Origin of the sequence: Kitasatospora sp. NPDC056138 (assembly GCF_042264695.1) — a bacterium.
GTDB lineage: Bacteria > Actinomycetota > Actinomycetes > Streptomycetales > Streptomycetaceae > Kitasatospora.
Genome location: NZ_JBHJVK010000065.1, coordinates 1 through 47,723 on the forward strand (window position 1 = coordinate 1; position 47,723 = coordinate 47,723).

The following is a 47,723-nucleotide window of genomic DNA, read 5'->3' on the forward strand; positions in this document are numbered from 1 at the left end:
CCGTGGAACCCGACGTGTAGATCGTGTAAGCCGTGTTCGCCGCCGTCAGCGGAACAACCCGATCCGCATCCGTCGGATCAGTGACGGGCTGCCCCGCCCAGACCTCGGCCAACTCGTCGACAGCCAGCCCGCCCGGCAGCTCCTGCACCAGCTCCCCGCTGGTGAGGAGCAGGGCGGGAGCAGCGTCGGCGAGCATGTACGAGATCCGCTCGGCCGGGTAATCCGGATCCACCGGCAGATAACCGGCACCCGCCTTCACAATCCCCAGGACCACCGCGACCTGCTCGGCACCACGCGGCAGCACCACACCCACAAGATCCTCAGCACCGACACCCCGCGAGATCAACCAGTGCGCAATCCGGTTCGCCCGCGCGTTCAACTCCGCATACGTCCACAACACCTCACCCCCGTCCACAGCCAGAGCAGACGGCGCAGCCTGCACCTGCGCCTCGAACAGCTCAGGCAGCGTCGAGTCCTTGATCTCGGGCCGCGACGTGGTCGCCCAGTTCCGGAGCTGCCCTTCCTCACCGCCGGTGAGGACATCCAGCGATCCGATCGGCCGGGACGGGTCGGCGGTCACGGCCCGCAGCAACTGCGTCCACCGTTCGATCAGCGTCTCGATCGTGGCCCGGTCGTAGAGGTCCGTCGCGAACTCGACCGTGCCGGACATGCCCATGGGCATGCCATCGGAGTCGTGGCTCTCGTACATGCTGATGAACGCGTCGAAGCGTGCTGTACCGGTGGGCCAGGTCTCGGAATCCGCCTGCAGGCCGGGCAGGTCGAAGTGAGCCTCTTCGTTGTTCTGGAGGATGAGCGCGACCTGGAAGAGCGGGTGGTGCGCGGCGGAGCGCAGCGGGTTGAGCTTCTCCACCAGGTACTGGAAGGGGACGTCCTGGTGGGCGTAGGCCTCCAGGCTGGTCCGGCGGACCTGCGCGAGCAGGTCGGTGAAGGCCGGGTTGCCCGCCGTGTCGGTCCGCAGCACGAACGTGTTGACGAAGAAGCCGACCAGGTCGTCGAGGTTCTCGTCGGTACGCCCTGCCACGCCGCTGCCGATCGGGATGTCGGTCCCGGCGCCGAGGCGGGTCATCAGAGCGGCCATGGAGGCCTGCAGCACCATGTACATGGTGCTGCCGGTGGAACGGGCCAGCTCGGCGAGGTCCCGGTGCAGGTCCGCGTCGATACCGAAGGGGTTGACGTCACCGACGTAGCCGGCGACGGCCGGGCGGGGACGGTCGGTGGGAACGGTGACCTGCTCCGGCAGACCGGCCAACTGCTCGGCCCAGTACTCGTACTGGCGGGTGAACGGGCTCTGCGGATCGGTGTCGTCACCCAGCAGGTCACGCTGCCAGAGCGTGTAGTCGGCGTACTGCACCGGCAGCTGCGGCCAGTCGGGCTCGGCGCCGGTCAGGCGCGCGGTGTAGGCGGCGATCAGGTCACGGGCCAGCGGGGCCAGCGACCAGCCGTCACCGGCGATGTGGTGCAGCACCAGCATCAGCACCGACTCCGCCGGGCTGACGGTCAACAGCTCGGCACGGAAAGGGACTTGGCCGGACAGATCGAACTCGTGACGCGCGGCCCGGTTCATCGTCTGCGTGAGATCGGTCTGAACGACCTGCCGGACGTACAGCTCGGTGCGGGCCTGGTCGGGGGTGAGGATGTGCTGGCCTGGGTGGCCGTCAACATCCTTGAAAACGGTGCGCAGGGCCTCGTGGCGTGCGACGACTTCGTTGAGGGCGTCCTGCAGCGCCTGCCGGTCCAGGTCACCGGCGAGCCGCAGGGCGAGTGCGATGTTGTAGGTGGCGGAAGGGCCTTCCAGCTGGTGCAGGAACCACAGCCGCTCCTGGGCGTAGGACAGCGGCAGCACCTGCGGCCGGGCCACCGGCTCAAGTGCGGGGCGCAGCTCGCCGACGTGGTCGGCCAGCCGACGGGCGAGCTGCTCCGCGGTCGGCGCGTCGAACACCGTCCGCAGTGGGAGCTCCACGCCCAGTGCCGTGCGGATACGGCTGATCAGACGGGTGGCCAGCAGCGAGTGACCGCCCAGCTCGAAGAAGCTGTCGTCGATCCCCACCCCGGGCACACCCAGGATCTCGGCGAACGCCGTGCAGAGGATCTCTTCCTGCAGAGTGCGCGGAGCGCGCCCGGTGCCCGCCAGGGTGTAGTCGGGTGCGGGCAGGGCCCTGCGGTCGATCTTCCCGTTCGGAGTCATCGGCATCCGGTCCAGCCGGACGACCACGGAGGGAACCATGTAGTCGGGCAGAACGTCCCGAAGCTGCTCCCGGATCCGCTCCGAGGAGAAGCCGTCGACCGCCGTCGGCACCGCGTATGCCACCAGGCGGGTGCCACCGGGCTGGTCCCGGCGGGCAATGACCACGGCCTGGGAGACACCGGGCTGCTGCTGCAGCACGGCCTCGATCTCGCCGGGCTCGATCCGGAACCCGCGGATCTTCACCTGGTCGTCGCTGCGGCCCAGGTACTCCAGCTCACCATCACGGTTCCAGCGCACCAGGTCACCCGTGCGGTACATCCGCTCGCCTGGCCCACCGAACGGATCCGCGACGAACCGCTCGGCGCTCAGACCGGGCCGGTTGAGGTAGCCACGGGCCACGCCCTTGCCGGCGATGTAGAGCTCACCGTCCTCGCCCGGGACGACCGGCCGGAGACGGGCATCCAGGACATACACCCGCGCGTTGAACAGGGGTCGCCCGATCGGTACCTGACGGTTCTTCAGGAGTCCACTCGCCGTTGCGTACACGGTGCATTCCGTCGGCCCGTACGCGTTGACCATCCGACGGCCCGGGGACCAGCGCTCCACCAGCTCCGGCGGGACCGCCTCACCGATCATGGTCAGGGTGCCCAGTTCGGACAGGGCCGACTCACTCCCGGCGGGGAGCGTCTCCAGCACCGAGGCGGTGATGAAGGCATGGGTGATCCGCCGGTCAGCCATCATCCGCATGAGCTCGTGGCCGGCCAGGCTGTCGGCGTCGGTCAGGACGAGAGCGGCGCCGGACGTCAGCGCAAGGAAGATCTCCGAGACGGAGGCGTCGAATCCGAGCGAGGCGAGCTGCAGGATCCGGCTGCCGGGGCCCACCGTGCAGCGGTCGATCAACGCGGTGGTGAGACTGGCCAGCCCGGTGTGGGTGACGGTGACGCCCTTGGGCCGACCGGTGGAACCGGAAGTGTAGATCGTGTACGCAAGGTCTTCGACGACGAGCGGTGCGAGACGGTCCGTATCGGTGGGATTGCCGGTGGCCTGCCCGTCCAGTAGCCCGGAGAGCACTTCGACGCAGACGCTCTCACTGCCGGTGCCGGGCAGACTCGCGGCGAGGGCGGCCGTGGTCAGCAGGAGGGCCGGCTTCGCGTCGGCGAGCATGAAGTCGATGCGCTCGGCCGGGTATCCCGGGTCGACGGGCAGATAGGCGGCGCCCGCCTTCGTGACGCCCAGGATCGCGGCGATCTGCTCGGCACAGCGAGGGAGGGCCACACCGACCAGCTGGCCCGGAGCGATACCGCGCGAGATGAGCCAATGAGCGATCCGGTTGGCCTGCGCGTTGAGCTCGGCGTAGGTGAAGGAGCGGTCGCCGTCCTCGAGCGCGAGATCCTGTGGAGTCGCCTCGACCTGGGCCTCGAACAACTGCGGCACGGTGGCATCGTCGATGTCGTCCCGCCGGTTCCGGCCCCAGTCGGACAGCAGCCGGTCCTGTCCGTGAGGAGGCACGGGGACGCCCCCATCGGCACCGGAGTGGAGGGTCTCAGCGAACCGCTTGTCAGAGGTGGTCATGAAGACTCCACGGGAGAGGCGACGAGCGTCCAGGCGCGGAATCCGAGATTCACTGACTGATCTCAAGCCTGAACCGGAAATGACTCGGGTCGGTAATGCGAGCAGGCCGAACAGACCGACGGCGATCCTGATGACCACCCGCCGGTTCAAGACCTTTAATTGGAAGCTTGGACTACGGATCGTGCGCGCCCCAGGCGACATGCATCCCAGAACAGCAACGTTCGATGATCTTCACCAGCGGCCGGGACTGTGTCAAGAAGCGCCTGTTCAACCGCAAAGATTCCGTTCAACTGTACAGACCTGGCCGTCACCGCATAGAGAGGCCTTCTTGACGCCCACCCTGAACATGTGCGGAGATGTCTTTCCGACGGGGAACTCTGGAATTGAATTCCCGCGCACGGCAGCCCCCAAGAACGGGATGAGAACACCACATGCAACCGAAAACGACGTACAGTGGTCCAGTTTTCGATATTTTGGGAGTCGGTTTCGGGCCCTCCAATCTGGCCTTGGCGGTAGCGGTCGACGAACACAACGCGGCCACCCCGGACGCCCCGCTGCGTGCCAGGTTCGTCGAGCGCAAGCGGACCTTCGAATGGCACAAGGGAATGCTGCTCGACCAGGCGACGATGCAGGTCAGTTTTCTCAAGGACCTGGCCACAATGCGGAATCCGCGCAGTCGGTTCACCTTTCTGACGTATCTGCACGAGCGCGACCGGCTGGTCCAGTTCATCAACCACAAGACGCTCTTTCCGCTGCGCATAGAGTTCCATGACTACCTGGAATGGGTGGCCGCGCAGTTCACGGAACTCGTTCATTACGGCACGGAGGTGGTCGAGGTACGCCCCGTCGAGGAGGACGGCAGGGTCGTCTACCTGGATGTGGTCTCACGCGAACTCGGCAATACCGACATGGTGGTCGTGCACCGGACCCGCAACCTGGTGATTGCCAGCGGCATTGTTCCCACCCTGCCGCCCGGACTGGAGAGCACGGATCGCCTGTGGCACAGCTCGGACTTCCTCAACCGACTGGCGGAGTTCCCGGGGGATCCGTCGGTGTGTACGGTCGTCGGCGCGGGGCAGAGCGCCGCCGAGATAGCCGGACACCTTCACGAGAGCTTTCCGAACGCCGATGTCCACGCGGTTTTCTCTCGCTACGGCTACAGCCCTGCCGATGACTCGCCCTTCGCCAACCGTGTTTTCGACCCAGCGGCCGTCGACGAATTCTTCTCCGCACCACCGCACGTGCAGGAGAAGTTCTTCCAGTACCACGCAAACACAAACTACTCGGTGGTCGATATCGAGGTCATCGAGGACCTGTACGGCCGGATCTACCGAGAGTCCGTCCGCGGCGTGCCGCGCCTGCACATCCGCCATATGACGGCGGTGAAGCAGGTTACGTCCGAGCCCGACCGGGTCCGGCTCCGGCTGGAGCATCTGACCACCGGCGAGCTCGTCGACCTCGACACCGATCTGGTGGTCTTCGCGACCGGCTACCGGCCGATGGATCCGCTCGCGGTGCTCGGCGGGATGGCCGACCTCTGCAAGCACGACTCCTCCGGTCTCCTGCGCGTCCAGCGGGACCACCAGGTGGTGACCGAGAGTTCGGTGGAGTGCGGGATCTACCTGCAGGGCGGCACCGAGCACACGCACGGCCTGTCCTCCTCGCTGCTGTCGACCACAGCCGTCAGGGCCGGCGAGATCGTCGAGTCCGTGGCCGGACGCTCCCGGGGCACGGATCCCGGGCGGACCGAACGAGCAACGTCGAAAGGCTTCAGCAATGTACGTTCCTGAGCAGTACCGGCCGCAGGACGCGTCCTGGACACTCGAACTGATCCGTTCCAACCCGTTGGCCTTGCTGGTCACCAACGGGCCACAGCACCCCTGGGCCACACACGTTCCCGTACTCCTCGCCGAGGAGTCGGACGGGTCGCACGCCTCCGGGGACGACCTCGTCGGCCGGCGGATCCTCGGGCACCTGAACCTGCTCAATCCCCACTGGGAAGCGCTGGTCGAGGCCGGTCACGCCCTACTCGTCTTCCAGGGGCCCAACTCCTATGTGTCCCCGACGGTTTACGAGAAGGCTCCCGCTGCCCCGACCTGGGACTTCACTTCCGTTCACGTCCACGGCGCACTGCGGCTGATCGACGACCCCGATGACCTCAGGAAGATCGTGCAAGCCACCGTGCGCACCTTCGAGCGGGAGGTCGGCACGGGCTGGGACATGAGCGGGTCGCTCGAGTACTTCGAACGCCTGCTGCCCGGAGTCCGCGGGTTCGAGATCGAGATCCAGAGCGTCGACAGCATGTTCAAGCTCAGCCAGGAGCAGCCTCCCGAGACTGTGACCAAAGTGATCGACAGCTTCCGCCGGAGCGACGGGAGCTGGCAGCAAGAACTCGCCACCATGATCGAACGAGCGGCGTCCGATCAGCCTGGCGACCTCGCTCCGTAACGCCACCACCGTGTGACCCGAGAGGACGAACCATGCAGCGCACCATGCTGAAATCGAAGATCCACCGAGCCACCGTGACCCAGTGCAACCTGCACTACGTGGGCTCGGTGACCGTGGACGAGGACCTGATGGAGGCCGCCGACCTGATAGCGGGCGAGCTGGTCCACATCGTGGACATCAACAACGGCGCCCGCCTGGAGACCTACGTCATCGCCGGGCCGCGCGGCAGCGGCATCATCGGGATCAACGGCGCCGCGGCCCGACTTGTCCACGAAGGTGACCTGGTGATCATCATCTCGTACGCGACGGTCGACGACGCTGAGGCCCGCAAGCTGGAACCCAGCGTCGTCTTCGTCGACGAAGCCAACCGTGTCCTGGAGGCCGGCACCGATCCGGCAGCCGTACCGCCGGGGCACGGCCTGGTGTCCGGGGCTTCCTAGGCAGGCACCGGTGAGCCGGCTCGCGGTGGAGCCAGGCTCACGAGGCCTGTTCAACTGTCCGGAACGAACAGTTGAACAGGCGCCGGTCTCAGTCCGTTCGGCTTTCCAGCTCCTCGGCGAACGAATTCCAGTGCTGTGCGCACGCTCGCGCGAACTCCGCTATGGCCTTCGCCGCATGGGGCGGAACCTGTTCCAGAAACTCGTTCCACTGCTGACTGCCGGTCGCCTGCGAGCCGAGCCAGCGCAGCAGCGAGCGGCGGGCCTCATTGAAGCGGAGCGACGGGTCGCGGCGGAGCCTCTCCACGATATCCGTGGGCCGGGTGACCGCGTCGGTGCCGGGCGGCGCAAGCCGACTTCGCACCACGCCGTGCCGCTGCCCGCTCTGGGCCATTCTCATGACGCACTGCCTCGGCACGGCCTCCTCCGTCCGCAGCTTCGGAAGACTCTCCGTCGCCCGCTGCTTCGGGGGGACAGGGTCCTGGCCGCGGCGCATCCGGTCGCGGACATCTCGCACGGTGGCCGGAGCGATACCCGCGACCTTGGCGATCTCCCGCAGGGAGGCGCCGGGTTGCTCGGCTATCAGCTTGCCGGCCAGTCGGCGCCCCTCCGCCGCGCTGAGCGGGCGCACCTTCCCGTCACGCCCGATCCGCGCCTCCAGCGGGGATCCGGCAGACTCCCTCTGCCGGATCCCACTCACCGTCACGGCGGAGAGCCCCGCGGCGGCGGCGATCGCGCGGTCGGACCAGTAGGGATGCGCCTTGAGGATGCGGCTCGCGGCAGCGGTGCGGTCCGCTTGCGTCAAGGGCAGGCCATGGGCCCTGTTGGCCTCGACGGCGATCACGAATGCAGCCTCCGCGTCGCCGTCGAAAAAGCTCACCTCAATCTCCTGGTCGCCCCGCAACCGCGCCGCGAGCAGGCGGTGCTGGCCGTCGATGACCTTCATGGACGGCCAGTGGACCAGGATCGGCGGCAGTGGCCCGTCGACCTGCGCGAGGGTTTCGACATGCCGCTCGTCCGGCCCCAGAAGCCTGGGGGAATCACCAGGTAGGAGTGAGCCGACCGGCATCGTCCTGGTATGGGGCTCGGGTAGTGGCCCGGACAGTCCGGTCCTGCCGTCCACACATCCTGAATATGCGTCATCAACACGATTTGCCATGGATACTGCCTCCCCCGTATCGCCTGACTGGTCCTGCAGCCCTTGTGCCGAGTCCTGTCCGGGCACGAAGAGCGGACCCATCGTAAGCACTCACTACGACGACCGGTTTGAATTGTGACGCTGCGTCATATCGGCTGGCCAGGTGGGCACGTACGGCGATGAGTGGCCTCCGGAGGCTGTCGGCGGAGGCTCGGCGGATCGCGGTCGCAGGTGCTCGGACCATGCTTGCGGGCGGAGCCGGGCCGCAGCCGAACGGCGAGCCGGGCCGCGCCGGGGCAGGCGGCCCCCGACCGGACACGCACGGAGCCCAGGGGGGCATGACTCCCGAAGATCTTCTCCGCCGGGATGCCCGGTCCCCGGACACGACAGGCCCATTGACACCCGGAGGAGACGCATGGAAGCATCATCGAAGTCGTGATCATCTTGATCGGATTCTCTGGCGCAGGCTTCCTCGAGTGGCGGCGCGAATCAGCACCCCGATTCGGGACTTACCGCCTCGCTCCCGAACGGTCCGGCTCACCGGAATTTCGAGTACAGCTCTGCACCTGACTCTCTCCGGCAACAGGTCAGATCATTCCGGACCGTTCGACGAGAGCAAACCGGATACCGGTACGGGAATCATCCAGAGCGGCGATCCGGTGCAACTTGAGGAAGAGTGGTATGCGCAGCCAGGACGACATGCGGGTCGGCCGGTGGTTCCGGAAAGTGCGGCAGTGCCCGAATCCGCAGATGCGATTGATCTGCTTTCCCCATGCCGGAGGCCTGGCGAGCTTCTTCCACCCCTGGGGCCGGCTCATGCCGCCCGGTGTGGAGCTCCTCGCAGTCCGCTACCCCGGCCGTGAGGATCGGTTCCTCGAACCTTTCGCCGAGACGATGGACGAGCTTGTCGAGCAGATAGTCCGTGAATGCTCTGGTCTGCTCGATGCACCACTGGCGTTCTTCGGCCACAGCATGGGCGCATCCGTCGCCTACGAGGTCTCACTGCGCCTGCAGAAAGAGTGCGGATTCTCCCTGTCGGCCCTCTTCGTATCCGGCCGCTCGGGGCCCGGGCGGGAGCAGATTCGCCCGCTCTCCGAGGCTGGTGAGGCCCAACTCATAGATGAACTCCGCGAGTTGGGCGGCACGAACGCCCAGGCCTTCGACGACGCGGAGCTGCGCGAATTGGTTCTACCGGCGATCCGTGCCGACTACCGGCTGATCGAGGCGTACACGGCGACAAGGGCCGGCGCCGTGGTGAACGCCCCTGTCACTGCCTACTATGGAAAACAGGACGCGGACGTGGACCGCGATTCCGCGAAAGCCTGGGCCGAGGTGACGCACTCGGATTTCCGCGTACTGCCTTTCGAGGGCGGCCACTTCTATCTCCTGGACGAGACCCAGGCTCTCGTCGGCGACCTCCTCTCCAGTCTCGGCCGCACCACCAGGGGCTGAGCCCTGCCGAAATCAGTCGCATGAGTTCGGCCGGACCGGCTCAGCGGAATCTCCCTCTCCATTCGAAGCCACACACAATCCAGACAGAGGAACCAAGAATGTCGAACCCGTTCGAGGACCCCAACGCCACCTACTTCGTCCTGGTCAACGCAGAAGGGCAGCACTCGCTCTGGCCGGCCTTCGCCGAGGTGCCAGAGGGCTGGGACATAGCCTTCGGCGAGGCCGGTCGCGAGGAGTGCCTCGAATTCACCGAGAAGTCCTGGACCGACATGCGCCCGAAGAGCCTCGTCGCCGCCATGCAGGGCAACTGACCTCGGCTTTCCGTGCGCAATCGGCCGGAGGTCTCGGAATTCCGCCGCCTCCGGCCGCAGGTCTGCTGAATGCAAGGAGATTTCCGTGTCGCCGAGTACCGGCAGCACCGATTACGGGTACGCCAGGACAGGGGAAGCAGTGACTCGCACGGCAACACAGCGACGCCTGCTGATGTGCGCTCCCCACCACTTCGACGTCACCTATTCGATCAACCCGTGGATGGCCCCCGAGAAGCCCACCGACGGCTCTCTGGCACTGGCCCAGTGGGAGAGACTCCGCGATCTGTACCGCGATCTCGGGCACGTCGTGGAGACGGTCGATCCGATCCCCGGGCTGCCCGACATGGTGTTCGCCGCCAACGGCGCCACCGTGGTGGACGGCCAGGTGTTCGGCGCTCGCTTCCGAAGCTTCGAGCGCACGGCCGAGGGCCCGGCCTACCTCGCGTGGTTCCGGGACAACGGCTTCGGGGACATCTACTGGCCGGAGCACGTGAACGAGGGCGAAGGCGACTACCTGCTCGCCGGCCGCACACTGCTGGCGGGTACGGGATTCCGCACCGACCGCCGTTCCCACGCCGAGGCCCAGGACTTCTTCGGAGTCCCGGTGATCTCTCTGAACCTGGTGGACCCACGCTTCTATCACCTGGACACCGCCCTTGCGGTGCTCTCGGACGACGAAGTGATGTACTACCCGGAGGCCTTCTCGGAGAGCAGCCGGAAGGTGCTCCGGGAACTGTTCCCCAACGCGCTCCTCGCGACCGAGGAGGACGCTCTCGTCTTTGGCCTGAACGCGTTCTCCGACGGCCGCCACGTACTGCTGCCCCAGTCGGCGGTCCATCTGATCGGCGAGCTGAGGCAGCGCGGCTACGAGCCGATCGGCGTCGACCTGTCCGAACTCCTCAAGGCCGGAGGCAGCGTCAAGTGCTGCACCCTGGAGCTGCGTAACGGCTGAGCAGCGGAACCGGAGGCCCGGGGCGTCGCGCGGCCAGGGCGCTCGCAGGCCATCGTCCAGAGGCCGCTGGCCGCCCTGGTGCGGTGAACCGTCCCAGGCTCTGCCGAAAGTCCCCACCGCGCAGTGCGGCACTCGGCCGTGGGCACCCACCGGCAGGACCGGCGGCCGATCCGCCGCCCCGCCTCGGCACTCGGCTTTCGACGTTTTCGTCGATCGCCGTGGGGGTCGCTCGGGTGGGTGATGTGACGTCATCAGGCCACGCGGGGTGGAGACAGCAGCGAAGCATCGGCGGTGTTCGCGTCGCCTGCGGTGAGGGACCCACCGATGCCTCCGGATCCGACCGTACCCGCTTCCCTGTTCACCGTGTTGGAATTCGTACGGGGCCACTTCACCACGCCGACGTTTCGCACCTTCGCCGCCCTGGTCACGGGGCTGATCGCGCAAACCGGACGGTGCACGGTGACCGGGATGCTCGCCGGCGCGGGATTGACGCGCACCTGGTCCCATGACCGCGCCCACGCCTTCTTCTCCCGCGCACCCTGGAAACCGGACCTCCCGGGCATCGCCCTGTCCCACCTGATCGTTCGCCGCCTGCCGCCCGAGGACGGGGTGTCGACCGTCGCGGTGGACGACACGCTGTTCAAGCGGCAGGCCCGATTTCTGCCCATCCGCCCCTACCAGCCCACCGATCAGGAAAACCGCGCCGTCCAGCAGGCATGGACCGCAGCCAGCGCCGCATGATCACCCAGACCTGTCAGAACGTCGAAAGTCGAGCTCGGCGGCGCGCCCGGGAAATCCCCTGACACCCTGCTGTCCCCGGGGCAGACTGGGCCGCCGGGGGACGGCTCGGACGAAGGGTGGGCGGGGTGGCAGCTGAGGTGGTTCAGAACGCCGGGCAGGTCGCGGCGCGGGGCTGGGGATCGGTGCTCGAATCGGTGGTGGTCTACGCCTCGGGTGCGCTCTGCCTGCGCCGGGCCCGCGGCACCGTGCCGCCGGACGGCCGGGTACGGCTGACCGGACTGCCCCGGACCCTCGACGGCACCCTGCTGCGCGCCCGGGTCGTCGGCGGGAGCACCTGGCGGGTCACCGAAGCCCGGCTGGAGGCGGCCGCCGAACTGCGCGACCCGCAGGACCTGCCCGAACTGCGCCGACGGGTCGAACAGGCCGAGGAATCGCTGGAGGCCGCCCGCGAGCGCTACGCCGGGCTGCGCGCCCGCTTCGAGGAGATCGCCGCCCTGCGCGCGGTCCCGCCCTCCGCCGCACCCCGGCCGGGGGAACCCCCGTACGCCGGCGAGCAGCCGCACCGCCGCACACCCGCCGACGCCTGGCTCGAACTGGCGGACTTCGTCGACGAGCGGCTCACCGCCCTGGACGCCCGCGCCCTGGTCCTCGCCGACGAGGTCCGGCTGGCGGAGCACGATCTCGCCGTCGCCCTGGAGGCCCTCGGACACGCCTCCACCGCCGAGCCCGCCCACCCGGTCGAGACCAGCGCCGTCGTCGCACTGACCCTCACCGGCGGCGACGGCAGCGGACGGGACGTCGAGATCGAGGTGGAGTACGGCGTCCAGGCCGCGTTCTGGGTGCCGTCGTACCGGCTGAGCCACCGTCACGGCGACGGCGGCGACGGATCCCTCGTGCTGCGCGCCTCCGTCCTCCAGCTGAGCGGTGAGGACTGGACGGGGGTACGGCTGGCGCTGTCCACCGCCGACCTGACCCGCCGTACCGATCTGCCGCAGCTGCGCTCGGTGCGGATCGGACGCCGTCAGCCCGCCCCCGCCCCCTCGGGCTGGCGGGCGGCGCCAGCCGGGCTGGCCGAGCTGTTCGCGGGCTACGACGCGGCGGGCCCCCGCCCGCAGACCAGGCACGGCCGGACGTTCGGCGCAGCCGCCCCCGACCCGACCCGCAGCGCACCTGCACCGCGCGGTCCGCTGGCACCCGGCGCGGGCGGTCTGCTCGGCGTGCCGGACGAGGCGTCCGCCGCCGACCGCTTCCACGGCCACGGCGACGGGGGCGCGGGCGCAGCCGTCCCCCAGGCCCCCGCAGCACCCGGCAGCGCACCCGGCACACCGCCCCCGTACGGCGCCCCCGTCGCGTACGGGATCGCACCACCCCCACCGAGCGGCCCCGCCGCCGGCGGCCCCGCCGGCCCGGCCCTGGGGGGCCCACCCCCCGCGCCGGCCCCCGCGATGGCCCCACGCATGCGGATGGCCGCCCCGCCACCCGCTCCGGTCCCGGCCGCAGCCGCAGCCGCAGCCGCAGCGCCCGGCAGCACGCCCGGCGCACCCACCGAACCCGCGGAACCGGCTCAGCTCACACAGCCCGCCGAACCCGCACCGCCCCACCCCGCTCCCGAGTGGCTCGACTACGCCACGCTCGCCCTGCAGGGCCCACAGGCCCCGCCCGCCACCCGCGGCCGGCTGCTGGCGGCCCCCGCCCCGGACCGGGCCCCGGGCCGGCGTGCCGCCCAGGCGGCCGCCGCGGCGGCGCTGCCCGAGCACGCGGTCCCGCCCCACCGGTCGGCCGGGTCGTTCGCCTACCGCTACGACGCCGCCGCGCCCGTGGACATCCCGTCCACCGGCCGCTGGTGGCACACCGTCACGATCGCCGAGGTCCCGGTCGGGCTGCGGACCGAGTACGTCTGCGTGCCCTCGGTCGAGGAGACGGTCTACGCCACCCTGCTGCTGACCAATCCCACCGCCCGGCCACTGCTGGCGGGTCCGGTCGAGGTGAGCGTGGACGGCGAGTTCCTGCTCACCGCGGCGCTGCCGACGCTGGCGCCCGGGGACACCCGCCGGGTCGGGCTGGGCGTGGCGGAGGGCATCCGGGTGGCCCGCCGTACGGAGCTGCGCGAGTCCACGGCGGGGCTGCGGAACAACGTCACCGTGCTCGACCACCGGGTCCACGTGGAGCTGGCCAACCGGCTCGGCCACCCGGTCACGGTGGAGGTGCGCGAACGCGTCCCGGTCACCGCCGACGCCGAGATCCGGATCGAGGAACGACCCGGCTGGACGGCGCCCGGGGAGCAGTACCCCCGGGAGGCGGCCGGGGCCGAGCCCTCGGACACCCACCCGCCGAGCACCCGCCTGTGGCGGGTGGAGCTGCCCGCCGACGGCACGGCCGAGCTGGACGGCGGCTACGAGATCCGAATCCCGGCCGGCAAGGCCATCCTCGGCGGAAACCGGAGGAACTGACCCATGACCACCCCGCCCGCTACCCCCTCCGCCCCGGTCCATCCGCTCCCGGTCACGGCCGTCACCTGTCTTGAGGACCGCGCCCTGGTGGTCCGGACCACCACCCTCGACCTGCACCCGGGCATCCAGCGGCTGCGCCTGGGCCCGATCACCGCGCTGGCCGTCGACCGCTCGCTGCGGGCCGACCTGGCGGGCGAGCGGCTCGGCGCGGGCCGGGTCCTGGACGCCCGGGTCGTCCGCTCCTGGACGCCGCGTGCCCCGCTCGCACCCACCGAGGCCGACTCCGAGCTGCGCCGCCGGGTCCACCTGCTGGAGCAGGAGCAGCTCTCCGAGGAGGCCCGCCGCCGCCGGCTGGAGGCCCGGCTGGCCCTGCTCGCCCAGCTAGCCGCCGACCTGCTGCGCGAGATCGGCGAGGGCGCCGGCCACGGCGAGATCGAACGGGTCCGCTGGGGGCGCGAGTTGGACCGGGTGGACGCCGAGCGCGAGTCGTACGGGGAGCAGCTGCGGGCGGTGCGGTCCCGGTTGCGGACCGTCGAGGAGGAGGTGCGGCAGGCCCAGCTGGCGCTGGACGACGCCGAGGAGGAGCCCGCCGAGCTGCTCGGGTACGTGGAGCTGACGGTCGAGGCGGCCGAGCCGGGGACGCACCGGCTGACGCTCTCCCACCTCGCGCCGTGCGCCCTGTGGCGGCCGGCCTACCGGGCGACGCTAAACGACGGCGCTCTGCTGCTGGAGACGGAGGCGGTCGTCTGGCAGCGCACCGGCGAGGACTGGTCGCAGGTCCGGCTGACCCTCTCCACCGCCCGTTCCGCCCTGGCGGGCGAGCCGCCGCGGCTGGTCGAGGACGTGCTGGCGCTGCGCGACAGGTCGGCCCAGGAGCGCCGCACGGTGGACGTCGAGCTGCGCGAGGAGGAGATCGGCAGTACCGGACCGGCCGCGGTGGACGGTCTCCCGGGGGTGGACGACGGCGGCGAGGTGCGTGTCCTGCGCGCTCCCGAGCCCGCCTCGGTGCCCGGCGACGGCCGCCCGCACCGGGTGCCGCTCACCGCCTTCAGCACCTCCGTGAGCAGTGAGTACGCCTGCGCGCCCGAGCTGTCCCCGCTGGTCACCGAGGTGGTCAGGTTCCGCAACGGCGCCGGGCACGCACTGCTGGCGGGCCCGGTGGACCTGGTCAGGGACGGCGGGTTCACCGGCCGCGCGGAACTGCGCTTCACCGCCGCAGGCGCGACCGCCGAGCTGTCCTTCGGCAGCTCGGACGGCTACCGGGTGGTCCGGGAGACCGAGGAGAGCCGGGGCAGTACCGCGCTGGCCCAGCGCACGGTGCTGACCCGTACGGTCCGGCTGCACCTGTCCCGCTTCTCCGCGCCCGAGGAGCAGGCGGAGCAGGTGGTCGCGGTGCGCGAGCGGATCCCGGTCTCGGAGGTCGCGGCGGTGGAGGTGCGGCTGCGCAAGGAGGCGTGCTCCCCGGCGCCGGACGAGCTGGACGCCGAGGGTGTCGTCCGCTGGGACGTGCCGCTGCCACCGGGTGGCCGACGGACCGTCACCCTGGTGTACGAGGTGTCGGCGGCGGCCAGGGTGGCCGGGATCTGACCGGTCCCGACCGGCACCGCACAGAACCGTCAACTCCGGTACAAATACGGTAAAAAAGACACATGATCTACCACCTCGCACCCCTGGACGACTGGCTCCGCGACCCTGGGCGGCCGTACGCCACCACCTCCCTGCTGACCGACGGTTTCATCCACTGCTCGGCCGACGAGCAGACCACGCTGGCCGTCGCCAACGCCTTCTACCAGGAGGCTCCGGAGCCGCTGATGGCCCTGCTGATCGAGGAGAGCCTGGTGGAGCCGATGGTGAAGTGGGAGGCGCCGCACGGCGCACCACCGCCGGGTGCGACCCCGGGCGTGCTGTTCCCGCACATCTACGGGCGCCTCAACCGGACCGCGGTGGTCGGGCTGGAGAAGGTCGAACGCGGCCCGGACGGCCGCTGGAACGCCCTCCGGCCCTGGAGCTGAACTCCGCCGCGCGGCGGCCCCGCGCGGGGGCGCCGGGCGCCGCCCCGAGGAGCACCGACCGGGCCTACAGCCAGCCGCGTTCCCGGGCCGCCATCCCGGCCTGGAACCTGGTGGTCGCGCCGAGCTGCCGCATCAGCGTCTGCAACCGCCGCTGGGTGGTCCTGGCACTCCAGCCGAGCGACCGGGCGATCGACTCGTCGGTGAGCCCGGCCGCGAGCAGGCCGAGCAGCTTGCGGTGGTCCTCCTCGGGGCCCGACCCCTCGCTCCCGGTGCCGATCGCCGCCTGCAGCGGGACCGCCCGTTCCCACTCCGCCTCGAAGAGCGCGTCCAGGCCCTGGAGCAGGGCGGACGGATGGACCACGTACGCGGCGTCCAAAACAGCGTCGCCGACGCTGATCGGGATGATCGCCATCCGGTCGTCCGCCATCATCATCTTCATCGGCAGCACCGGCCGGACCTTGCACTCCTCGCCGTCCGCGACACCGGGCAGGATGTCCTTCTCCAGCCGCCCGGGCCAGGCCACGGCCTCCTTGTCGTAGATCGCGCGGAACTTCAGCCCGGCCTTGAGCCGCTGGCGCTGCCGGGGCAGGGCGGCCACCGGGTCCTGGATGTAGGGCGGGCAGTCGAAGCCGCGCACCTGGTACTGGGCGGTCCCGACCAGGTGTTCCAGCCGCTGGGCGATGGCCTCACCGCCGGTCAGCACCTCGACCGAGTGGGCGGGGTCGGTGAAGCGGCTGGCCTCCCGGAAGGCGTCCATCAGCCGGTGCATCTCGGCGCGGGCGCCGCGCAGCTGCGCCTCGCGGTGGCCGATCAGCGTGCCGATGGCGACGTCGGGGGCGACGGCCAGGTAACGCTCGCGGTCGACCGGGCCGCGGGTCACCATGCCCTGCTCGGCCAGCCGGTCGAGGGCCGCCCGGCACTGTTGCAGCGTCAGTCCGCACTGGTCGGCGAGCTCCTCGGCGGTGGACTGGGGCGCGGCCACCAGCGCCGCGTACAGCTGTCCGTCCGGCCGACCAAGACCGAGCACTCCGAATGCGTCGAGCACGACGTTCCTTCCCCCACGACCTCACCCCGGGTGGCGCACTCCCGCCATCCGGCCGGGCACCAGTTGTTGGCAATCGTGCGCCACGGATCGAGCGGCTGACAAGCTGGGGGGAACCCGGTGCGGCCAGGCTCACACCCCGTCCCCCCAGGACAGCAGAGGGCCTCCCCGCCGTTCGGCGGGGAGGCCCTCATCACCAGGTCCTACGGACCGGTAACACCGATGCTCACAGACCGACCTCGCGCATCAGCTGGCCGACCTCCGGGTTGGTCAGACGGCGCAGCCAGCCCGACTTCTGGTCGCCCAGGGCGATCGGGCCGAAGTGGGTCCGGACCAGCTTCTCCACCGGGAAGCCCGCCTCGGCGAGCATCCGCCGCACGATGTGCTTGCGGCCCTCGTGCAGGGTGACCTCGACCAGGTAGTTCTTGCCGACGTTCGAGACCACCTTGAAGCTGTCGGCACGGGCGTAGCCGTCCTCCAGCTCGATGCCCTGCGCGAGCTGCTTGCCCAGGTCGCGCGGGATCGGACCCTGGATGGCCGCCAGGTAGGTCTTGGTGACGCCGTAGCGGGGGTGGGTCAGGCGGTGGGCCAGCTCACCGTGGTTGGTGAGCAGGATGATGCCCTCGGTCTCGGTGTCGAGGCGGCCGACGTGGAACAGCCGGGTCTCCCGGTTGGTCACGTAGTCGCCCAGGCACTGGCGGCCGTCCGGGTCCTCCATCGTGGAGACCACACCGGCCGGCTTGTTGAGCGCGAAGAACAGGTACGACTGGGTGGCGACGGTCAGGCCGTCCACCTTGATCTCGTCCTTCTCGGGGTCCACCCGCTTGCCCTGCTCGGTGACCAGCAGGCCGTTGACCTCGACCCGGCCCTGCTCGATCAGCTCCTCGCAGGCCCGACGGCTGCCGATACCGGCCCGCGCCAGCACCTTCTGCAGCCGCTCGCCCTCGGGCTCGCCGAAGGTCTTGGGCAGCTTCACGGCCGGCTTGTCGTGCCGGGCCAGCACCGCGTCCTCGATCCGGGCCTGCAGCTCGCGCGAGCGCTGCGGCTGACGGCGCGGGTCGCCCGGGGCGCCCTGGCCCTCACGGCGCGGCCGCGGGGCCGGCGAGGGCTTCCGGGAGCCGAAGCTGCTGCGGCCCGGCGTGGCGTTGGGGCCGCCGCCGTACTCGGGCCGGTCGTAGCGGCGCTCCTCCGGACGCGGCTGGCCCTTGCCCGACCCCTGCCGCCGGTCGTCACGCCCGTACGAACCACCGTCACGCCCGTACGAACCGCCGCCGCGCGAGGACGACGAACCGCCGCCGTACGAACCACCGTCACGGCCGTACGAACCGCCACCGCGCGAGGACGACGAACCGCCGCCGTACGAACCGCCGTCACGGCCGTACGAACCACCGCCGCGCGAGGACGACGAACCGCCCCGCCCGCCGGCCTGGCCGCCACGGCCTCCGCCGCCGCTGCCGCTGCCGCCGCCGTAGGACGAGCCGCCCCGGGAGCCGCCGTACGAGCCGCCCCGGCCCCCGCCCTGTCCACCACGGCTCTGGCCGCCGCCACCGCCGCCGCTGTTCCTGCCGTTGCCACTGCTACGCATCAAAATGTCCGTACGTCGTATCCGTCTGGGGAGTGTGCAAGTCGTTTCGGCCGACCTCACCGCCCCCTGCCCGATCAGACACGAGCCTGACCGGCCTCGTCTCCGCCGCCCACCGCACGCGCGGCGGCGACCGCCTCCGCGATCATCGTGCCTTCGAGGGACTCCGCTTCCACGTCGTCGACCTCGGGCAGGAAGGGTGCGAGCTCCGGCAGCTCGTCCAGGCCGCGAAGCCCCATCCGTTCCAGGAAGTAGTTCGTCGTCCGATACAGGATCGCACCTGTTTCGGGCTCGGATCCGGTCTCTTCCACCAGTCCTCGCTGTACCAGGGTACGCATCACGCCGTCACAGTTCACACCGCGTACCGCGGAGACCCGGCTGCGCGACACCGGTTGCCGGTACGCGACCACCGCCAGCGTCTCCAGCGCGGCCTGGGTCAGCCGCGACTGCCGGCCGTCCAGGACGTAGCGGTCCACGGCGGGAGAGCACTCGGTCCGGGTGTAGAAACGCCAGCCCCCGGCCACCGGCCGCAGGTCGAAGCCGCGGCCCTGGGCGGTGTACTCGGCGGACAGCTCGCGCAGTACGGCGGCCACCTCGGCGCGCGGACGCTCCAGCACCTCGGCCAGGTGCGCCTCGGTGGCGGGCTCGTCCACCACCAGCAGGATCGCCTCCAGCGCGGCCCGCACCGGCACGCCGTCGCCGGTCACCGGCGGCTCCCCGGCCGCACCGTCCGCACCGGCCGGCAGCGCCCCCGGGCCGGCAGGGCGTCCCCCGAGGTCGCAGGCGGGTTCCAGCGGACCGTGGGCGCAGTCCTGGAGCTCCCGCGCCCGGTGCTGCCCCGGGACGCCCAGCGCCCGCCTGAGCGGCTTCGGCCGCCCGTCTCCGTCCGGCTGCTCCGTCACGATGCCGCACCCTCCTCGACCGTCTCCCGGGCCGCCTCCCGGGCGGTGTCCCGGTCCTGTGCCCCCGGCGGGCGGTCGAACTCGTCCGTGACCTCGACCGGCCGGTCCGGCTCGGCGACCCAGCGCACCAGCAGCTCGCCCAGTGCCCGGGGCTGCTCGAAGTCCAGCGCCCGCTCCCGGTACAGCTCCAGCAGGGCCAGGAAGCGGGCGACCACCACCAGGGTGGACTCGGCGTCCGCCACCAGCTGCTCGAACGTCGCCGAACCGAGCGCGGTGAGCCGGTCCACCACCCGGCCCGCCTGCTCGCGCACGCTGACCGGCGGGGTGTGGATGTGGTCCACGTAGACCACCGGCGCCGGCCTGGGCGCCATCGCCTTGGCCGCCAGCTGCGCGAAGCGCTCGGCACCGATGCCGAGCACCACCTCGGGCAGCAGCCCGGCGTGGCGCGGCTCCAGGCCCACGCTGCGGGCCCGCCGGCGCAGCTCGCTCTCCCAGCGGTCGCCGAGGACCGCCGCCACCTGTTTGTACGCGCGGTACTGGAGCAGCCGGGCGAAGAGCAGGTCGCGGGCCTCCAGCAGCGCGAGGTCCTCCTCGTCGTCGACCTCGGCGGCGGGCAGCAGCCTGGCCGCCTTGAGGTCCAGCAGGGTGGCCGCGACCACCAGGAACTCGGTCGCCGCGTCCAGGTCCCAGTCGGGGCCCATCGCCCGGATGTGCGCGACGAACTCGTCGGTGACCCGGGAGAGCGCCACCTCGGTGACGTCCATCCGGTGCTTGGCGATCAGGCTGAGCAGCAGGTCGAACGGGCCCTCGAAGTTGTCCAGCCGCACCAGGAACCCGGCCCGTGCCCCGCCGGCCTCGGCGGCGGGCCGGTCGGCCCCTGCAGGTTCAACGGTGCTCGACATGACGGTCCATCTTCGCCCACCCCGGCTCCCCGGCGCCGCAGGCACGTGGTGAACGCCCCCGGGGTCCAGGAGTCGGTCCGGTCGACGGCGTGCCCGGCGGGCCCCGCACCTTCGCGGTGGCCGGGCGGGCGGTCCCTCGCGCCCAGGGGCTCACGGCCCGTAGCGTGGTTCCGGGCCCTGGCAGGGCCGGGCCTCAGCGGCCGCGCAGCCGCCGTACCAGGATGCTCGCCTCACCGCGCTGCTCCAGGTCGGCCAGGACGACCGAGATGGCCTCCCGGACGACTCGGCCGCGGTCCACCGCCAGCCCGTGCTCGCCGCGCAGGACCAGCCGGGCGTGCTCCAGGTCCATGAGCTCCTCGGCGGACACGTACACGGTGATCTTCTCGTCGTGCCGCTCGCGTCCGGTGGGCCGCCGTGCGGCCCGGCTGCGGGAGCGGGCCCGCCGGGCGGCCTCCCCCGTCTGCTCCTCGCCCTGGGCCGGCCCCTGCGGCTGCCGCCCCGGTGCCTGCTGCGGGACGCCCGCGGCGTTCTCGGCGGCCGTCCGCGGCTGCTCAAGGCGGCCGGGGGGCGTCTGACCCGGGGCGTCCGCCGGCCCCGGCCCGGTGCCGGACTCGGCCGCGCGGGCGGTCTCCGTTCTGGGCGCCTCGGCCGGGCGGGCGAGGGAGGGCGACAGCGCCATCCCGCCCGTGGTCCGGAACAGCTCGTCGGCCCCCGGGAGACTCACTCGGCGGGGCGGCACCGGTCGAGCACCTCCCTGGCGAGCTGGCGGTAGGCGGCGGCACCGACCGAGTTGGTCGCGTACGTGGTGATCGGCTCGCCGGCCACCGTGGTCTCCGGGAAGCGGACGGTCCGGCCGATCACGGTGTGGAAGACGTGCTCGCCGAACGCCTCGACGACCCTCGCCAGCACCTCGCGGCTGTGCACGGTGCGCGAGTCGTACATGGTGGCCAGGATGCCGTCCAGGCGCAGCTCGGGGTTGAGCCGCTCGCAGACCTTCTCGATGGTCTCGGTCAGCAGCGCGACACCGCGCAGCGCGAAGAACTCGCACTCCAGCGGGACGATCACGCTGTGAGCGGCCGTCAGGGCATTGACCGTCAGCAGGCCCAGCGAGGGCTGGCAGTCGATGATGACGTAGTCGTAGTCGGGCAGCAGCGGCTTCAAGGCCCGTGCCAGCGCGGACTCCCGGGCCACCTCGCTGACCAGCTGCACCTCGGCGGCGCTGAGGTCGATGTTGGAGGGCAGCAGGTCCATGCCGGGGATGGCGGTCTTCAGCAGCACCTCATCGGCCGTCAGGCCCCGCTCCATCAGCAGGTTGTAGACCGTGACGTCGAGCTCCATCGGGTTGACGCCCAGTCCGACGGAGAGCGCGCCCTGCGGGTCGAAGTCGACCAGCAGCACCCGGCGGCCGTACTCGGCGAGCGCGGCACCCAGGTTGATGGTCGACGTGGTCTTGCCGACGCCGCCCTTCTGGTTGCACATCGCGATGATCTGCGCGGGGCCGTGCTCGGCCAGCGGCGCGGGGATCGGGAAGTAGGGCTGCGGGCGGCCGGTGGGGCCGATCCGCTCACGGCGCTGGCGTGCTGCGTCAGGGGCCAAGGTGGCGGCGTACTCCGGATCGGGTTCGTACTCGGCATCCGGGTCGTCGTACGAGCCGTAGGCGAAGTCGCCGTAGACCAGGCCGTGCGCGGCCAGGTCGGCGTCGTAGTCGGTGACGGTGGCGGTGGCGGTGACGCCGGAGGTCTGGCGTGCCTCGAAGGTGCGGACCGCGACCGAGCCGACCTCCACCGAACCCACCGTGGCCTGCCGGGCCGTGAGCTCCTCGTTCGGCTGTCCGGCGGCGTGCTCCGCCAGTCCTGGCTGACCACCCCCGGGAGCAAATGTCGACTCATTCACAAGTCGTCTTACCTCCTTGGGCATCCAGGACTCTATGTCGATTCGTCAGCGTGGCAGCATGCCGACGGTTTGCGACTCTAGGCCGTCTGCGGCGTTCGCAGCAACACAATCCACGGTAGTGGGCCGGATGTGTCGGCCGTCGGACCGCTCGCTGTCAAGGGCCGAGAGAGTCCATGACCCTAACGTTTCTGCGGAGGCCGCCGCCGCCCGGCGGGCGGGTCACCCTCCCTGCCGCGGCGGGCGGGTGACGTGTTGCACATGAATTGACATCACGCGGCCACTCGGCCTTCATCGCCGGTTCCGGGCATGCTGAAGCCCCCGGCCCTCCCTCGTGCCCGTCGGCGGGCGAGGAGGGGGGTCGGGGGCGTGGCACCGCCCTACCGGGGCATGCCGTTCAGCTGATGCGCAATCAGGCGAGCACGCTGTCCAGGGAGATGGACTCCAGGCCGAAGGCCTCGGCGACGGCGGCGTAGGTGATCTGGCCCTCGTGGACGTTCAGACCCTTGGCCAGCGCGGCGTCGCGGCGCAGCGCCTCCTTCCAACCGCGGTTGGCCAGCTCGACGACGTACGGCAGCGTCGCGTTGGTCAGCGCGTAGGTGGAGGTGTTCGGGACGGCGCCCGGCATGTTGGCCACGCAGTAGAAGACCGAGTTGTGGACCTGGAAGGTCGGCTCGGCGTGCGTGGTGGGACGCGAGTCCTCGAAGCAGCCGCCCTGGTCGATCGCGATGTCGACGAGCACGGAGCCCGGCTTCATGCGGGAGACCAGCTCGTTGGTGACCAGCTTCGGGGCCTTGGCGCCCGGGATCAGCACGGCGCCGATGACCAGGTCGGCCTCCAGGACCGCGCTCTCCAGCTCGTAGGCGTTGGAGGCGATGGCCTTGATCTTCGTGCCGAAGATGCGGTCGGCCTCACGCAGCTTGTTGATGTCGCGGTCGAGCAGGGTCACCTCGTAGCCCATGCCGATGGCGATGGTGGCGGCGTGCCAGCCGGAGACGCCACCGCCGATGACGACGGCCTTCGCCGGGTGGGTGCCGGGCACGCCACCGGGGAGGGTGCCACGGCCGCCGGCCGGACGCATCAGGTGGTACGAGCCGACCTGCGGGGCCAGGCGACCGGCCACCTCGGACATCGGGGCGAGCAGCGGCAGGGCGCCGTTGGCGAGCTGCACGGTCTCGTACGCGATCGCGGTGGTGCCGGAGGCGACCAGCGCGTCGGTGCCGGCGCGGTCCGCGGCCAGGTGCAGGTAGGTGAAGAGGGTCTGGCCCTTGCGCAGGCGGTGGTACTCCTGCGCGATGGGCTCCTTGACCTTCAGCAGCAGGTCAGCAGCGGCCCACACCTCGTCGGCGGTGGGGAGGATGGTGGCACCGGCGGCCACGTACTCCTCGTTGGTGATCGAGGAGCCGACACCGGCGTTGTCCTCGATGACGACCTCGTGCCCGTTGCGCACCAGCTCGTGCACGCCGGCGGGCGTGATGGCCACGCGGTACTCGTGGTTCTTGACCTCGCGGGGGATGCCGACCTTCACGGCTAAACACGTCCTCTTGCCATGGGGGTCCCTACCGGAGAAGACCGGCGGGCGACGCGCACGGGAGAAGCCATCGGAAGACACCGAGACACACTTCGCTGCGCGACTGCTGTCGAGTGTAATGAAGCCCAGCGAATCCGCCAGCCTTCCAAACTGAATAAATCAGCTCGTTACATTGGCACTTTCGTAGGCTTGTGACGGGATCGCATCGCCAAGGGCGACTAACCACACATCTACGACATTACTCCCGGGAGGGTCGATCCGACCCCTCCCCGGCCTGCTGCCGCAAGGCCTCCAGGGCTCCCGCCACCACCACCCGGCCGCGCTCGTCGCCGAGGCGCCGCAGCAGTGCCACGGCGGTGCGGTACTCGCGGTCGGCCTCCTCGAAACGGCGCTGCCCGGCGTGGGCCTCGGCCGTCCTGGTCAGGAGCCGGGCCTCCGCCGGGCGGTCGCCCAGCGCCTGGCGCAGCGCGAGGGCGCGCCCGTACCAGTCCGCCGCCCGCACCGGGTCGCCCAGCGCCCGGTGGCACTCGCCGACCCCCTCCAGCGCGCGGGCGCAGACCGGGTCGTCGGCGGCGGACCTGGCGTGGTCCAGGGCGGCGCGGTAGCGGGCGGAGGCCTGTTCCCAGCGCCCGGCAGCGGCCTGCAGGTCCCCCAGGTTGAGCAGGGCGGCGGCGGCCCGCCGGGTGGCTCCGCTGCGCTCGGCCACCTTCAGCACCAGGCCGTGCAACTGGTAGAGGTCGGCCGGGGCGGCGGCGCCGGTCAACGGCAGGGCCCGCAGCAGCGCGGTGACCAGCCGCCCGGCCGATCCGTCCAGGTCCGCCTGGCCGATCGCCTCCCCCACCGCGCCGAACAGCGACTCCCGCTCGCCTAGCAGCCAGTCGGCGGCCTGCGCGGCGCTGCGCAGCCGGATCGGGCCGGGGAGCGGGTCCGTCACCGGACCGGCGGCGGGATCCAGCAGCCGGCGGGCCGAGTCCACCAGCCGCACCAGCCGCTCCAGCATCCTGGCCCGGGCCAGCTGCACCTCGGCCGGGCGGTCGGCGCCCTCGCGCAGCCGTACCAGCCGCAGGTAGAGCCGCCCGGGGACCCGGTAGCGCGGTGTGCCGTCGGCGGCGGGCACCTCCACGTCCAGCAGCTCCCGCTCGGCCAGCTGCCGCATGGTCGCCTCGGCCTCCGGCGCCGGGCAGCCGACCAGGGCGGAGGCGATCCGCAGATCGGCGAGCTGGGCGGGGGCGAGGGTGAGCATCCGCAGCATCCGCGCCTGCGCGGCGGTCAGCGAGCGGTAGGTGAGGTCGAACGCCGCGCTGAGCGGGTCGGTGTCCGGTACCGGCACCGGCCCCTGGGCCGCCACCTCGGCCTCCTGGCCCCCGCGCTGGTGACCGGACGTCCCCGGCCGCCCCTGGTCGCCCGGTCCCGCCGGACCTGCGCCGGAGCTCGGCCCGCCGGACCCGTTGGCGTGCCCGTGGCCCTTCCCCTGCTGCCCCCGGCCCGCCTCACCGGTGTCGGGGCCGTCGGCCCGGACCGCCTCGGCGCCGCCGGGAGCCGTCCGGGCCGCCCCGCCGGCGCCGGCGCCCGGCCGGCCGTTCGCGCGCTCGGGCCCGCGCCCGGCGCCGTCACCGTCACCCGTGGCCGCCCGCGCCGCGCGGCCGCCCGCTCCGCGCCGCACCGCGGGCCCGATCAGACGCGCCACGGCGCCGGGCCCGGCCGGGTCGCCGGCCGGACCTCCGGCCGGGACGGCGACCAGCGCCTCGTCCCGCGGCCCGGCCTGGCTCCGCAGCGTCCGGTCCTTCACCAGGGCGACCCGCCCGCCGGCCCCGCCCTGGGCCACCACGGTGGCGGTGGTCCTCGCGGCGGGCGCCGGTCCGGCCTGCGACAGCGCCCGCGCCGCCTCCGTCACGGCGGCCTTCGGGTTGCTGCGCAGCCAGCCGGCCATCAGCCGCAGCGCAGTGGGACCGGCACCGCACGCCTCGGCCAGGTCGGCCGCGCCGACCGGGTCGCAGCCGATCCTGGTGCCACCGACCAGGCCGCTGAGCAGGTCACCGGCCGAGGGCTGGTCCAGACCGCCGAGGATGACCGGGTCGATGTCCTCGATCCCGGTGAGCGGCCCCGCGGTGGTGGCGACCAGCAGGCAGCCGGGTTCGTCGGCGAGCAGCGGCCACAGCTGCCCGGCGTCGCGCACGTCGTCCAGCAGGAAGAGCAGGCGCCGGCCCGCCTGTGCCCTGCGCAGCGCGGCGCAGGCCGGGCCGTCGGCGCCGTCCCCGCTGCCGGGCACCAGGACCGAGTCCGGGACGGGACCGAGCTGTTCGAGCAGCAGCCGGGCGACCTGCCCCGGCGGGATCCGGCTGCCGTCCGGTGCGGAGAGCCGGGTGAACAGGACGCCGTCGGGGTAGGCCCGTGCCACCGAGCGCACGAACCGCACGGCGAGCGTGGTGCGCCCCGAACCGGGCCGCCCGGCCAGCACCACGACCGGGGAGCGGCCCCGCACCGGGCGGGCGGCGGCTGCGGCGAGGGCCGCGAGCTCGGTCCGCCGGCCGGTGAAGAGCGCCGGGACGGCGGGGAGCCGGTCGGTCGCGTCGTGCTCGGTGGGCCGTGCGTCCATCGTCGCCGTCTTCCTCGTCACCTGCGTCACTCCTGACCAGCCGACCAGCCCCGGCCGGGCCCCGGCCCGGCCCCCCTGCACGCACGCCCCGAGCCCGGACGGACCCGCCATGGGTCCGTCCGCGAAGCGTAGTTCGACCGTACGACGGACCCGGGGTGACACCGGTAGTACCAATCGGCAAATCACCCCGCCAGATCAACCGGCCGTCAGCGGCCGTGCCACCGCCGGGGGAACGGGGAACGGCGACCGGCCGTCAGTTCCCCGGGAAGGGCCTGGCCGGCCAGGGGCTGTCGCCGGGCCGCAGCGCGGGCAGGCCGGAACCGGTGAGGGCTGCGTGCAGTGCCAGCGTCCCGGTGACCAGCGTCGGGTTGTGCAGCTCGCCCGCGAGGACCAGCCGGACCAGCTCGTCCAGCGGCACCCGGGCGGTCTCGATCTCCAGTTCCTCGCCGTGCGCCTGGTAGCGCTCGCCCTCGGCCTCGGCGAGGTCGGTGGCGAGGAAGAGCCGCAGCGCCTCGTCGGTCCCGCCGGGCGAGGTGTAGAAGTCGACCAGCACCCGCCACTCCCCCGCCTTGCAGTGCGCCTCCTCGTAGAGCTCGCGCTGGGCGGCGTGCAGCGGGTTCTCCCCGGGGACGTCGAGCAGTCCGGCGGGCAGCTCCCAGAGCCGCTGGCGCACGGGGTGCCGGTACTGACGCAGGATCAGCACCCGCTGCCGGTCGTCGAGGGCGAGGACGGAGACCGAACCGGGATGGGTCTGGTAGTCGCGGCGGGCGTACCCGCCGTCGGGCATCAGCACCTCGTCGGTGCGCACACCGGTGACCCGGCCCCGGAACGGCACCGAGGACGCGCGCACCGGCCAGTCCTCCGCCACGTCCCTGATCTGCTGAATGTCCGTCATCGATCTCCCCTTCGGTCGCTCGGGCCCAACCTATGCCAAACGGCGGCCGTGCGAAGATCCGCACGACCGCCGTCCGACGACGGGCTCTTACTGGCCGTCAGTCTTGATCTTGATGGCCGCGGCCACCAGACCCGCGAACAGCGGGTGCGGGCGGGTCGGGCGGGACTTCAGCTCCGGGTGCGCCTGGGTGGCGACCAGGTAGGGGTGGACCTCGCGCGGGTACTCGACGTACTCGACCAGGTCACCCTTGGGGGACAGGCCCGAGAACTGCAGGCCGGTCTTCTCCAGGTCGGCGCGGTAGGCGTTGTTGACCTCGTAGCGGTGGCGGTGGCGCTCCTCGACGTACTGCTCGCCGCCGTACACCTCGCGGACGATCGAGCCCTCGGCCAGCTTGGCCGGGTAGAGGCCCAGGCGCATCGTTCCGCCCAGGTCGCCCTTGCCGTCCACGATCGCCAGCTGCTCGGCCATGGTGGAGATGACCGGGTACTTGGCGGCCGGGTCGAACTCGGTGGAGTTGGCCTCCGGCAGACCCGCCAGGTTGCGGGCGGCCTCGATGACCACGCACTGCAGGCCCAGGCAGAGACCCAGCAGCGGGAGCTTGTTCTCGCGGGCGTAGGTGATCGCGGAGACCTTGCCGTCCACACCGCGGTCGCCGAAGCCGCCGGGGATGCAGACCGCGTCCACGTCGCCGAGCTGCTCCTGGGCGCCCTCGGGGGTCAGGCAGTCGTCGGAGGTGACCCACTTGATCTCGACGCGGGCGTTGTTGGCGAAACCGCCGGCGCGCAGCGCCTCGGTCACCGACAGGTACGCGTCGGGCAGGTCGATGTACTTGCCGACCAGCGCCACCTTGACGATGTGCTGCGGCTCGTGGACGCGGCGCAGCAGGTCGTCCCAGGTGGTCCAGTCCACGTCGCGGAACGGCAGGTCGAGGCGGCGCACCACGTACGCGTCCAGGCCCTCGCCGTGCAGCACCTTGGGGATGTCGTAGATCGACTTGGCGTCGATGGCCGCGACCACCGCCTCCTCGTCCACGTCGCACATCAGCGAGATCTTGCGCTTGATGGCCTGCGGGACCTCGCGGTCGGCGCGCAGCACGATGGCGTCCGGCTGGATGCCGATGTTGCGCAGCGCGGCCACCGAGTGCTGGGTGGGCTTGGTCTTCAGCTCGCCCGAGGGGCCGATGTACGGCAGCAGGGAGACGTGCACGAAGAAGACGTTGTCCCGGCCGACCTCGTGGCGGACCTGACGGACGGCCTCCAGGAACGGCAGCGACTCGATGTCGCCGACGGTGCCGCCGACCTCGGTGATGACCACGTCGACGTCCTCGGTCGCCATCCGGCGGATCCGGGACTTGATCTCGTTGGTGATGTGCGGGATGACCTGGACGGTGTCGCCCAGGTACTCGCCGCGGCGCTCCTTGGCGATGACCGTCGAGTACACCTGGCCGGTGGTGACGTTCGCCGAGCCGTGCAGGTTGGTGTCGAGGAAGCGCTCGTAGTGACCGATGTCGAGGTCGGTCTCGGCGCCGTCGTCGGTGACGAAGACCTCACCGTGCTGGAACGGGTTCATGGTGCCCGGGTCCACGTTGAGGTAGGGGTCGAGCTTCTGCATCGTCACGCGCAGTCCGCGCGCCTTGAGCAGGGCGCCGAGGCTGGAGGCGGTGAGGCCCTTGCCGAGTGAAGAGGCGACACCCCCGGTGACGAAGAGGTGCTTGGTCGTCACGGCGCGGCCGTTCGCTGCCTTGCCGGAATGGGGCTGTGCCAAGAGGGGGCTCCCGTGGGTCGCGTGTCGAAGGTGACTCCGGTGGAGGACTGCCCGGATCTCCGCGCCGACGGGGAGTTCGCACTCGGCCCCAGAGCCTGAAGGCAGCTCCGGCGGGGTCGTCGGGTCGGCGGATCCGGGGTGGTTGATCCCACCAGTCCACGGGATACCAGGGTATCAGCGAGCTGCACCGGACGCGTTCCGGGCCGCTGCGGCGCGTCCGCCCGGGGCGTCCGGCCGTCCGGAACGGGTGCCCGGACGCCACCCTTCCCGGGTGGTCCCGGCACCGTACGGAGGGGCCCGGAAGGATCACCTCCGAATGGTCCGTCCGGACCGTCCTCGACCATCCTCTCGGACCACTTTGCCGATCACAGGCGTGACTGCGTCCCAACGCGGCGCTCTGCACGTGCCGCGCCCCCTCCCACCGACGTATCCTGCACGGACGCATCGCCGACAGCAGAGCACGCGGAGGGCGAGGGGGTCAGGACGACACCTCTTGGTCCCCGATGCGCGACCGGACACCTCCCGTACCAGTTCACCCGTCCAGGCCAGGGGCCCATCACAGCCCCGCCGGGCGCCCACGGCCCTCCCCGCACCCGGCGGAGGCCCCCGGCGGGCCGCCCAGCCCGGGCTCCGGCCCCGCAGACCGCCTGCCTCCAACCGTCTGCGCTGCCGCCGCCCAAATTGCGAACTGGAGACTCACGTGGCCGGCCGTATCGAGGACTACGCACTCATCGGGGACATGCAGACCGCCGCCCTGGTCAGCAGGGACGGGGCCGTCGACTGGCTCTGCCTCCCCAGATTCGACTCGCCGGCCGTCTTCGCCGGGCTGCTGGGCACCGATGAACACGGGTTCTGGCGGATCGGCCCGGCCGAACCCGTCGACGCGGAGGTCGCCCCGGCCACCCCGCCGCATCGCTCGCCCTTCACCGATTCGAGCTTCACCGATTCGAGTGAGATGCAGCCGGTCCCGGCCACCGCCGCCGCCCCGGCCGTACCCGCCGACCGGCGCCGCTACCGGGGCGACTCGCTGATCCTCGAACAGGAGTGGGACGCCCAGGGCGGCAGTGTCCGGGTGATCGACTTCATGCCGCCCCGCGCGCTCCTCGGGCCCGAGGCGGTCCCGCAGATGATCCGGATCGTCGAAGGCGTCTCCGGACGCGTCCGGATGCGCTCGGCCCTGCGGATGCGCTTCAGCTACGGCCGGATCACCCCCTGGGTGCACCGGGTCGAACAGCCCGACGGCGGCCACCGCACGGTGGCCATGGCCGGGCCCGACTCGGTCTGGCTGGACGGCAGGGCCGAGACGTACGGCCGCGACCTGACCACCTACGCCGACTTCACCGTCGCCGCCGGGGAGCGGATCGCCTTCGCCCTCACCTGGCAGGCCAGCCACCTGCCCGCGCCCAGCGCGCCCGACGCCGAGGCGGCACTCGCGCACACCGAGGAGTTCTGGCGCGACTGGGTCGGCCAGTGCACCTACCAGGGCCCCTACCGCGAGCCGGTGGTCCGCTCGCTGATCACCCTCAAGGCCCTCACCTACGCCCCGACCGGCGGCATCGTCGCCGCCCCCACCACCTCCCTGCCCGAGGACATCGGCGGGATGCGCAACTGGGACTACCGCTACACCTGGCTGCGGGACGCCGCGATCACCCTCTCCTCGCTGCTGCGCACCGGCTACCGCGAGGAGGCCCGCGCCTGGCGCGAGTGGCTGCTGCGCGCGGTCGCCGGCGACCCGGAGAACCTGCAGATCATGTACGGCATCGCGGGCGAGCGCGAGCTCACCGAGTCCGAGCTGGACTGGCTGCCCGGCTACGAGCACTCCACTCCCGTCCGGATCGGCAACGGCGCCGCCGGGCAGCTCCAGCTCGACGTCTACGGCGAGGTGGTGGAGGCCCTGCACCTGGCCCACATGACCGGGCTGGTCCGCAACGACCACGCCCACCACCTCCAGCTCAAGCTGATCAGCTACCTGGAGCAGCACTGGACCGCACCCGACGAGGGCATCTGGGAGGTCCGCGGCCCGCGTCGGCACTTCGTCCACTCCAAGGTGATGGCCTGGGTCGCCGTCGACCGCACCATCAAGTTGCTGGAGCAGTACCCCACCGAGATCCAGGACGGGAGCCCGCTGGAGCGCTGGCGGGAACTGCGCGACCGGATCCACGCGGACGTCTGCGAGAAGGGCTACGACCCCGACCGCAACACCTTCACCCAGTACTACGGCGGCCAGGAGCTGGACGCCTCCCTGCTGCTGATCCCGCAGATGGGCTTCCTGCCGCCGGACGACAAGCGGGTGATCGGCACCATCGAGGCGATCCAGCGCGAGCTGTCCACCGAGGACGGCTTCGTGCTGCGCTACCCCACCCACGACGCCCAGGGCGACAACGTCGACGGCCTGTCCGGCCACGAAGGCGCCTTCCTGGCCTGCTCGTTCTGGCTCGCCGACGACCTGGCGATGATCGGCCGGGTCACCGAGGCACGCGAACTGTTCGACCGGCTGCTCGGGCTGCGCAACGACCTCGGGCTGCTGGCCGAGGAGTGGGACCCGCGGGCCAAGCGGCAGGTCGGCAACTTCCCGCAGGCCTTCAGCCACGTGCCGCTGATCGACACCGCGCTGCGGCTGACCGCCTGCGGCGGTGCCTACCTCTCCGCCCAGCCCGACCTCCGCTCCGCCGACCGCACCGAGCAGGCCATGATGTGATCCCGGCCGGGGGGTTCAGGGGCGTCGGGGGGTGATCTCGGGGGCCCGGGGGCCGTGCGCGAGCGGGCAGGCGGGACAGGGGCGCGGGGGCCGCACGAGAGACCCCGCACCTTCGCAGCGGCCCGGTCGCGCGCCTCCCGCGCCCCGGGAGGCGCCCGGCTGATCGGGCGCCGCACAGCCCCGGGCGGTGCGGCGCCGGTCACCCGGCTCCCCGCGCCCCTGTTCCCGGCCCGGTCACGCAGAGCCCCTCGGCCTGGGCGGCCGGTTCAGTGGCCGTCGCGCTGGACCAGTTCGTCGTACGTGCTGAGCACCTGCGCCACCGTGGCCGCCTCGTCCGGCCAGGTCCCGGCCTGGGCGCGGCCGGCCGCGGCCAGCGCCGCCCTGCGGTCCGGGTCGGCCAGCAGGTCGCGGACGGCGGACGCCAGCGCGGCCGGGTCGCCGTACGGCACCAGGACCGCTGCCTCGCCGACCAGTTCGGGGATGCCGCCGACGCTCGTGGCGACCACCGGCACGCCCGCCCGCATCGCCTCCTGGACCACCAGCGAGCGGGCCTCCCAGCGGCTGCTCACTACCACCAGGTCGGCGGCGGCCAGCAGGTCGGGCACATCGGTGCGGTAGCCGAGCAGTTCCACCGGCAGCCGTTCGGCCGCGACCCGCTCCCGCAGTCCCCCGCCCTCCGGTCCCTCGCCCGCGATCACCACCAGGGGGTCGCGCTCGCCCAGGGCCCCGGCCGCGTCCAACAGCAGGCCGAAGGACTTCTGCTGGACCAGGCGGCCGATCGCCAGCACCACCGGCCGATCGGGACGGTCGCCCAGCAACCGGGCCCGGGACGCCTCCCGGCCGAGGTCGCCGGGCGGCATCGGCGGGGCCGCGACGGGGCCGAGCCGGGCGTCGGTGGCACCGAGCTCACGGGCCCGGGCGACCAGGTCGGAGGAGGCCCCGAGGACCAGGTCGGCGGCCCGCGCCACCCGCCGCTCCATCAGCCGCTGGAGCCGGCGTTCCATGCCGGTCGCCAGCATCGCGTGGTGGAAGGTCACCACCAGCGGGGTCTGCGGGCGGAGTCCGGGGAAGCGCCCGGCGGTGCGCAGCGTCAGATCGGAGAGGAGACCGGCCCGCAGGCCGTGGGCGTGCACCACGTCGGCGCCGGTGAAGGCGCGGCGCAGCTCGCCGATGGCGGTGGCGTCGCTGCGTGCCCCGGCGGTCGGGGTGATGTCGACCAGGTGGAACCTGGCACCGGTGCGGGAGAAGCCGAACAGCGGGTCCGTCCCGGCGGGGCCGCAGACGGTCACGCCGACGCCGTGCGCCACCAGGCCCTGCGCGAGGGAGCGCACGTGCGCGCCGATGCCGCCGGTGCTCGCGGACAGGACGAGTACCACGTGCAGCTGGCCCCGGCTCTCCTGGGCCGCGGTGGGGCCGGTGCCGGTGGCCCGGGTCGCGGAATGGTCCACGTCGTCTCGCTCCGACTCGTTCACGAACTCACGCCGCCTGCGGGAGTATCCGCGAGCGCCGCTCGGGACTGGGATGCCAGTGTCCAGCCGCCACCATGCCAGGTCGGGAGGGGTCTTGGACAGTCGGCGGGCCTCGCGGGCGCGTCGTGCTGCCCCGGACCCGCGGCCGGCCGGGCACCCCCGTTCAGGGGCGCGGGTCGCCGGGGAGCCGCCCGGCGGTCCGGGTACGAAGCCCCCGGGCCGGCCGGTGGGACCGTCCCGGGGTGATGGCCGTCACCGCTCGGACCGGCCGGCGCCCGGGGGTCGGGCCCCCGGCCGCCGGCCGGGCTCAGTGGGCCCGCGGGGTGCGGGCGGCGGCGAGGAGCTCCTCGGCGTGGGCGCGGCCCAACTCCGAGTCCTCCAGGCCGGCGAGCATCCGGGAGAGCTCGCGCACCCGCTCCTCGTCGCTCAGCACCTTGACGCCGCTGCGGGTCACCGTGCCGTCGTTGGTCTTCACCACCACCAGGTGCCGGTCGGCGAAGGCGGCCACCTGCGGCAGGTGGGTCACCACGACCACCTGGGCGGACTGTGCCAACTTGGCCAGCCGGCGGCCGATCTCGACCGCCGCCTTGCCGCCGACCCCCGCGTCCACCTCGTCGAACAGGTACGTGGGCACCGGGTCGGCGCCGGCGAAGACCACCTCGACGGCCAGCATCACCCGGGACAGCTCACCGCCGGACGCGCCCTTGGCGATCGGCCGCGGCTGCGCGCCGGGGTGCGGGGCGAGCAGCACCTCGACCTCGTCCACACCGTGCGGCCCGTACGTGACGGTGCGGCCGTCGATCTCGATGCCCCCGAGGTCCTCGACCTGGCTGATCGCGAAGCTCACCCGGGCGTGCGGCATGGCGAGTTCGGCCAGCTCGGCGGAGACGGCGGCGGCGAAGCGGTCGGCGGCGGCGTGCCTGGCGGCCGAGACCTCGGCGGCCAGGTCGGCCAACTCCGCGCGCAGCACGGTCTCCTGGGCGCCGAGCTCGTCGATCCGGTCGTCGTCGCCGTCGAGTTCGGCCAGCCTGAGCGAGCCCGCCTCGGCCCACTCCAGTACCTCGGCCAGCGAGTTCTCCGGACCGCCGTACTTGCGCAGCAGCTGGGACAGCACCGCCCTGCGGTCCTCGACCGCCGCCAGCCGTACCGGATCCGCGTCCAGGTCGTCGGCGTACCCGGCCAGGTCGCCGGCGACGTCGGCGAGCAGGTAGCCGACCTCGTTGAGGCGGTCGGCCAGGGCGGCGAGCCGCTCGTCGTGGTGGCGGACGGACTCCAGGGCCCGGCGGGACTGCGCGAGCAGGGTGCCCGCGTCCAGCGAGTCCGGGTCGGCCGGGTCGCCGGCCAGGGCGGCGTGGGCCTGCGTCGCGGCTCCGGACAGCGCGTCGGCGTGGCCCAGGCGCTCGGCCTCGGCGGCCAGCTCGACGTCCTCCCCGGCGACCGGCTCGGCAGCGCCGATCTCCTCCAGGCCGAAGCGCAGCAGGTCCGCCTCCTGGGCCCGCTCGCGGGCCTTGGTGGTCAGCTCCTCCAGCGTGGCCGAGACCTCGCGCAGGCTCCGGTACACCTCGCGGTAGCGGGCCAGCGGCTCGGCCACCGCCTCGCCCGCGTACCGGTCCAGCGCACCGCGCTGGCGGGAGGGGCGCAGCAGGCGCTGCTGGTCGGTCTGGCCGTGCACGGCGATCAGGTCCTCGCCGAGCTCGGCGAGCAGGCCGACCGGGACCGACCGCCCGCCGACGTGGGCGCGCGAGCGGCCCTCGGCGGAGACCGTGCGGCTGATCAGCAGCGCGCCGTCGTCCAGCTCCGCTCCGGCCTCCAGGGCGCGGGCGGCCACCGGGGAGCCCGCGGGCAGCTCGATGCGGCCCTCGACCACCGCCCGGTCCGAGCCGCCCCGCACCAGGGCCGGGTCGGCCCGGCCGCCGAGCAGCAGACCGAGGCTGGTCACCACCATGGTCTTGCCCGCGCCGGTCTCGCCGGTCACCGCGGTGAAGCCGGGCGCCAGTTCGACCACCGCGTCGTCGATGACGCCAAGATCCCGTATCCGCATCTCGTCCAACACGGAGACGACCTTACGAGGTCCGACCCCCACCGCGCGACGAGCCGAGGTCCGGGCGGTGCAAGTTCATCCCATCCGGCATCGTCGCCACCGACTCCGTGCGCGAGCGGCCACCGAGCGTGTAGCACCCGGCCCGGGCGACGCCTCGGGGGTGCCGGGCACCGCGCGAGGCGGACGGTTCGGCTCCGCACGGGATCCCGCCGGGCACACCGCGCCGCACCGACGGCGGAGCGGGGATGCGACCCACCACCGCGAGCGGCCCACGGGCGGTCCTCGCCGAAGTCGCGCCGTGCCCCGGGTCGCCGACCGGCGGCGTGATCACCCTGATCGTCCTCGCCGCTCTCGTCGCTCTCGCCGCTCTCGTCGCTCTCAGGAGACCGCGCGCCGGGGCACCGCGCACCAGCGCAGGAAGAACTGGGCCAGCGGCCCGATCGCCAGCGCGTACGCGATCGTCCCGACGCCGACGGTGCCGCCGAGCAGGATCCCGATCGTCACCACCGTCAACTCGATCCCGGTACGGATGAGCCGCAGGGACCGGCCGGTACGGCGGTGCAGTCCGGTCATCAGACCGTCGCGCGGCCCCGGCCCGAACCGGGCCCCGATGTAGAGGCCGGTCGCCAGGCCGTTGAGCACGATGCCGACCGCCAGCAGCGCGATCCGCGCCGCCCAGCCGTGGGGGGCCGCGACCAGGCCGAGGGTGAGGTCCATCATGGCGCCGAGGATCAGGACGTTGCCGACCGTGCCGACGCCCGGCAGCTGGCGCAGCGGTATCCACAGCAGCAGCACCAGGGCGCCGGTGATGGTGACCCAGGAGCCCATGCTCAGGCCGAGGTGCCGCTGCAGGCCCTGGTGCAGGACGTCCCACGGGTTGACCCCCAGCCCGGCCCGCATCATCAGCGCCATGCTCGCCCCGTACAGGCCGAGGCCGACCAGCAGCTGCGGCACCCGTCGGCCGAGCCGGTCGGTGCTCCAGATCGCCCTGTTCCCGCCTGCCGCGCTCTCGGCGGCCGGGGGCCCGGTGCGTCCGCTGCGCTCGTCGGTCGGGGACGCGGCGGTCGGGGTCGCAGTGGTCGGGGTCGCAGTGGTCGGGGACGCGGTCGCCATCGCTCGGCTCCTCGGGTCGGTGCGAATGTGCTGATGTGCCTGGCGGCGCGGTGGCCGCACTGTCATCATGGGGAGTCCAATCGGACCTAATACAGGTCCAATCGAAGCCAGGTGGACTGATTCCATGAGCGAGTGGCAGAGCGTCGTGACCCCGCCCGCACTGGCCCGGCTGCTGCGCAGCGCCCAACTGCCCGAGCCCGCCGGGCACCGGCCCGCCTACCGGACACTGGCCGGACAGGTCCGGGTCCTGGTCTCCGAAGGTCGGCTGCCGGTCGGCGCCCGGCTGCCCGCCGAACGCGAACTCGCCCAGGCCCTCGCGCTCAGCCGGACCACCGTCGCCACCGCCTACGAGACCCTGCGCGCCGAGGGCTACCTCCGCAGCCGCCGCGGCTCCGGCAGCTGGACCACCCTGCCCGAGGGCAGCCGGCCGCCCAGCGACGCACTGCACCCGGTCCCCCCGGACGAGCAGGAGAACGTCCTGGACCTCGGCGTGGCCGCACTGCCCGCCCCGCAGCCGTACCTCGGCGAGGCCGCCGCCCGCGCGCTCGAACAGCTGCCCGCGTACGCCTCCGGGCACGGCCACTACCCGACCGGTGTGCCCGTCCTGCGGGAGGCCATCGCCCGCCGGTTCACCGACCGCGGCCTGCCGACCACCCCGGACCAGATCCTGGTCACCACCGGTGCGATGGGCGCCCTGCACCTGGCCCGCCGGGCACTGGCCGGACGGGCCGACCGGGTCGCGGTCGAAGCCCCGAGCTACGCGCACACCCTCCAGTCACTGCGCCGCAGCGGCGCCCGCCTGGTGCCCGTCCCGCACACCTGGCCGGGCGGTCCGACCGCGCTGCCGCGCTGGGACGTCCAGGAGTGGCAGCGGGTCCTGCGCGGTGCCGCCCCGAGGCTCGCCTTCCTCATCCCGGACTTCCACAACCCGACCGGCGCCCTGATGGACGAACAGCAGCGCCGCGAGCTGCTCGCCGCCTCCCGCAGCGCCGGGACGACCGTCGTGGTGGACGAGACGCCCGCCGAACTGGACTGGGGCGTGCGCCCCGAGGACCTCCCCCGGCCGATGGCCGCACTCGACCGGGCCGCCCAGGTCGTCACCATCGGCTCGGGCAGCAAGCTGCTCTGGGGCGGCCTGCGGGTCGGCTGGCTGCGGGCGAGCCCCGCCCTGGTACGGCAGTTGGCCTCCGACCGGGTCTACACCGACGTCGGCACGCCCGTCCTCGACCAGCTGATCGCCGCCGCCATGCTGACCGAACGCCTCGACGAGGTCCGCGCCCACCGGCACGACCGGCTTCGCTCCAGCGCCGAAGCCCTCACCGCCGCACTCGGGCGGCACCTTCCCGACTGGCAGTTCGCCCGGCCGCAGGGCGGCCTCTGCGTCTGGGTCTCCACCGGCGGGCTCTCGGGAGCCGCACTGGGCCAGGCCGGTGAACGGACGGGCGTCCGGATCGCGGCCGGCTCCCGCTTCGGCGTGGACGGCGCCTTCGAGCACCACATCCGCATCCCCTTCACCGTCCCTGCCGCGGCCGCCGAGGCGGCGGTCGCCCGCCTCGCCACCGCCGCCGAGCTGGCCGCGACCGGCCGCTGGCAGACCGTCGAGGGCGCACCACCCCTCGCCGTCTGAGGGCCCGCACCCGACCGGGCGTGCGCAGCCGTGCGGCCGACAGCGCTCGGCCTGTCGGCCGCGATCAACCCGAACCCGGCCCCGAAGCCCCCGCCCGGTCGCGCGCCCTCCCCCGTGCCCCTCTCCCGTGCCCCTTTTCTCCTTTTCTCCCCGCGCCCTCGAAGGGCCTTCAGCAAGCCCCGCCGCGCCCGCGCCAACCCGTCACCGGCAGCGCGAACTTGGCCACCAGCCGGTCCGTGAACGGCGCCCGGTGCAGCCGCGCCAGCCGTACCGGCGTACTGCCCCGGCGGACCTCCACCCGTGCCCCGGCCGGGAGTTCGACCGAGCGACGGCCGTCGCACCACAGCACGCCGTGCGGCGTCTTGGGCTGGACCTCCACCGCCAGCACCGAGTGCGGCGACGTCACCAGCGGCCGGGCGAACAGCGCATGCGCACTGATCGGCACCATCAGCAGCGCCTCGACCTCCGGCCACACCACCGGGCCACCGCCCGAGAAGGCGTACGCCGTCGAACCCGTCGGCGTCGACAGGACGACCCCGTCACAGCCGAAGTTGGAGACCGGACGGCCGTCCACCTCGGTGACGACCTCCAGCATCCGCTCCCGCGCGGCCTTCTCGATCGACGCCTCGTTCAGCGCCCAGTCCTCGTGCAGCACATCGCCGTTGGTACGGACCAGGACGTCGAGCGTCATCCGGTCCTCGATCTCGTAGTCGGCCTTGACCACACGCTCGACCACCACCGCCAGGTCGTCCCGCTCGGCCTCCGCCAGGAAACCCACCCGGCCCAGGTTGATGCCCAGCATCGGCAGCCCGGACTCCCTGGCCAGCTCGGCGCCCCGCAACAGCGTGCCGTCACCGCCGGCCACCAGGATCAGCTCGCAGCCGTCCGCCGCACCGTGGCCGCCGGGCACCCGCTCCACCCCGTCGGGCAGATCCAGGCCGACCGCCTCCGAGGCGAGCAGCCTGATCCTGATCCCCTCCTTGAGCAGACCGTGCACCAGCCCCTCGACACTGCGCAGCGCGGCCTCGCGGCCGGTGTGCGCGATCAGGAAGACCGTACGTTCCTCGCTCATGCTGCCCTCTCCCTACGCCGGCCGGGTCGCCCTTGGCCCGGTACGGCCGCCACTCGGCATGGCGGTCGGACGCCTGCAGAGCACCCTATCCGGGGCCGCTGTCAAACGGACCTCGGTGCTCCTACTGCGGGCCCTCCGCCACCGCCCGCTCCGCCTCGGCCGGATCCAGCTCCGGGGCGCCGCGGCGCAGCCACAGGAAGTACTCGACGTTCCCGGACGGCCCCGGCAGCGGGCTGGCCGTGACCGCCTGCACGCCCAGTCCCAGTGCCCACGCCTGACCGGCCACCTGACGGACCATCTCGGCCCGCAGCTGCGGACTGCGGACCACACCGCCGCTGCCCAGCCGTTCCTTGCCGATCTCGAACTGCGGCTTGACCATCATCACCAGGTCCGCGTCCTCGGCACAGCAGCCCGCGAGAGCGGGCAGCACCAGACCGAGCGAGATGAACGACAGGTCGCCGACCACCAGATCGACCGGCACGCCGCCGATCTGCTCCAACGTCAGCTCCCGGACATTGGTCCGGTCCATCACGGTGACCCGCTCGTCGCTCTGCAGCGACCACGCCAGCTGGCCGTAGCCGACATCCACCGCCAGCACCCCGGCCGCGCCCGCCCGCAGCAGGACGTCCGTGAAACCTCCGGTGGACGCACCCGCGTCCAGCGCGCGCCGTCCCTCCACCACCAGCCCCTGGGGAACGAAGGCCGCGAACGCGCCCGCGAGCTTGTGGCCGCCGCGCGACACGTAGTCGGGGTCGTTCTCGTCCTTGGCCACCACCACGGCCGCCGAGGTCTCCACCTGCGTCGCGGGCTTGGTCGCGGTGGTACCTCCGACGGTCACCCGGCCCGCCGCGATCAGCTCGCTCGCGTGCTCACGCGAACGGGCCAGTTTGCGGCGGACCAGCTCCGCGTCGAGTCGGCGTCGTGCCACTGCCACTGGTGCTTCAGCTCCTACTGCTTGCGCTACTGCTCGTACTCGGCCGGTCGTCAGCCGGTCGGCCGGACTGCCGCCCGCCGGACCCGCCGCCCGGCTCGTGCCGCCCGGTTACTGCTGCTGCTCGTCGAGCGCGGACAGGGTGCCCGCCAACCGCTGGTGTACATCTTCGTACACCGCCACCCGGGCACCGGTCTCCACCCCGGCCAACTCCTCCAGCCGGGCCAGCGCTGCATCGACCTCCGGGTGGCCCGTCGGCTCCACCGGCGCCGGCTCAGACACCGTCGTCCGCCTTCTTCGGTGCGGACTTCTTCGGTGCGGACTTCTTCGCGGCGGGCTTCTTCGCTGCCGCCTTCTTCACGGGGGTCTGCTTCGCGGGGGCCTTCTTCGCGGTGGCCTTCTTGGTCCCGACCCGCTCCGCGTCGGCCTTCCCCGTGGCGGTCTTCCCCGTGGCGGCGCTCGCCCGGCCCGTCGTGCCGCCCGCGCCCGCCTTCACGGCCGGTGCCTTCTTCACGGCCGCGTCCCGGACCGCCGGCTTCGCTCCGGTCCCCTTCGCCGCGCTCTGCCCGGCGGTGGCCTGCCGTGCGGTGGACTGCTTCGATGCGGGCTGCTTCGCCGCCGTACGCCTCGTGGGCTCGGGACGCTCGCTCCCGGCGGTCCCGTCCGTCCGGTCGACCTCCACGGGCTCGGGTGCGCGCTCGTCCCAACCAGCCTCGAACAGGTTGCCGGCCCGTGCCTCGGGCCGAGCACCGGGCCTCGCCGCCGCGCCGGCCTGCGGCTGTTCCTCGACCTCGCGCAGCTTGCTCTCCAGGTAGCTGAGCACCACGCCCACCTTGACCACCTGGTCGCCGACCCGCTCGAAGACCTTGTCGACCTCGCTGCGGGCCGCCCCCAACGCCAGGTCCAGCCCCGCCCGGCCGGCCGTCACCGCGTCCTCGGCCAGTGTCTGCAGCGACTTGGCCGACGGCGGGAACTGCTCGTTCACGGTCCGCTCGATCGCGGCGACGTCCACGCCACTGCGCTCCAGCAGTCCCGTGGCCGCACCCACGACCCGCCTGCCGGTCTCCTCGGCGAGTCCGGTGGCCATCACCACGACTCCCCGCACCGCATCCCGCAGCATCCCGAGTGCCTCCTCCGTGCCTCGTACCGCCTGCGAACCCGGTCCTGTCCACGCCGCGTGGCCGGACCGGACCCCACCACACCCACGACGCTACCGCCTCAGCTCCGCCGGAGGCTGCCGCTGCCGTCCACCCGAGTCCCGGCACTGCTGCGATAGCGTGGTCAGTCGGCCCCGGGAACGGCAGGCGGCCGGAGCAGGCGGGCAGAACGGGAGACCAGCAGTCATGGCCACGATCGAGCAGTGCCGCGAAGCACTGGAACAGTTCAGCCACAACCTCGGCGGCGCCAACGGCGACGCCCGCAAGGCCGCGGCTCTCGACCGCTCACTCACCTGCTGGATCACCGACCTCGACCTGACGTTCTCCGGCCGCCTCGACGACGGCCGGATCACCGACATGGTCGAGGCACCGGGCCCGCCCCCCGCCAAGGCGGAGATCCGCCTCGCGATGACCGGCGACGACCTGGTGGCCATGGTCGGCGGACAGCTCAACTTCGCCTCCGCCTGGGCCACCGGCCGGGTCAAGCTGGAGGCCGGTTTCCGTGACCTCCTGCGCCTGCGCACCCTGCTCTGACCTGCCCCTGCCCGCAGCCCCGGACAGCCGACCCGCGCCCCGCCCGAGGGGCGCGGGACTGCGCGGGCCCACACCTCCGGGCGCCTGCTCCCCGCGCTGCCCACCCCGCCGGGAACCCCGCTACAGCCCGAGCTCGGCGAGCGCCTTGCTGCCGTCCGGCACGGCGCCGGCCGCGTCCTGACCCGCTGCGTCCGCTGCCGCCCAGGCCGCTCCGCAGAGCGCCCGCAGCCCGTCGTACGGGTCCTCCCCGCCACCGCTCAGCAGCAGCCAGCCGTCGGCCGCCCACGCCTCGTACCCGCCGCAGCGGTAGCGCCCCTCGCCCAGCGCTGTCACCTCCGGCTGGGCGACCAGCAGACCCCGCAGGTCCGCCGCCAGGTACGTCGGCCGGTGCCGGACCGGAGCCGCCAGCACCTGCGCGGGCGTGGTCACACCGGTGAAGACCAGCAGGCTGTCCACGCCGCCGTTGTAGGCGCCCTCGATGTCCGTGTCGAGGCGGTCCCCGACCACCAGCGGACGCTGCGCGCCGGTACGGATCACCGTCTCCCGGTGCATCGGCGGCAGCGGCTTTCCGGCCACCTCCGGGTCGACCCCGGTCGCGGTCCGGACGGCCGCCACCAGCGTGCCGTTCCCGGGAGCGATGCCGCGTGCGGTGGGCACCGTCAGGTCGGTGTTGGACGCCACCCAGGGCAGCCCGCTCGCCACCGCGTACGAGGCCTCGGCGAGGTGCTGCCAGCCCACGGAGGGGTCATAGCCCTGGACCACCGCGAGCGGTCCGTCCGCCATCGAGCGGACCGGGACCAGACCCCGCTCGGTCAGCGCCTCCTCCAGCCCCGCGCCGCCCACCACCAGCACCTTCGAGCCGGCCGGAACCTTCTCCGCCACCAGCCGGGCCGCCGCCTGCGCCGAATTGATCACGTCGGCGGCCTCGGCCGGCACGCCCAGCTCGGTCAGGTGCCCGGCCACCACCCGGGGAGGACGGGAGGCGTTGTTGGTCACGTACGCCAGCCGCATCCCGGCCCCGCGCGCCGCCTCCAGCGACGCCACCGCGTGCCGGACCGCGTGCGGCCCGGCGTACACCACACCGTCGAGGTCGAGCAGCGCCGTGTCGTACGCCTCGGTCAGCGGGCGGTGGGAGCCTCCCGGAGCGGTACGTGCCCGGCCGACTGCGGTGTCCGTCATCAGTGCTCTACCTCGTCCTCTTGCTCATCGTCTCGGTCCCCGTACCCGCCGCGCCGGCCACGACAGCCGGAGCGCCGGCACCCGGGCCCTGCCCCGGCGCCACCGGCCGTGGTGCCACCCGGCCCGTCACCCGGCCCCTCCGCCGCCCTCCGGCGGCTCGGAGTAGCCGGGCGCACCGGGCAGCAGCGGCCCGTACGCCCCAGCGCGGGCCGCCAGCGTCGCCCTGGTCTGGCGCAGCGCGGCCCGGTAGTGGTCCGCCTCCGGCCGCATGGCGACCGCCAGGGCCAGGTGCTCGGCGGAGGTCTCGAAGTCGCCCAGCCGGGCCGCCGCGACACCCCACCCGAACTGAGCGTAGTCGTCCGCCGGATCGGCCAGCGCCACCGCCCGGAAGTTACCGAGTGCCGCCGCAAACAGCCCGGCGTCGAACTGCGCTCTCGCCAGCGTCTCCCGGATGCTCCGCGAGTGCGGCTCCGCCTCCGCGGCCCGCGCCAGCAACTGCTCGGCCGCCGCCGGGTGGCCCTGCTCCAGCAGCCGCGCCCCGCGCCGGAACCAGTCGTACACCCCGCCCTCCGGCACTCCGGGCCCGCCCTGCGGCGCGGTACCCGCGCCCTCACCGCCGCCGTCCGCCCGCTCCTGCCCGTCACTCATCGCGTGCTCCGCCTCCATCCCGTACCCCGCCTCCCGGTCGCACCGCCCGTTCCTGGACCGGCCCTCTTCTGACGAACTGGCCGGGCAGTGTGATCTCGGAGATCTCCGAACAACGCGTACCCGATTACGATGCCCAGAATGAGCACACCCAGTGCAGACACAGGAGCAGAGGCTCCAGCAGGCGGCCCCGGTGACCCCGGGCACGTCGCCACTGCGGGGCTGTCCCTCTCGCCGTTCCGCGGCCTGCGATACGTCCCCGACCGGGTCGGCACGCTGGCGGCGGTCACCTCGCCCCCTTACGACGTGGTGGATCCCAACCGGCGACTGGACCTGGAGACCGCCGATCCGTACAACATCGTCCGGCTCATCCTCCCCAGGCCCGAACCCGAGGACAGCGGCGACCGCCCCGACCGCGACACCCGATACCGGCACGCCGCCAGGCTCCTGAGCGACTGGCAGCGCCAGGGCGTGCTGGCCGCCGACCCCGAACCCGCGCTGTACGTCTACGAGCAGCGCACCGGCGGGGGCGGCCCCGGCGGCGGAAACCTGCAACGCGGCCTGATCGGCGCCCTCGCGGTCAGCGGCCGGGAGGCGGGCGTGGTGCTGCCGCACGAGGACGTGATGCCCCGGCCGGTCGCCGACCGGGTCGGCCTGATGCGGACCACCAGGGCCAACCTGGAGCCGCTGCTGCTCACCTACCGGGGCAACGGCGGCGCGGCCGGCGTGATCGAACGGGCCGTCCTCGGTGAGCCGCTGCTCACCACGACCACCAGCGACGGCACCCACCACCGCCTCTGGGCCGTCACCGGTCAGGCCGAGCTCGCCGAGGTCGGCCGCGACCTGGCCACCTGCCGAGCCCTCATCGCGGACGGCCACCACCGCTGGGAGATGTACCTGCGCCTCCAGCGCGAGCACCGGCACCTCCCGCGCAGCCCGTGGGACCGCGGCATGGTGCTGCTGGTCGACACCGCGCGCTACCCGCTGCAGGTCCGGGCCATCCACCGGGTGCTGTACCGGCTGCCGGTCGCCGAGGCACTCGCCCGGCTCGGCGAGCGCTGGCAGGTCAAGGAGGTCCCCGGCCCGATGGAGACGGCCCTGCAGGCCCTCGGCGAGGCCAAGCAGCACGGCGGCAACGCCTTCCTGCTGACCGGCGGCGACGGTGTCTTCCGGCTGGTCAGCGAACCGGACGAGGCCCTGCTCGCAGCCACCGTGCCGACCGGAAAGCCCGAGGAGTGGCGCCGCCTCGACGCCACCGTCCTGCACGCCAGCCTGCTCGACCACACCTGGCGCGTCCCCGACGGCCCCGACGACATCGGCTACCTGCACGCCGCCGACGCTGCCGAGCGGGAGGCCGCCCGCAGCGGCGGCACGGCCGTCCTGCTGCACCCGGTCAAGGAGAGCGTGGTCCGGCGCCTCGCCGAACAGGGTGTGACGATGCCCCGCAAGTCCACCTCCTTCGGCCCCAAGCCGGCCACCGGCCTGGTCGTGCGCAGCCTCACGCTCGGCTGACTCGACCCGACCGCCAGACCCGACCGGCCCGGTCCGTCCCGGACCGTCAGGCCCGGCCGACCTGGAGGCAGATACGCCGGAGGCCCGGCCGGTACGCACATGGCATGCGTACCGACCGGGCCTCCGGCGTGTTGCGTGACGCGGACTACTTCTTGGCCTCGCCCTCGCGGTCCTCTTCGATCTCGAGGTCGTCCTCGTCGTAGTACTCCTCGACGTCCTCCTCGTCCTCGAAGATCACGCGGTCGTCGCCGGTGTCGTCGATCGCGACGTTGCGGCGCTCCTCGGCGGCCACGCCCACCGAGCCGCGCTCGTCCTCGTCCAGCTCCGGGTCGAGTGCGTCGACGAACTCCAGGCCGTCGATCTCGGCCAGCCGCTCGGAGGCGTTGGTCGCACCGTCGGTGTCGGCCTCGGCGGCCTTCGCGAACCAGTCGCGGGCCTCCTCCGCCCGGTCGGCCGCGATCAGGGCCTCGGCGTACGCGTAGCGCAGTCGCGCGGTCCACGGGTGGATCGCGCTGGAAGCCAGCTCCGGGCTCTGCAGCGTCACCACGGCGGCGTCGAACTGCTCCATGTCGGTGCGGGCACCCGCCGCGACCAGTCGCATCTCGACCTGGCCGGCCTTGTCCAGCTGCTTCACCTCGGGCTCACCGGCCATCGCCAGCGCCCGCTCCGGACGGCCCAGACCGCGCTCGCAGTCCGCCATCACCGGCCACAGGTCCGCCCGGCCGGTCATCCGCCGCGCCGCCCGGAACTCGGTCAGCGCCTCGGAGTACCGCTGCGTCATGTACGACGCGAAGCCCGCCGCCTCACGGACGGAGGCGACACGCGAGGCCAGCCGCAGCGCGACGCGCGAGAACTTGTACGCCTCCTCCGGCTCGCTGTCGAGCAGCCGGGCAACCATCACCAGGTTGCGCGCGACGTCGTCCGCGAGGGTCTTCGGCAGGCTCTTCAGGTCCTGACGCACATCCGCGTCGAGCTCGAAGCCCGTGACGTCCTCCGGGATCGGCAGACGCTGGACCGGCTCGTAGTTGCCGCGGCGGTCGTCGTAGTCCCGGCGGTCGTCACGACGGTCGTCCCGGCGGAAACCGCCACCCTGCGGACGGTCGTCCCGACGGAACCCACCGCTGCGGCCCTCGCGGCTCTCGTACGGCCGGCCACCGCGGTCGTCGCGGCGGAAGCCACCACGGTCGTCACGGTCGCGGAAGCCACCGGAGGGACGGTCGTCCCGGCGGAAACCGCCACCCTGCGGACGGTCGTCCCGACGCGGACGGTCATCGCGGTCACGGAAACCACCCGACGGACGGTCGTCACGACGGAAACCACCGCTCTGGGGGCGGTCATCCCGACGGAAGCCACCACCCTGCGGACGGTCGTCACGGTCACGACCGAAACCACCCGACGGACGGTCGTCCCGACGGAAGCCACCACCCTGGGGGCGGTCGTCCCGACGCGGACGGTCATCGCGGTCACGGAAACCACCCGACGGACGGTCGTCCCGACGGAAACCGCCACCCTGGGGGCGGTCGTCCCGACGCGGACGGTCATCGCGGTTGAAGCCACCGGAGGGACGGTCGTCCCGACGGAAACCGCCACCCTGCGGACGGTCATCGCGACGGAAGCCACCACGGTCGTCACGGTCACGACCGAAACCACCCGACGGACGGTCGTCCCGACGGAAGCCACCACCCTGGGGGCGGTCGTCCCGGTCGCGGAAGCCACCGGAGGGACGGTCGTCCCGGCGGAAGCCACCGCCCTGGGGTCGGTCATCGCGACGGAAGCCACCACGGTCGTCACGGTCACGACCGAAACCACCGGACGGGCGGTCGTCCCGACGGAAACCGCCGCCCTGCGGACGGTCATCACGGCGGAAGCCACCGCCCTGCGGACGGTCATCCCGACGGAAACCGCCACCCTGCGGACGGTCGTCACGGTCACGACCGAAACCACCCGACGGACGGTCGTCCCGACGGAAGCCACCACCCTGCGGACGGTCATCCCGACGCGGACGGTCATCGCGGTCGCGGAAGCCACCGGAGGGACGGTCGTCCCGACGGAAACCGCCGCCCTGGGGTCGGTCATCGCGACGGAAGCCACCACGGTCGTCACGGTCACGACCGAAGCCACCGGACGGGCGGTCGTCCCGACGGAAACCGCCGCCCTGCGGACGGTCATCCCGACGCGGACGGTCATCGCGGTCACGGTTGTAGCCGCCCTGGGGGCGGTCGTCACGGCGGTAGCCACCACGGTCACGGTCGGAACGCTCGTCGCGACGGTAGCCGCCACGGTCGTTCGACGCACCCCCGCGTGACCGGGGCTCGTAGCCGCGGCCGTCGTCCGATCGACGCTCGGGACGGTCCTGGGGCGGGTTCGACATCGTGGTGACTCCTCTGTCTGCTGCTTCAGCTCCACCGCTCCGGTTCTGGCGACACGCACGTCCGGGGCGGTGTGGTGTCGGCCACCTGGCCGGACACCATCTCCATTGTCCGGCATCCGCTCCCATACCGCGTTCGGGCGGCAGGAGGGACTTGACCGGTTCATACACGTTCTGACACGCAAAAAAGCCGTGGCCCCCAGCGAGTCGCTGGGGGCCACGGCTTTGAATGATTGTTCGGCGGCGTCCTACTCTCCCACAGGGTCCCCCCTGCAGTACCATCGGCGCTACGAGGCTTAGCTTCCGGGTTCGGAATGTAACCGGGCGTTTCCCTCGTGCTATGACCACCGAAACCCTATCGGGTATTCAGCGAAACACACTTTTCAATTGATAAGTGTTTCTTGTGTTCGCCGGCGATAGCTGTTCGCTACCCGGGAACCACACAGTGAACGCGAGCGTCTGAGGACAAGCCCTCGGCCTATTAGTACCGGTCAACTCCACCCCTCACAGGGCTTCCATATCCGGCCTATCAACCCAGTCGTCTACTGGGAGCC

Annotated in this window: 36 protein-coding genes, 2 rRNA genes and 1 pseudogene; 14 read left to right on the forward strand and 25 right to left on the reverse strand. The window is 72.4% G+C overall.

Features of this window, described 5'->3' with window-relative positions; genetic code table 11:
* A partial coding sequence (locus ACFC1R_RS30240) for an amino acid adenylation domain-containing protein (protein WP_375943986.1) occupies positions 1–3,778 on the reverse strand: 3,778 nt, incomplete at its 3' end.
* 431 nt (positions 3,779–4,209) lie between these two features.
* On the opposite strand from ACFC1R_RS30240, the gene ACFC1R_RS30245 reads away from it, so the two are divergent.
* Genes ACFC1R_RS30245 through panD form a run of 3 tightly spaced genes read left to right on the forward strand, consistent with a single transcriptional unit; the run spans position 4,210 to position 6,666 of the window.
* The gene (locus ACFC1R_RS30245) at positions 4,210–5,568 is read left to right on the forward strand and encodes a lysine N(6)-hydroxylase/L-ornithine N(5)-oxygenase family protein (protein WP_375943988.1); all 1,359 of its coding nucleotides are present in this window, start codon (positions 4,210–4,212) and stop codon (positions 5,566–5,568) included.
* Positions 5,555–6,226, forward strand: coding sequence for an FMN-binding negative transcriptional regulator (locus ACFC1R_RS30250; protein ID WP_375943990.1), 672 nt, complete (start codon positions 5,555–5,557; stop codon positions 6,224–6,226). Before ACFC1R_RS30245 ends, ACFC1R_RS30250 begins: the two co-directional genes overlap by 14 nt.
* A gap of 32 nt (positions 6,227–6,258) precedes the next feature.
* On the forward strand, positions 6,259–6,666 hold the full coding sequence (gene panD, locus ACFC1R_RS30255) for an aspartate 1-decarboxylase (RefSeq protein WP_375943992.1): 408 nt from the start codon (positions 6,259–6,261) through the stop codon (positions 6,664–6,666).
* A gap of 88 nt (positions 6,667–6,754) precedes the next feature.
* On the opposite strand, the gene ACFC1R_RS30260 is transcribed toward panD, so the two are convergent.
* The gene (locus ACFC1R_RS30260; RefSeq protein WP_375943994.1) at positions 6,755–7,609 is read right to left on the reverse strand and encodes a hypothetical protein; all 855 of its coding nucleotides are present in this window, start codon (positions 7,607–7,609) and stop codon (positions 6,755–6,757) included.
* Positions 7,610–8,482: 873 nt separating this feature from the next.
* On the opposite strand from ACFC1R_RS30260, the gene ACFC1R_RS30265 reads away from it, so the two are divergent.
* From ACFC1R_RS30265 to ACFC1R_RS30295, 7 genes are all read left to right on the forward strand, one after another.
* Complete coding sequence (locus ACFC1R_RS30265) at positions 8,483–9,253, forward strand: thioesterase II family protein (RefSeq protein ID WP_375943996.1); 771 nt, start codon at positions 8,483–8,485, stop codon at positions 9,251–9,253.
* Between the two features lie 98 nt (positions 9,254–9,351).
* On the forward strand, positions 9,352–9,564 hold the full coding sequence (locus ACFC1R_RS30270) for an MbtH family protein (protein ID WP_375943998.1): 213 nt from the start codon (positions 9,352–9,354) through the stop codon (positions 9,562–9,564).
* 139 nt (positions 9,565–9,703) lie between these two features.
* The gene (gene ddaH, locus ACFC1R_RS30275; protein ID WP_375944000.1) at positions 9,704–10,516 is read left to right on the forward strand and encodes a dimethylargininase; all 813 of its coding nucleotides are present in this window, start codon (positions 9,704–9,706) and stop codon (positions 10,514–10,516) included.
* Positions 10,517–10,879: 363 nt separating this feature from the next.
* The gene (locus tag ACFC1R_RS30280; RefSeq protein ID WP_375944002.1) at positions 10,880–11,257 is read left to right on the forward strand and encodes a transposase; all 378 of its coding nucleotides are present in this window, start codon (positions 10,880–10,882) and stop codon (positions 11,255–11,257) included.
* Positions 11,258–11,382: 125 nt separating this feature from the next.
* Complete coding sequence (locus ACFC1R_RS30285; RefSeq protein WP_375944004.1) at positions 11,383–13,707, forward strand: DUF4139 domain-containing protein; 2,325 nt, start codon at positions 11,383–11,385, stop codon at positions 13,705–13,707.
* Between the two features lie 3 nt (positions 13,708–13,710).
* Positions 13,711–15,294 carry a mucoidy inhibitor MuiA family protein gene (locus tag ACFC1R_RS30290; protein WP_375944006.1) on the forward strand — a complete coding sequence of 528 codons (1,584 nt, stop codon included), beginning with the start codon at positions 13,711–13,713 and terminating at the stop codon, positions 15,292–15,294.
* A gap of 62 nt (positions 15,295–15,356) precedes the next feature.
* Entirely contained in the window at positions 15,357–15,719 is a 363-nt protein-coding gene (locus tag ACFC1R_RS30295; protein WP_375944008.1) for a DUF952 domain-containing protein, read from the forward strand.
* 64 nt (positions 15,720–15,783) lie between these two features.
* Here the strand turns inward: ACFC1R_RS30295 and ACFC1R_RS30300 are convergent, their stop codons facing one another.
* From ACFC1R_RS30300 to ACFC1R_RS30345, 10 genes are all read right to left on the reverse strand, one after another.
* On the reverse strand, positions 15,784–16,764 hold the full coding sequence (locus ACFC1R_RS30300; RefSeq protein ID WP_375944010.1) for a winged helix-turn-helix transcriptional regulator: 981 nt from the start codon (positions 16,762–16,764) through the stop codon (positions 15,784–15,786).
* 223 nt (positions 16,765–16,987) lie between these two features.
* A complete protein-coding gene (locus ACFC1R_RS30305; protein WP_375944012.1) occupies positions 16,988–18,346 on the reverse strand; it encodes a pseudouridine synthase in 1,359 nt (452 codons plus the stop codon).
* Between the two features lie 74 nt (positions 18,347–18,420).
* A complete protein-coding gene (gene scpB, locus ACFC1R_RS30310; RefSeq protein WP_375944046.1) occupies positions 18,421–19,137 on the reverse strand; it encodes an SMC-Scp complex subunit ScpB in 717 nt (238 codons plus the stop codon).
* A 104-nt stretch (positions 19,138–19,241) separates the two neighbouring features.
* Complete coding sequence (locus ACFC1R_RS30315) at positions 19,242–20,147, reverse strand: segregation and condensation protein A (protein ID WP_375944014.1); 906 nt, start codon at positions 20,145–20,147, stop codon at positions 19,242–19,244.
* A gap of 193 nt (positions 20,148–20,340) precedes the next feature.
* Positions 20,341–20,826, reverse strand: coding sequence for a hypothetical protein (locus ACFC1R_RS30320; RefSeq protein WP_375944048.1), 486 nt, complete (start codon positions 20,824–20,826; stop codon positions 20,341–20,343).
* 41 nt (positions 20,827–20,867) lie between these two features.
* Positions 20,868–22,040: a ParA family protein gene (locus ACFC1R_RS30325; RefSeq protein WP_375944016.1), complete on the reverse strand. Its 1,173-nt coding sequence runs from the start codon at positions 22,038–22,040 to the stop codon at positions 20,868–20,870.
* Positions 22,041–22,449: 409 nt separating this feature from the next.
* Complete coding sequence (gene ald, locus ACFC1R_RS30330; RefSeq protein ID WP_375944018.1) at positions 22,450–23,565, reverse strand: alanine dehydrogenase; 1,116 nt, start codon at positions 23,563–23,565, stop codon at positions 22,450–22,452.
* Positions 23,566–23,806: 241 nt separating this feature from the next.
* A complete protein-coding gene (locus tag ACFC1R_RS30335) occupies positions 23,807–26,185 on the reverse strand; it encodes a tetratricopeptide repeat protein (protein ID WP_375944020.1) in 2,379 nt (792 codons plus the stop codon).
* Positions 26,186–26,417: 232 nt separating this feature from the next.
* A complete protein-coding gene (locus ACFC1R_RS30340) occupies positions 26,418–27,059 on the reverse strand; it encodes an NUDIX domain-containing protein (protein WP_375944022.1) in 642 nt (213 codons plus the stop codon).
* 87 nt (positions 27,060–27,146) lie between these two features.
* Entirely contained in the window at positions 27,147–28,823 is a 1,677-nt protein-coding gene (locus ACFC1R_RS30345; RefSeq protein WP_375944024.1) for a CTP synthase, read from the reverse strand.
* Between the two features lie 700 nt (positions 28,824–29,523).
* On the opposite strand from ACFC1R_RS30345, the gene ACFC1R_RS30350 reads away from it, so the two are divergent.
* Positions 29,524–31,521 (forward strand): glycoside hydrolase family 15 protein, encoded by a 1,998-nt coding sequence (locus ACFC1R_RS30350; RefSeq protein ID WP_375944026.1) that lies wholly within the window; start codon positions 29,524–29,526, stop codon positions 31,519–31,521.
* A gap of 266 nt (positions 31,522–31,787) precedes the next feature.
* Here ACFC1R_RS30350 and ACFC1R_RS30355 read toward each other — a convergent pair whose 3' ends face one another.
* The 3 genes from ACFC1R_RS30355 to ACFC1R_RS30365 all read right to left on the reverse strand — a co-directional run bounded on the left by ACFC1R_RS30355 (position 31,788) and on the right by ACFC1R_RS30365 (position 36,144).
* Positions 31,788–32,969: a glycosyltransferase family 4 protein gene (locus ACFC1R_RS30355; protein ID WP_375944028.1), complete on the reverse strand. Its 1,182-nt coding sequence runs from the start codon at positions 32,967–32,969 to the stop codon at positions 31,788–31,790.
* A 328-nt stretch (positions 32,970–33,297) separates the two neighbouring features.
* Positions 33,298–35,031, reverse strand: coding sequence for a DNA repair protein RecN (recN, locus tag ACFC1R_RS30360; RefSeq protein ID WP_375944050.1), 1,734 nt, complete (start codon positions 35,029–35,031; stop codon positions 33,298–33,300).
* Positions 35,032–35,409: 378 nt separating this feature from the next.
* Positions 35,410–36,144 carry a YitT family protein gene (locus ACFC1R_RS30365; RefSeq protein ID WP_375944030.1) on the reverse strand — a complete coding sequence of 245 codons (735 nt, stop codon included), beginning with the start codon at positions 36,142–36,144 and terminating at the stop codon, positions 35,410–35,412.
* A 124-nt stretch (positions 36,145–36,268) separates the two neighbouring features.
* Between ACFC1R_RS30365 and ACFC1R_RS30370 the strand changes: the two genes are divergently transcribed.
* Entirely contained in the window at positions 36,269–37,771 is a 1,503-nt protein-coding gene (locus ACFC1R_RS30370) for a PLP-dependent aminotransferase family protein (protein ID WP_375944031.1), read from the forward strand.
* 169 nt (positions 37,772–37,940) lie between these two features.
* On the opposite strand, the gene ACFC1R_RS30375 is transcribed toward ACFC1R_RS30370, so the two are convergent.
* The 4 genes from ACFC1R_RS30375 to ACFC1R_RS30390 all read right to left on the reverse strand — a co-directional run bounded on the left by ACFC1R_RS30375 (position 37,941) and on the right by ACFC1R_RS30390 (position 40,894).
* On the reverse strand, positions 37,941–38,843 hold the full coding sequence (locus ACFC1R_RS30375) for an NAD kinase (RefSeq protein ID WP_375944033.1): 903 nt from the start codon (positions 38,841–38,843) through the stop codon (positions 37,941–37,943).
* Between the two features lie 121 nt (positions 38,844–38,964).
* Positions 38,965–39,771: a TlyA family RNA methyltransferase gene (locus ACFC1R_RS30380; protein ID WP_375944052.1), complete on the reverse strand. Its 807-nt coding sequence runs from the start codon at positions 39,769–39,771 to the stop codon at positions 38,965–38,967.
* Positions 39,772–39,885: 114 nt separating this feature from the next.
* Positions 39,886–40,056 (reverse strand): hypothetical protein, encoded by a 171-nt coding sequence (locus tag ACFC1R_RS30385; protein WP_375944035.1) that lies wholly within the window; start codon positions 40,054–40,056, stop codon positions 39,886–39,888.
* Complete coding sequence (locus tag ACFC1R_RS30390) at positions 40,049–40,894, reverse strand: hypothetical protein (protein ID WP_375944037.1); 846 nt, start codon at positions 40,892–40,894, stop codon at positions 40,049–40,051. Before ACFC1R_RS30390 ends, ACFC1R_RS30385 begins: the two co-directional genes overlap by 8 nt.
* 223 nt (positions 40,895–41,117) lie before the next feature.
* Between ACFC1R_RS30390 and ACFC1R_RS30395 the strand changes: the two genes are divergently transcribed.
* Complete coding sequence (locus tag ACFC1R_RS30395) at positions 41,118–41,465, forward strand: sterol-binding protein (RefSeq protein WP_375944039.1); 348 nt, start codon at positions 41,118–41,120, stop codon at positions 41,463–41,465.
* A gap of 120 nt (positions 41,466–41,585) precedes the next feature.
* Here the strand turns inward: ACFC1R_RS30395 and ACFC1R_RS30400 are convergent, their stop codons facing one another.
* Both ACFC1R_RS30400 and ACFC1R_RS30405 read right to left on the reverse strand, forming a co-directional pair.
* Positions 41,586–42,644 carry an HAD hydrolase-like protein gene (locus ACFC1R_RS30400; RefSeq protein WP_375944040.1) on the reverse strand — a complete coding sequence of 353 codons (1,059 nt, stop codon included), beginning with the start codon at positions 42,642–42,644 and terminating at the stop codon, positions 41,586–41,588.
* Positions 42,645–42,770: 126 nt separating this feature from the next.
* The gene (locus ACFC1R_RS30405) at positions 42,771–43,292 is read right to left on the reverse strand and encodes a tetratricopeptide repeat protein (protein ID WP_375944042.1); all 522 of its coding nucleotides are present in this window, start codon (positions 43,290–43,292) and stop codon (positions 42,771–42,773) included.
* A gap of 138 nt (positions 43,293–43,430) precedes the next feature.
* Here ACFC1R_RS30405 and ACFC1R_RS30410 point away from each other — a divergent pair, with 138 nt between their 5' ends.
* Positions 43,431–44,801, forward strand: coding sequence for a DUF1015 family protein (locus ACFC1R_RS30410; RefSeq protein ID WP_375944044.1), 1,371 nt, complete (start codon positions 43,431–43,433; stop codon positions 44,799–44,801).
* Positions 44,802–44,946: 145 nt separating this feature from the next.
* Here ACFC1R_RS30410 and ACFC1R_RS30415 read toward each other — a convergent pair whose 3' ends face one another.
* From ACFC1R_RS30415 to ACFC1R_RS30430, 4 genes and pseudogenes are all read right to left on the reverse strand, one after another.
* Positions 44,947–45,762: a hypothetical protein gene (locus tag ACFC1R_RS30415; RefSeq protein WP_375944054.1), complete on the reverse strand. Its 816-nt coding sequence runs from the start codon at positions 45,760–45,762 to the stop codon at positions 44,947–44,949.
* 129 nt (positions 45,763–45,891) lie between these two features.
* A pseudogene (locus ACFC1R_RS30420) lies at positions 45,892–47,070 on the reverse strand (hypothetical protein); the annotation flags it as partial.
* Positions 47,071–47,404: 334 nt separating this feature from the next.
* Positions 47,405–47,521 (reverse strand): 5S ribosomal RNA (rrf, locus tag ACFC1R_RS30425).
* Between the two features lie 109 nt (positions 47,522–47,630).
* Positions 47,631–47,723 (reverse strand): 23S ribosomal RNA (locus ACFC1R_RS30430); the annotation flags it as partial.

Bases quoted from the DNA above. Each gene is read 5' to 3' on its own strand.
- ACFC1R_RS30245 (WP_375943988.1), top strand. From the start codon at position 4,210: ATGCAACCGAAAACGACGTACAGTGGTCCAGTTTTCGATATTTTGGGA.
- ACFC1R_RS30250 (WP_375943990.1), top strand. From the start codon at position 5,555: ATGTACGTTCCTGAGCAGTACCGGCCGCAGGACGCGTCCTGGACACTC.
- panD (WP_375943992.1), top strand. From the start codon at position 6,259: ATGCAGCGCACCATGCTGAAATCGAAGATCCACCGAGCCACCGTGACC.
- ACFC1R_RS30260 (WP_375943994.1), bottom strand. From the start codon at position 7,609: ATGAAGGTCATCGACGGCCAGCACCGCCTGCTCGCGGCGCGGTTGCGG.
- ACFC1R_RS30265 (WP_375943996.1), top strand. From the start codon at position 8,483: ATGCGCAGCCAGGACGACATGCGGGTCGGCCGGTGGTTCCGGAAAGTG.
- ACFC1R_RS30270 (WP_375943998.1), top strand. From the start codon at position 9,352: ATGTCGAACCCGTTCGAGGACCCCAACGCCACCTACTTCGTCCTGGTC.
- ACFC1R_RS30290 (WP_375944006.1), top strand. From the start codon at position 13,711: ATGACCACCCCGCCCGCTACCCCCTCCGCCCCGGTCCATCCGCTCCCG.
- ACFC1R_RS30295 (WP_375944008.1), top strand. From the start codon at position 15,357: ATGATCTACCACCTCGCACCCCTGGACGACTGGCTCCGCGACCCTGGG.
- ACFC1R_RS30305 (WP_375944012.1), bottom strand. From the start codon at position 18,346: ATGCGTAGCAGTGGCAACGGCAGGAACAGCGGCGGCGGTGGCGGCGGC.
- ACFC1R_RS30315 (WP_375944014.1), bottom strand. From the start codon at position 20,147: ATGTCGAGCACCGTTGAACCTGCAGGGGCCGACCGGCCCGCCGCCGAG.
- ACFC1R_RS30320 (WP_375944048.1), bottom strand. From the start codon at position 20,826: ATGGCGCTGTCGCCCTCCCTCGCCCGCCCGGCCGAGGCGCCCAGAACG.
- ACFC1R_RS30340 (WP_375944022.1), bottom strand. From the start codon at position 27,059: ATGACGGACATTCAGCAGATCAGGGACGTGGCGGAGGACTGGCCGGTG.
- recN (WP_375944050.1), bottom strand. From the start codon at position 35,031: ATGCGGATACGGGATCTTGGCGTCATCGACGACGCGGTGGTCGAACTG.
- ACFC1R_RS30365 (WP_375944030.1), bottom strand. From the start codon at position 36,144: ATGGCGACCGCGTCCCCGACCACTGCGACCCCGACCACTGCGACCCCG.
- ACFC1R_RS30370 (WP_375944031.1), top strand. From the start codon at position 36,269: ATGAGCGAGTGGCAGAGCGTCGTGACCCCGCCCGCACTGGCCCGGCTG.
- ACFC1R_RS30375 (WP_375944033.1), bottom strand. From the start codon at position 38,843: ATGAGCGAGGAACGTACGGTCTTCCTGATCGCGCACACCGGCCGCGAG.
- ACFC1R_RS30390 (WP_375944037.1), bottom strand. From the start codon at position 40,894: ATGCTGCGGGATGCGGTGCGGGGAGTCGTGGTGATGGCCACCGGACTC.
- ACFC1R_RS30395 (WP_375944039.1), top strand. From the start codon at position 41,118: ATGGCCACGATCGAGCAGTGCCGCGAAGCACTGGAACAGTTCAGCCAC.
- ACFC1R_RS30400 (WP_375944040.1), bottom strand. From the start codon at position 42,644: ATGACGGACACCGCAGTCGGCCGGGCACGTACCGCTCCGGGAGGCTCC.
- ACFC1R_RS30405 (WP_375944042.1), bottom strand. From the start codon at position 43,292: ATGAGTGACGGGCAGGAGCGGGCGGACGGCGGCGGTGAGGGCGCGGGT.
- ACFC1R_RS30410 (WP_375944044.1), top strand. From the start codon at position 43,431: ATGAGCACACCCAGTGCAGACACAGGAGCAGAGGCTCCAGCAGGCGGC.